This is a genomic window from Lutibaculum baratangense AMV1 (genome assembly GCF_000496075.1).
In the GTDB taxonomy this organism is placed as follows: Bacteria; Pseudomonadota; Alphaproteobacteria; order Rhizobiales; family Tepidamorphaceae; genus Lutibaculum; species Lutibaculum baratangense.
Window position 1 is genome coordinate 57,672 of sequence record NZ_AWXZ01000026.1, and the last position, 53,568, is coordinate 111,239.

At 67.5% G+C, this 53,568-nt stretch carries 54 protein-coding genes, 4 tRNA genes and 1 pseudogene (1 of these 59 cut by a window edge); 46 read left to right on the forward strand and 13 right to left on the reverse strand.

Annotated features, from left to right (window positions below):
• The 31 genes from clpX to N177_RS22310 all read left to right on the forward strand — a co-directional run.
• On the forward strand, positions 1 to 500 hold the final stretch of the coding sequence (clpX, locus tag N177_RS09630; protein WP_023432121.1) for an ATP-dependent Clp protease ATP-binding subunit ClpX. It extends 766 nt beyond the left edge of the window; the window shows 500 of its 1,266 coding nt (coding positions 767–1,266); its start codon lies off the left edge, out of view; its stop codon occupies positions 498 to 500.
• A gap of 197 nt (positions 501 to 697) precedes the next feature.
• Positions 698 to 3,121 (forward strand): endopeptidase La, encoded by a 2,424-nt coding sequence (gene lon, locus N177_RS09635; protein ID WP_040485525.1) that lies wholly within the window; start codon positions 698 to 700, stop codon positions 3,119 to 3,121.
• Positions 3,122 to 3,247: 126 nt separating this feature from the next.
• On the forward strand, positions 3,248 to 3,520 hold the full coding sequence (locus tag N177_RS09640; RefSeq protein ID WP_023432124.1) for an HU family DNA-binding protein: 273 nt from the start codon (positions 3,248 to 3,250) through the stop codon (positions 3,518 to 3,520).
• A gap of 138 nt (positions 3,521 to 3,658) precedes the next feature.
• Positions 3,659 to 3,734, forward strand: a tRNA-Val gene (locus N177_RS09645).
• Positions 3,735 to 3,815: 81 nt separating this feature from the next.
• Positions 3,816 to 3,892, forward strand: a tRNA-Asp gene (locus tag N177_RS09650).
• Between the two features lie 117 nt (positions 3,893 to 4,009).
• Positions 4,010 to 4,086: transfer RNA gene (locus N177_RS09655), tRNA-Asp, on the forward strand.
• Positions 4,087 to 4,196: 110 nt separating this feature from the next.
• A complete protein-coding gene (locus tag N177_RS09660) occupies positions 4,197 to 4,712 on the forward strand; it encodes a 2'-5' RNA ligase family protein (RefSeq protein ID WP_023432125.1) in 516 nt (171 codons plus the stop codon).
• A gap of 311 nt (positions 4,713 to 5,023) precedes the next feature.
• Positions 5,024 to 5,389 carry an NADH-quinone oxidoreductase subunit A gene (locus N177_RS09665; RefSeq protein WP_040485539.1) on the forward strand — a complete coding sequence of 122 codons (366 nt, stop codon included), beginning with the start codon at positions 5,024 to 5,026 and terminating at the stop codon, positions 5,387 to 5,389.
• Positions 5,380 to 5,955, forward strand: coding sequence for a NuoB/complex I 20 kDa subunit family protein (locus N177_RS09670; RefSeq protein WP_023432127.1), 576 nt, complete (start codon positions 5,380 to 5,382; stop codon positions 5,953 to 5,955). The genes N177_RS09665 and N177_RS09670 overlap by 10 nt, the downstream gene beginning before the upstream one ends.
• 17 nt (positions 5,956 to 5,972) lie before the next feature.
• Positions 5,973 to 6,572 (forward strand): NADH-quinone oxidoreductase subunit C, encoded by a 600-nt coding sequence (locus tag N177_RS09675; protein WP_023432128.1) that lies wholly within the window; start codon positions 5,973 to 5,975, stop codon positions 6,570 to 6,572.
• An 88-nt stretch (positions 6,573 to 6,660) separates the two neighbouring features.
• Entirely contained in the window at positions 6,661 to 7,851 is a 1,191-nt protein-coding gene (locus N177_RS09680) for an NADH-quinone oxidoreductase subunit D (protein WP_023432129.1), read from the forward strand.
• A complete protein-coding gene (gene nuoE / locus N177_RS09685) occupies positions 7,851 to 8,978 on the forward strand; it encodes an NADH-quinone oxidoreductase subunit NuoE (protein WP_023432130.1) in 1,128 nt (375 codons plus the stop codon). Before N177_RS09680 ends, nuoE begins: the two co-directional genes overlap by 1 nt.
• A gap of 2 nt (positions 8,979 to 8,980) precedes the next feature.
• Positions 8,981 to 10,285, forward strand: a complete 1,305-nt coding sequence (gene nuoF, locus N177_RS09690) for an NADH-quinone oxidoreductase subunit NuoF (RefSeq protein WP_040485526.1) — start codon at positions 8,981 to 8,983, stop codon at positions 10,283 to 10,285.
• 43 nt (positions 10,286 to 10,328) lie between these two features.
• Entirely contained in the window at positions 10,329 to 12,419 is a 2,091-nt protein-coding gene (nuoG, locus tag N177_RS09695; RefSeq protein WP_023432132.1) for an NADH-quinone oxidoreductase subunit NuoG, read from the forward strand.
• A complete protein-coding gene (gene nuoH / locus N177_RS09700) occupies positions 12,412 to 13,443 on the forward strand; it encodes an NADH-quinone oxidoreductase subunit NuoH (protein ID WP_023432133.1) in 1,032 nt (343 codons plus the stop codon). Before nuoG ends, nuoH begins: the two co-directional genes overlap by 8 nt.
• An 8-nt stretch (positions 13,444 to 13,451) precedes the next feature.
• Entirely contained in the window at positions 13,452 to 13,943 is a 492-nt protein-coding gene (gene nuoI / locus N177_RS09705) for an NADH-quinone oxidoreductase subunit NuoI (protein ID WP_040485527.1), read from the forward strand.
• Between the two features lie 96 nt (positions 13,944 to 14,039).
• Positions 14,040 to 14,651: an NADH-quinone oxidoreductase subunit J gene (locus N177_RS09710; protein WP_023432135.1), complete on the forward strand. Its 612-nt coding sequence runs from the start codon at positions 14,040 to 14,042 to the stop codon at positions 14,649 to 14,651.
• A 3-nt stretch (positions 14,652 to 14,654) separates the two neighbouring features.
• Positions 14,655 to 14,963, forward strand: a complete 309-nt coding sequence (gene nuoK, locus N177_RS09715) for an NADH-quinone oxidoreductase subunit NuoK (RefSeq protein ID WP_023432136.1) — start codon at positions 14,655 to 14,657, stop codon at positions 14,961 to 14,963.
• Positions 14,964 to 14,967: 4 nt separating this feature from the next.
• Positions 14,968 to 17,013, forward strand: a complete 2,046-nt coding sequence (gene nuoL, locus N177_RS09720; protein ID WP_023432137.1) for an NADH-quinone oxidoreductase subunit L — start codon at positions 14,968 to 14,970, stop codon at positions 17,011 to 17,013.
• A 1-nt stretch (position 17,014) separates the two neighbouring features.
• Complete coding sequence (locus tag N177_RS09725; RefSeq protein WP_023432138.1) at positions 17,015 to 18,526, forward strand: NADH-quinone oxidoreductase subunit M; 1,512 nt, start codon at positions 17,015 to 17,017, stop codon at positions 18,524 to 18,526.
• A 22-nt stretch (positions 18,527 to 18,548) separates the two neighbouring features.
• Positions 18,549 to 19,979: an NADH-quinone oxidoreductase subunit NuoN gene (gene nuoN / locus N177_RS09730; RefSeq protein ID WP_040485540.1), complete on the forward strand. Its 1,431-nt coding sequence runs from the start codon at positions 18,549 to 18,551 to the stop codon at positions 19,977 to 19,979.
• Positions 19,980 to 19,985: 6 nt separating this feature from the next.
• Positions 19,986 to 20,822 (forward strand): biotin--[acetyl-CoA-carboxylase] ligase, encoded by an 837-nt coding sequence (locus tag N177_RS09735; protein WP_023432140.1) that lies wholly within the window; start codon positions 19,986 to 19,988, stop codon positions 20,820 to 20,822.
• 8 nt (positions 20,823 to 20,830) lie between these two features.
• Positions 20,831 to 22,498, forward strand: coding sequence for a ribonuclease J (locus tag N177_RS09740; protein ID WP_023432141.1), 1,668 nt, complete (start codon positions 20,831 to 20,833; stop codon positions 22,496 to 22,498).
• Positions 22,499 to 22,526: 28 nt separating this feature from the next.
• Positions 22,527 to 22,931 carry a methylmalonyl-CoA epimerase gene (mce, locus tag N177_RS09745; protein WP_023432142.1) on the forward strand — a complete coding sequence of 135 codons (405 nt, stop codon included), beginning with the start codon at positions 22,527 to 22,529 and terminating at the stop codon, positions 22,929 to 22,931.
• 8 nt (positions 22,932 to 22,939) lie between these two features.
• On the forward strand, positions 22,940 to 23,236 hold the full coding sequence (locus N177_RS09750; protein WP_023432143.1) for a DUF1467 family protein: 297 nt from the start codon (positions 22,940 to 22,942) through the stop codon (positions 23,234 to 23,236).
• A 359-nt stretch (positions 23,237 to 23,595) separates the two neighbouring features.
• Entirely contained in the window at positions 23,596 to 24,915 is a 1,320-nt protein-coding gene (gene proS / locus N177_RS09755) for a proline--tRNA ligase (protein ID WP_023432144.1), read from the forward strand.
• A 25-nt stretch (positions 24,916 to 24,940) separates the two neighbouring features.
• Positions 24,941 to 26,215, forward strand: coding sequence for a lipoprotein-releasing ABC transporter permease subunit (locus tag N177_RS09760; RefSeq protein ID WP_023432145.1), 1,275 nt, complete (start codon positions 24,941 to 24,943; stop codon positions 26,213 to 26,215).
• Positions 26,212 to 26,943: an ABC transporter ATP-binding protein gene (locus tag N177_RS09765; RefSeq protein WP_023432146.1), complete on the forward strand. Its 732-nt coding sequence runs from the start codon at positions 26,212 to 26,214 to the stop codon at positions 26,941 to 26,943. The genes N177_RS09760 and N177_RS09765 overlap by 4 nt, the downstream gene beginning before the upstream one ends.
• A 332-nt stretch (positions 26,944 to 27,275) precedes the next feature.
• Positions 27,276 to 30,716 carry a DNA polymerase III subunit alpha gene (gene dnaE, locus N177_RS09770; RefSeq protein WP_023432148.1) on the forward strand — a complete coding sequence of 1,147 codons (3,441 nt, stop codon included), beginning with the start codon at positions 27,276 to 27,278 and terminating at the stop codon, positions 30,714 to 30,716.
• Positions 30,717 to 30,787: 71 nt separating this feature from the next.
• Positions 30,788 to 31,699 (forward strand): NAD(P)-dependent oxidoreductase, encoded by a 912-nt coding sequence (locus tag N177_RS21040; RefSeq protein WP_081718469.1) that lies wholly within the window; start codon positions 30,788 to 30,790, stop codon positions 31,697 to 31,699.
• Between the two features lie 51 nt (positions 31,700 to 31,750).
• Complete coding sequence (locus N177_RS22310; protein WP_341872331.1) at positions 31,751 to 32,482, forward strand: hypothetical protein; 732 nt, start codon at positions 31,751 to 31,753, stop codon at positions 32,480 to 32,482.
• Positions 32,483 to 32,525: 43 nt separating this feature from the next.
• Here N177_RS22310 and N177_RS09780 read toward each other — a convergent pair whose 3' ends face one another.
• The 5 genes from N177_RS09780 to map form a co-directional block, all read right to left on the reverse strand.
• The gene (locus N177_RS09780) at positions 32,526 to 33,365 is read right to left on the reverse strand and encodes a transglutaminase family protein (protein WP_023432150.1); all 840 of its coding nucleotides are present in this window, start codon (positions 33,363 to 33,365) and stop codon (positions 32,526 to 32,528) included.
• An 81-nt stretch (positions 33,366 to 33,446) separates the two neighbouring features.
• Entirely contained in the window at positions 33,447 to 34,391 is a 945-nt protein-coding gene (locus N177_RS09785) for an alpha-E domain-containing protein (RefSeq protein WP_023432151.1), read from the reverse strand.
• A 27-nt stretch (positions 34,392 to 34,418) separates the two neighbouring features.
• Positions 34,419 to 35,840 carry a circularly permuted type 2 ATP-grasp protein gene (locus tag N177_RS09790; RefSeq protein WP_023432152.1) on the reverse strand — a complete coding sequence of 474 codons (1,422 nt, stop codon included), beginning with the start codon at positions 35,838 to 35,840 and terminating at the stop codon, positions 34,419 to 34,421.
• 77 nt (positions 35,841 to 35,917) lie between these two features.
• A complete protein-coding gene (gene radC, locus N177_RS09795) occupies positions 35,918 to 36,622 on the reverse strand; it encodes a RadC family protein (RefSeq protein ID WP_023432153.1) in 705 nt (234 codons plus the stop codon).
• Entirely contained in the window at positions 36,622 to 37,449 is an 828-nt protein-coding gene (gene map, locus N177_RS09800; RefSeq protein WP_023432154.1) for a type I methionyl aminopeptidase, read from the reverse strand. The genes radC and map overlap by 1 nt, the downstream gene beginning before the upstream one ends.
• 236 nt (positions 37,450 to 37,685) lie before the next feature.
• Between map and N177_RS09805 the strand changes: the two genes are divergently transcribed.
• From N177_RS09805 to N177_RS09835, 7 genes are all read left to right on the forward strand, one after another.
• Positions 37,686 to 38,540, forward strand: coding sequence for an FkbM family methyltransferase (locus tag N177_RS09805; RefSeq protein WP_341872332.1), 855 nt, complete (start codon positions 37,686 to 37,688; stop codon positions 38,538 to 38,540).
• The gene (locus N177_RS09810) at positions 38,537 to 39,292 is read left to right on the forward strand and encodes a competence/damage-inducible protein A (RefSeq protein WP_023432156.1); all 756 of its coding nucleotides are present in this window, start codon (positions 38,537 to 38,539) and stop codon (positions 39,290 to 39,292) included. Before N177_RS09805 ends, N177_RS09810 begins: the two co-directional genes overlap by 4 nt.
• Complete coding sequence (gene gpt, locus N177_RS09815; protein ID WP_023432157.1) at positions 39,289 to 39,795, forward strand: xanthine phosphoribosyltransferase; 507 nt, start codon at positions 39,289 to 39,291, stop codon at positions 39,793 to 39,795. The genes N177_RS09810 and gpt overlap by 4 nt, the downstream gene beginning before the upstream one ends.
• 114 nt (positions 39,796 to 39,909) lie before the next feature.
• A tRNA-Leu gene (locus tag N177_RS09820) sits at positions 39,910 to 39,995 on the forward strand.
• Positions 39,996 to 40,052: 57 nt separating this feature from the next.
• The gene (locus tag N177_RS09825) at positions 40,053 to 41,009 is read left to right on the forward strand and encodes an ABC transporter substrate-binding protein (RefSeq protein ID WP_040485544.1); all 957 of its coding nucleotides are present in this window, start codon (positions 40,053 to 40,055) and stop codon (positions 41,007 to 41,009) included.
• A gap of 40 nt (positions 41,010 to 41,049) precedes the next feature.
• Positions 41,050 to 41,928, forward strand: coding sequence for an ABC transporter permease (locus N177_RS09830; RefSeq protein WP_023432158.1), 879 nt, complete (start codon positions 41,050 to 41,052; stop codon positions 41,926 to 41,928).
• Positions 41,925 to 42,719, forward strand: coding sequence for an ABC transporter ATP-binding protein (locus N177_RS09835; protein ID WP_023432159.1), 795 nt, complete (start codon positions 41,925 to 41,927; stop codon positions 42,717 to 42,719). The genes N177_RS09830 and N177_RS09835 overlap by 4 nt, the downstream gene beginning before the upstream one ends.
• Before the next feature lie 14 nt (positions 42,720 to 42,733).
• On the opposite strand, the gene N177_RS09840 is transcribed toward N177_RS09835, so the two are convergent.
• A complete protein-coding gene (locus tag N177_RS09840; protein WP_023432160.1) occupies positions 42,734 to 43,915 on the reverse strand; it encodes an FAD-dependent monooxygenase in 1,182 nt (393 codons plus the stop codon).
• A 13-nt stretch (positions 43,916 to 43,928) separates the two neighbouring features.
• The gene (locus N177_RS09845; RefSeq protein ID WP_023432161.1) at positions 43,929 to 44,177 is read right to left on the reverse strand and encodes a zinc-finger domain-containing protein; all 249 of its coding nucleotides are present in this window, start codon (positions 44,175 to 44,177) and stop codon (positions 43,929 to 43,931) included.
• A gap of 121 nt (positions 44,178 to 44,298) precedes the next feature.
• On the opposite strand from N177_RS09845, the gene N177_RS09850 reads away from it, so the two are divergent.
• The 5 genes from N177_RS09850 (at position 44,299) to N177_RS09870 (ending at position 47,423) form a co-directional block, all read left to right on the forward strand.
• A complete protein-coding gene (locus tag N177_RS09850) occupies positions 44,299 to 45,066 on the forward strand; it encodes an alpha/beta fold hydrolase (protein ID WP_023432162.1) in 768 nt (255 codons plus the stop codon).
• A gap of 151 nt (positions 45,067 to 45,217) precedes the next feature.
• Positions 45,218 to 46,054, forward strand: a complete 837-nt coding sequence (cysE, locus tag N177_RS09855; protein WP_023432163.1) for a serine O-acetyltransferase — start codon at positions 45,218 to 45,220, stop codon at positions 46,052 to 46,054.
• A gap of 35 nt (positions 46,055 to 46,089) precedes the next feature.
• A complete protein-coding gene (locus tag N177_RS09860) occupies positions 46,090 to 46,299 on the forward strand; it encodes a DUF3126 family protein (protein ID WP_023432164.1) in 210 nt (69 codons plus the stop codon).
• A 213-nt stretch (positions 46,300 to 46,512) separates the two neighbouring features.
• Positions 46,513 to 46,827, forward strand: a complete 315-nt coding sequence (locus N177_RS09865) for a DUF6949 family protein (RefSeq protein WP_023432165.1) — start codon at positions 46,513 to 46,515, stop codon at positions 46,825 to 46,827.
• A 38-nt stretch (positions 46,828 to 46,865) separates the two neighbouring features.
• Complete coding sequence (locus N177_RS09870; RefSeq protein WP_023432166.1) at positions 46,866 to 47,423, forward strand: gamma carbonic anhydrase family protein; 558 nt, start codon at positions 46,866 to 46,868, stop codon at positions 47,421 to 47,423.
• Here the strand turns inward: N177_RS09870 and N177_RS09875 are convergent.
• The 3 genes from N177_RS09875 to N177_RS09885 all read right to left on the reverse strand — a co-directional run bounded on the left by N177_RS09875 (position 47,389) and on the right by N177_RS09885 (position 49,550).
• Positions 47,389 to 48,006 (reverse strand): transglutaminase-like cysteine peptidase, encoded by a 618-nt coding sequence (locus N177_RS09875; protein ID WP_023432167.1) that lies wholly within the window; start codon positions 48,004 to 48,006, stop codon positions 47,389 to 47,391. The two genes, N177_RS09870 and N177_RS09875, sit on opposite strands and share 35 nt — an antisense overlap.
• 140 nt (positions 48,007 to 48,146) lie before the next feature.
• Positions 48,147 to 48,767, reverse strand: coding sequence for a PilZ domain-containing protein (locus N177_RS09880; RefSeq protein WP_023432168.1), 621 nt, complete (start codon positions 48,765 to 48,767; stop codon positions 48,147 to 48,149).
• Between the two features lie 72 nt (positions 48,768 to 48,839).
• Entirely contained in the window at positions 48,840 to 49,550 is a 711-nt protein-coding gene (locus N177_RS09885) for a PAS domain-containing protein (protein ID WP_280113381.1), read from the reverse strand.
• Between the two features lie 84 nt (positions 49,551 to 49,634).
• Between N177_RS09885 and N177_RS09890 the strand changes: the two genes are divergently transcribed.
• Together N177_RS09890 and N177_RS09895 are read left to right on the forward strand one after the other, a co-directional pair.
• Positions 49,635 to 50,393 carry a rhomboid family intramembrane serine protease gene (locus tag N177_RS09890; RefSeq protein WP_244444264.1) on the forward strand — a complete coding sequence of 253 codons (759 nt, stop codon included), beginning with the start codon at positions 49,635 to 49,637 and terminating at the stop codon, positions 50,391 to 50,393.
• Between the two features lie 101 nt (positions 50,394 to 50,494).
• A complete protein-coding gene (locus N177_RS09895) occupies positions 50,495 to 50,926 on the forward strand; it encodes a CBS domain-containing protein (protein ID WP_023432171.1) in 432 nt (143 codons plus the stop codon).
• 21 nt (positions 50,927 to 50,947) lie between these two features.
• Here N177_RS09895 and N177_RS09900 read toward each other — a convergent pair whose 3' ends face one another.
• A complete protein-coding gene (locus N177_RS09900) occupies positions 50,948 to 51,964 on the reverse strand; it encodes a patatin-like phospholipase family protein (protein WP_023432172.1) in 1,017 nt (338 codons plus the stop codon).
• A gap of 191 nt (positions 51,965 to 52,155) precedes the next feature.
• Between N177_RS09900 and leuD the strand changes: the two genes are divergently transcribed.
• Positions 52,156 to 52,764, forward strand: coding sequence for a 3-isopropylmalate dehydratase small subunit (leuD, locus tag N177_RS09905; RefSeq protein WP_023432173.1), 609 nt, complete (start codon positions 52,156 to 52,158; stop codon positions 52,762 to 52,764).
• An 88-nt stretch (positions 52,765 to 52,852) separates the two neighbouring features.
• Here leuD and N177_RS09910 read toward each other — a convergent pair whose 3' ends face one another.
• Together N177_RS09910 and N177_RS09915 are read right to left on the reverse strand one after the other, a co-directional pair.
• Positions 52,853 to 53,317: a chemotaxis protein CheW gene (locus tag N177_RS09910; protein ID WP_023432174.1), complete on the reverse strand. Its 465-nt coding sequence runs from the start codon at positions 53,315 to 53,317 to the stop codon at positions 52,853 to 52,855.
• A pseudogene (locus N177_RS09915) lies at positions 53,317 to 53,568 on the reverse strand (hypothetical protein); the annotation flags it as partial. The pseudogene N177_RS09915 and the gene N177_RS09910, both read right to left, overlap by 1 nt.

Below are 53,568 nucleotides of genomic sequence, written 5' to 3' on the forward strand. Positions count from 1 at the left end.
TCATCGCGGCGCGCGGGCAGGGCACCTCGATCGGCTTCGGCGCGACGGTGCGCTCCGTCGACGACCGGCGCACGGGCGAGATCCTGCGCGAAGTGGAGCCCGAGGATCTCCTGAAGTTCGGGCTGATCCCCGAGTTCATCGGCCGTCTGCCCGTGATCGCGACGCTCGAGGATCTCGACGAGGAGGCGCTCGTCAAGATCCTGACCGAGCCGAAGAACGCGCTCGTCAAGCAGTACCAGCGGCTCTTCGAGATGGAGGGCGTCGAGCTCGCTCTGCCGGAGGAATCGCTCTACTCGATCGCCCGCAAGGCCATCGAGCGAAAGACCGGCGCGCGAGGCTTGCGCTCGATCATGGAAGGGATTCTCCTCGACACTATGTTCGACCTTCCGGGGCTCGAGGGTGTCCAGGAAGTCGTGCTGAGCCCCGAGGTCGTCGAGGGCAAGGCGCACCCGCTCTACATCTACGCGGACCGCAAGGAAGGCGTCGAGCACAGCGCGTGACGGAGGCCCGGGACGTTCTTGACTTGTCCCGGGGCGATCGCCACCTAACTGCTCAACCCACCTACGGTTTTCAGGGGAAAATCAGGCCCCGAAAAACCGCTTCGGCCGGTACCTCGTAGAAGCGACAGGTGGCGCTGCCCCCAGGCAGCGCCACGCGCGCCCGGACGTGCCGGCCCGCATTTGGAAAGGATGGCGCTATGACCGACGAAAACGCGCGCACCGCGCCCCAGGATGGCGTGTATCCGGTTCTCCCGCTGCGCGACATCGTGGTCTTCCCCCACATGATCGTCCCGCTCTTCGTCGGCCGCGAGAAGTCGATTCGTGCGCTCGAGGAGGTGATGAGGAGCGAGACCTCGATCCTGCTCGCGACGCAGAAGAACGCCGGCGACGACGAGCCGTCGCCCGACGCCATCTACGGCGTCGGGACGCTCGCCTCCGTCCTGCAGCTGCTCAAGCTGCCCGACGGCACGGTCAAGGTGCTGGTCGAGGGCCAGGGCCGCGCGACGATCGGCGAGTACACCGGTGAAACGGAATACCTGCAGGCATCCGCCGAGGTGATGCCGGACGATGTCGGCGAAGTCGTCGAGGTCGAGGCGCTCGCGCGCTCCGTCGTCAGCGAGTTCGACAACTACGTCAAGCTGAACAAGAAGGTCTCTCCCGAGGTGCTGGGAGCGGTGAGCCAGATCGAGGACTACTCGAAGCTCGCCGACACCGTCGCCTCGCATCTCGCCGTCAAGATCCCCGAGAAGCAGGCGATCCTCGAGACGACCGCGGTCGCCTCGCGGCTCGAGCAGGTGCTGGGGCTGATGGAGAGCGAGATCAGCGTTCTCCAGGTCGAGAAGCGCATCAGGAGCCGCGTCAAGCGTCAGATGGAGAAGACGCAGCGCGAGTACTACCTGAACGAGCAGATGAAGGCGATCCAGAAGGAGCTCGGCGACTCCGACGACGGCCGCGACGAGGTCGCGGAGATCGAGGAGAAGATCAAGAAGACCAAGCTCTCGAAGGACGCCCGCGACAAGGCGAATGCCGAGCTGAAGAAGCTCAAGCAGATGAGCCCGATGTCGGCCGAGGCCACGGTCGTTCGCAACTACCTCGACTGGCTGCTCTCGATCCCGTGGGGCAAGAAGTCGAAGGTCAAGAAGGACCTCGCGCTCGCGCAGGAGGTGCTCGACATCGACCATTACGGGCTCGAGAAGGTCAAGGACCGGATCGTCGAGTACCTCGCCGTGCAGAGCCGGGCGAACAAGCTCAAGGGGCCGATCCTCTGCCTCGTCGGCCCTCCCGGCGTCGGCAAGACCTCGCTCGGCAAGTCGATCGCGAAGGCCACCGGCCGCGAGTTCGTCCGCGTGTCCCTCGGCGGCGTGCGCGACGAGGCGGAGATCCGCGGGCATCGCCGCACCTATATCGGCTCGATGCCCGGCAAGGTCATCCAGTCGATGCGGAAGGCGAAGCACACGAATCCGCTCTTCCTGCTCGACGAGATCGACAAGATGGGCTCCGACTTCCGGGGCGATCCGTCCTCGGCGCTGCTCGAGGTTCTCGATCCCGAGCAGAACGCGAACTTCGCCGACCACTATCTCGAGGTGGAGTACGACCTCTCGAACGTGATGTTCGTCACGACCGCGAACACGCTGAACATCCCCGGGCCGCTCATGGACCGGATGGAGATCATCCGGATCGCGGGCTACACCGAGGACGAGAAAGTCGAGATCGCCCGGCGCCATCTCCTGCCGAAGGCCGTGCGCGAGCACGGGCTGAGGGAAGGGGAGTTCTCGATCGACGACGAGGCGCTTCTGAACGTGATTCGGCGCTACACCCGCGAGGCGGGCGTCCGCAATCTCGAGCGTGAGCTCGCCACTGTCGCGCGCAAGTGCGTCAAGGAGCTCATCATGAAGAAGCTCGACCGGATCGAGGTCACCGCGGAGAACCTCGAGGACTTCCTCGGCGTGCCGCGCTATCGCCACGGCGAGGCGGAGCGGGAGGACCAGGTCGGCGTCGTGACGGGCCTCGCCTGGACCGAGTTCGGCGGCGAGCTCCTGACGATCGAAGGCGTGATGATGCCGGGCAAGGGCAAGATGTCCGTGACCGGCAACCTCAGGGACGTGATGAAGGAATCGATCACGGCGGCTGCGGCTTACGTACGCTCCCGCTCCATCGACTTCGGCATCGAGCCCCCGCTCTTCGACCGGCGCGACATTCACGTGCACGTTCCCGAAGGGGCGACTCCGAAGGACGGGCCATCCGCGGGTATCGCGATGGTGACGGCGATCGTCTCGACGCTCACCGGGATCCCGGTCCGCAAGGACGTGGCGATGACGGGCGAGATCACCTTGCGCGGCCGCGTGCTGCCGATCGGCGGCCTGAAGGAAAAGCTCCTCGCGGCGCTCAGGGGCGGCATCAAGACGGTGCTGATTCCCGAGGAGAACGCGAAGGATCTGGCGGATGTGCCGGACAACCTGAAGGCCGGTCTTGAGATCGTGCCGGTGGCGCGGATGGAGGACGTGCTCGGTCGCGCGCTCGTTCGGATGCCAGAGCCGATCGAGTGGAAGGAACCCGAGGAGCCGGTCCGCGCCAGCGTGGTCGGCGACGAGGAGCAGCAGTCCGGGGTCGTGGCCCACTGAACACGCGAAGCCAAGAAAAACGCCCGTCGGCCTAGGTCGGCGGGTGTTTTCTTTTTCGGCGGCAGCCGCTAAGCGTTACATTCCGGAGCCCACCCAGAGGCATGCGGCAAAGAAAGGAATAGACTGGTGAACAAAACGGATCTCATCGCTCAGGTGTCCACCGAGGCCAATCTGCCGAAGGCGCAGGCCACGACGGCGGTCGATGCTGTGTTCAACTCGATCTCCTCGGCGCTTCAGAAGGGTGACGAGGTCAAGCTGGCCGGATTCGGCACCTTCGCGGTCGCCGAGCGTGGCGCCTCCAAGGGGCGCAACCCGAAGACGGGCGAAGTGATCGACATTCCGGCGACGAAGCTCCCGAAGTTCCGTGCGGGCAAGGCCCTGCGCGACGTCGTCAAGTAAGCAGATCCGCGGGACAGGGCCTGCAGCGGCTATCGCGGCGTGCAGGCCTCCCAGCCCCTCGCGGGACGATCGCCGGTGAGGCTGGCCGCCGCGCTTGCCAGGCGGGCACGCTAGCGGTAGTGCCTCCTGGGGCATGTGGGGCGGTTAGCTCAGCTGGTAGAGCGCCACGTTTACACCGTGGATGTCGGGAGTTCGATCCTCTCACCGCCCACCACTTTCTCAGTTGACAGGCCGATGACGACCCCCTAATTGGGGCGGGCCTGACACGGGGCGGCCAGCCGCTCCGTTCCCTTGCGGGGGTGTAGCTCAGTCGGTTAGAGCGCTGGCCTGTCACGCCAGAGGCCGCGGGTTCGAGTCCCGTCACTCCCGCCACTTCCATGAGAAGCCAGCGTCGAACGCGGCCCGATCCATCCAGTCGGGCAGCTGACACGCTGTCGGCTTGGATGGCAGGGACCAGACGTTGCGGCGCTTTCGGCGCCGGCCCTTTGCGGGGGTGTAGCTCAGTCGGTTAGAGCGCTGGCCTGTCACGCCAGAGGCCGCGGGTTCGAGTCCCGTCACTCCCGCCATTTCCTATGATGCGACATCAATTCCGCCGCCGTGGATAGACCGGTCTGTTGCGGAAGGGCTCGGCCTGTCCCCTTTGGCGCCGAGCGCGATCCGGGCGTCGAGGGTCTACATGTTTGGCATCACGATCCGCGCCGCAGGGCCCGCACCACGCTTCTGGAGCCTGGTGGACGGCGTGTCGCCGCTAGAGGACGCACCGTCGATTCGCGCACTGAACTACGCGCCCCATCTGACGATGGCGCGCTACGAGGATCTGGCCCCCGAAACGCTGGTCGAAGGACTCGAGGTGTTCAAGGGCGTGCCTCCGATCACGCTGACGTTCCACCGTATCGGGCTGTTTCGGGTCGAGCCTCTGGTGCTCTGGCTCGAGCCGCGCAACGAGCCGGGCCTGGTCGATCTCCACGGACGGTTGCATGCGTTCCTCGGAGAGGATCTCAGCGATCCCCACTATCGCCCCGGCCTCTGGCGTCCGCACTGCACCATCGCCTCCTCCGTCGCGCCGGAGCATCGCACGAAGGCCGAGGCACTCGCGGGGGAACCGATCAAGCCTTTCGCGATGACCTTCGACGTGGCGGATGCCCTGGAGTGGCCACCGGTGAGGCAGATCGGGTCTCGGCACCTGTCCTGACCGCCGAGCGACCGGTCCGTCCACCCCGTGCGGCGGAGCTGATCCGGCGGCCGGCGCACTTGCCAATCCCGTCCGTTCGATAGCTCCCGGAAATTGCCGTGTTGCATCTGGTATGCCATTGAAGGGCGGGATTGGGGTGCATAAGTATCTGAAACTACGAAGGTTCGCGGGTTCTTCACCGGGATGCTGGCGTCGCGATGTCGCTGCCGCGGTCCCGTTGCACTGCTTGCCCTCGGTTTGGCGCTGAGATAGTACGAGCCAGCACAAGCCCGCGCTCAGTGTCGGCCCCGACCTTCAACGCGATGGAACACATGCCCGAGCTTCTCGCCGACTACATTCCCGTCGCCGTCTTCATCGGCGTGTCTGCCTTCATCGGCATCGCGCTGATGGTGTCTCCCTTCGTGCTGGCCTACCAGAATCCGGATCCGGAGAAGGTGTCGGCCTACGAGTGCGGCTTTGCAGCCTTCGACGACGCGCGGATGAAGTTCGACGTTCGGTTCTACCTCGTCGCGATCCTCTTCATCATATTCGACCTCGAGGTCGCCTTCCTGTTTCCGTGGGCCGTGACCTTCGGAACCCTCGGCTGGTTCGGCTTCTGGTCGATGATGATCTTCCTGGCCGTGCTGACGGTCGGCTTCGTCTACGAGTGGCGCAAGGGAGCGCTGGAATGGGATTGATTCGCCCCAACGAACAGACCGGCATCGTCCAGCCGGGCACGGAGAGCCTTCCGAAGGGCTATCCGGCCGTCGACGACCCGTATTTCGCCGAGGTGCAGAGCGAGCTCTCCGACAAGGGCTTCATCGTCACGGCCGCCGACGACCTGATCACCTGGGCGCGCAACGGCTCGCTCATGTGGATGACGTTCGGCCTCGCCTGCTGCGCGGTCGAGATGATGCAGATGTCGATGCCGCGCTACGACGTCGAGCGCTTCGGCTTCGCGCCCCGTGCGAGCCCGCGGCAGTCCGACGTGATCATCGTGGCGGGCACGCTGACGAACAAGATGGCGCCGGCCATCCGGAAGATCTACGACCAGATGCCGGAGCCGCGCTACGTCATCTCGATGGGCAGCTGCGCGAATGGCGGCGGCTACTACCACTATTCCTACTCGGTGGTGCGTGGCTGCGATCGCGTGATTCCCGTCGACATCTACGTGCCGGGCTGCCCGCCCACCGCGGAGGCGCTGCTCTACGGCGTGCTGCTTCTGCAGCGCAAGATCCGCAGAACCGGCACGATCGAACGCTGAGCCCGAGGGGAGAGGAGATGGAGGAGACCCTGACGGAGCTCGGCGAGTATCTCGGCCAGTCCTTCGACGAGGACGTGCTGAGCTGGAGCGTCGTGCGAGGCGAGCTCACCCTGGAGGTGAGCGCCACCGAGATCCTCTCGGTGATGCGCTTCCTGCACGACGACCAGCGCTGCCAGTTCGTGTCGTTCATCGACCTGTGCGGTGTCGACTGGCCGGAGCGGGAGCGGCGCTTCGACGTCGTCTACCACCTGCTGAGCCCGCGCCAGAACCAGCGCATCCGCGTCAAGGTCCGCACCGACGAGGACACGCCGGTGGCGAGCATCTGCTCGATCTGGCCGGCCGCGAACTGGTTCGAGCGCGAGGCCTACGATCTCTACGGGATCCTGTTCTCGGGGCACCCGGACCTCAGGCGTATCCTCACGGATTACGGCTTCGAGGGTCACCCGATGCGCAAGGACTTCCCGCTGACCGGCTATGTCGAGGTGCGCTACGACGAGGAGCGCAAGCGCGTCGTCTACGAGCCGGTGCGGCTGACCCAGGAATTCAGGACCTTCGACTTCCTCTCGCCCTGGGAAGGCACCGACTACGTCTTGCCCGGTGACGAGAAGGCGGGGTAAGGCTCCACCCGGCCCACCCCAAGGTTCGAACAGCCGCGCCGCATTCTGCGGCGTGACACGCAAAGCACAGGTTGTTGGTCGTCGCCCCATGGCCGAGACGGAAATTCGGAACTTCGCGATCAATTTCGGGCCGCAGCACCCGGCGGCGCACGGCGTGTTGCGCCTCGTCCTGGAGCTCGACGGCGAGGTGGTCGAGCGCGTCGACCCGCATATCGGTCTCCTGCACCGCGGCACCGAGAAGCTGATCGAGTACAAGACCTACCTGCAGGCCGTGCCGTATTTCGACCGGCTCGACTACGTCGCGCCGATGAACCAGGAGCACGCCTACGCGCTGGCGGTCGAGAAGCTCCTCGGCATCACCGTCCCGAGGCGCGGGCAGCTCATCCGGGTGCTCTACTCCGAGATCGGCCGCCTCCTGTCGCATCTCCTCAACGTGACGACCCAGGCGATGGATGTCGGCGCCCTGACGCCGCCGCTGTGGGGCTTCGAGGAGCGCGAGAAGCTGATGGTGTTCTACGAGCACGCCTCGGGCTCGCGCATGCATGCGGCCTATTTCCGCCCCGGCGGCGTGCACCAGGACCTGCCGCCGAAGCTGATCGACGACATCTGGGCCTTCTGCGACCCCTTCCTCGGCACGCTCGACGACATCGACGCGCTCCTCACCGACAACCGGATTTTCAAGCAGCGCAACGCCGATATCGGCTACGTCTCGGCCGAGGACGCGTGGGCGTGGGGCTTTTCGGGAGTCATGATACGCGGCTCGGGCGTCCCGTGGGATCTGCGCAAATCGCAGCCCTATGAGTGCTACGAGGAACTCGAGTTCGACATTCCCGTCGGGAAGCACGGCGATACCTACGACCGCTACCTCATCCGGATGGAGGAGATGCGGCAGTCCGTCCGCATCATGAAGCAGTGCCTCGAGCGCCTCCGCTCCAAGGACGGGCAGGGGCCGGTGTCGGCCGTGGACAACAAGGTGGTGCCGCCGAAGCGGGGCGAGATGAAGCGCTCGATGGAGGCGCTCATCCATCACTTCAAGCTCTACACCGAGGGCTACCACGTGCCGGAGGGCGAGGTTTATGCGGCCGTCGAGGCGCCGAAGGGCGAGTTCGGCGTCTATCTGATCTCCGACGGCTCGAACCGGCCCTATCGCTGCAAGATCAGGGCGCCCGGTTTTGCGCATCTTCAGGCCATGGACTTCATGTGCAAGGGGCACATGCTCGCCGACGTGTCGGCTGTCCTTGGTTCGCTCGATATCGTGTTCGGAGAGGTCGATCGCTGATGGCAGTCCGCCGCCTCGCGCAACAGCAGCCTGAGAGCTTCGCCTTCAGCCCCGAGAACCTCGAGTGGGCGAAGAGGCAGATCACCAAGTACCCGCCGGGACGTCAGGCGTCGGCCGTCATCCCGCTCCTGTGGCGTGCACAGGAGCAGCATGAGGGCTGGCTGCCCGAGCCGGCGATGCGCTACATCGCCGACATGCTGGAGATGCCGTATATCCGCGTCCTCGAAGTCGCGACCTTCTACACGATGTTCCAGCTCGCCCCGGTGGGCAAGAAGGCGCACGTGCAGGTCTGCGGCACGACGCCCTGCATGCTCCGCGGCGCGGGGGACCTGATCGACGCCTGCAAGAAGCGCATCGCGCCGCACCAGCACGAGCTCTCCGCAGACGGCGCCTTCTCCTGGGAAGAGGTCGAGTGCCTCGGCGCCTGCGTCAACGCGCCGATGGTGCAGGTGTTCTCGGACACCTACGAGGATCTGACCGAGGACAGCTTCAACGCGCTCCTCGACACCTTCGAGCGCGGCGGAAAGCCGAAGCCGGGGCCGCAGATCGACCGCCTGTACTCCGCACCGGAGGGGGGCTTCACGTCGCTGACGGATCCGCGCCTCGACCAGGGCAGCTCGAGCGAGCGCGAGGCGGCCGAAGGTGTCGAGACGGGCAACGGCCATCACGTGGAGCCGACGTCGGAGGAAGCGAGCGCCGAGGTGGCGGGGCATCCGGATCCGACGGGGCTGCCGGAGGAGGCTGCCACGAGGGCACAGCCCACGGGCGAGCCGAAGCAGGAGCCGGCCACTGCCGAGGCTCCGGAGGCTTCGGCCAAGGCCACGCACGAGCATGCCGTTGCCCAGCCGGAGGACGTCGCCGAGGGAGAGGCGAAGCCCGCCGCGCTCGATTCGCCTCGCAACGGCAAGCCCGACGATCTGAAGCGCATCTCCGGGATCGGCGCCAAGATCGAGAAGACGCTCAACGAGAACGGGATCTACCACTTCGACCAGATCGCAGGCTGGTCCGACGAGAACGTCGCATGGCTCGACAACAATCTGAAGCTGCGCGGCCGGATCGGGCGAGAGGAGTGGGTCCATCAGGCGCAGGCGCTGCAGTCGGCCGACGCCGAAGGGAAGGGTGAGTGACCATGCTCTCCGACAAGGACCGCATCTTCACCAACATCTATGGCCGGTTCGATTCGGGGCTGAAGGGCGCGATGCGCCGCGGCTCCTACTCGACGACGAAGGATATCCTGGCCCAGGGCCAGGACTGGGTGATCGAGCAGGTGAAGGCCTCTGGCCTTCGCGGACGCGGCGGGGCGGGGTTCCCGACCGGGCTCAAGTGGTCGTTCATGCCGAAGGAGGTGGGCGTGCGCCCGCATTACCTCGTCGTGAACGCCGACGAGTCCGAGCCCGGCACCTGCAAGGACCGCGACATCATGCGGCACGAGCCGCATCAGCTGATCGAGGGCTGCCTGATCGCGTCGTTCGCGATGCGGGCGCATGCCTGCTACATCTACGTGCGCGGCGAGTTCATCCGCGAGCGCGAGGCGCTGCAGGCCGCGATCGACGAGGCCTATGACGCCGGATTCCTCGGCAAGAACAACAAGTTCGGCTGGGATTTCGATCTTTACGTTCATCACGGCGCAGGCGCGTATATCTGCGGCGAGGAGACGGCGCTCCTGGAAAGCCTCGAGGGCAAGAAGGGCATGCCGCGGCTGAAGCCGCCATTCCCCGCCAACACCGGCCTCTATGGCTGCCCGACGACCGTGAACAACGTGGAGTCGATCGCGGTCGTGCCGGAGATCCTGCGCCGCGGCGCCGACTGGTTCGCCGGCCTCGGCAAGAAGAACAACACCGGCACGAAGCTCTTCTGCGTGTCGGGCCACGTGAACCGGCCGTGCAACGTGGAGGAGGAGATGGGCGTGCCGCTGCGCGAGCTCATCGACCGCCACTGCGGCGGCGTGCGCGGCGGCTGGGACAATCTCCTGGCCGTCATTCCGGGCGGCTCCTCGGTGCCATGCCTGCCGGCCTCGGCCTGCGACGACTTGACGATGGACTTCGACACGCTGCGCGACCTGAAGACCGGCCTCGGCACGGCGGCCGTCATCGTGATGGACAAGTCGACCGACATCGTCCGCGCCATCGCGCGCATCTCCTACTTCTACAAGCACGAGAGCTGTGGCCAGTGCACGCCGTGCCGCGAGGGCACGGGCTGGATGTGGCGCGTGCTCGAGCGCATGGCGCGCGGCCAGGCCGAGAAGCGCGAGATCGACATGCTGTTCGACGTGACGAAGCAGGTCGAGGGTCACACGATCTGTGCGCTCGGCGACGCGGCCGCATGGCCGGTGCAGGGCCTGATCAAGAACTTCCGCTACGAGATCGAGCGGCGGATCGACGACTACACGGCGCGGTCGACGCAGGCCCCCGTCGCGGCGGTCGCGGCGGAGTGAGCGGCGGGACGGGCGCCGGCGAAGCGAGACGGAACGAGGAACAATGGCCAAGCTGATCGTTGACGGGACGGAGGTCGAGGTCGCACCCGAGCTGACCGTCCTGCAGGCCTGCGAACTCGCGGGCGCCGAGATCCCGCGATTCTGCTTCCACGAGCGCCTGTCGGTCGCCGGCAACTGCCGCATGTGCCTCGTCGAGGTTCAGGGCGCGCCGAAGCCGGTCGCCTCGTGCGCGATGGCAGTGCGCGACCTCAGGCCCGGCCCGAACGGCGAGCCTCCGGTCGTGCTGACGCGCTCGCCCGGCACTAAGAAGGCGCGCGAAGGGGTGATGGAGTTCCTGCTCATCAATCACCCGCTCGACTGCCCGATCTGCGACCAGGGCGGCGAGTGCGACCTGCAGGACCAGGCGATGGCCTACGGCGTCGATTCGAGCCGCTTCCACGAGAACAAGCGGGCGGTCGAGGACAAGTATGTCGGCCCGCTCGTGAAGACGATCATGACGCGCTGCATCCACTGCACGCGCTGCATCCGCTTCTGCGCGGAGGTGGCGGGCGTGCCGGAGCTCGGCGCGATCGGGCGCGGCGAGGACATGGAGATCACGACCTACCTCGAGAACGCGATGAGCTCCGAGCTGCAGGGCAACGTGATCGACCTGTGCCCGGTCGGCGCGCTGACCTCGAGGCCCTACGCCTACCAGGCGCGGCCGTGGGAGTTGAACAAGACCGAGTCGATCGACGTCATGGACGCGCTGGGGTCGAACATCCGCGTCGACTCCCGGTCCACCGAAGTCATGCGCATCCTGCCGCGTGTCCACGAGGACGTGAACGAGGAGTGGATCTCCGACAAGACGCGCTTCGTCTGGGATGGCATCCGCACCCAGCGGCTCGACCGTCCCTACGTGCGTCGCGACGGCAAGCTGCGGCCGGCGTCCTGGCAGGAAGCCTTCGCCGCGATCGCCGAGAAGGTCGCGGCGACGGCGCCGGAGCGCATCGGTGCCATGGCCGGCGACCTCGCGGGCGCGGAGGAGATGTTCGCGCTGAAGGACCTGATGTCGCGCCTCGGCGTCGCATCGATCGACTGCCGCCAGGACGGGGCGCTTCTCGACCCCGTGCATGGCCGTGGCGGCTACATCTTCAATTCCGCGATCGCCGGCATCGACCAGGCCGACGCGATCCTGCTCGTGGGCGCGAACCCCCGCATCGAGGCTCCCGTGCTGAACGCGCGGATCCGCAAGCGGTGGCTCGCGAGCCCGCTCCGTGTGGGCATGGTGTTCGGCGAGCGGCCGGACCTGACCTACGACTATGACTATCTCGGCGCCGGCCCCGACACTCTGGGAGAGGTGGTCGGCGGGTCGCAAGGCTTCGCCGAAATCCTGCAGAAGGCCGAGCGCCCGATGATCATCGTCGGGCAGGGCGCCCTGGGGCGTGCCGACGGCGCGGCCATCCTGTCGATGGCGGCGAAGATCGCCCAGGGCTGCGGCGCGATCGCCGAGGGCTGGAACGGCTTCAACGTCCTTCACACCGCGGCGTCGCGGGTCGCGGGTCTCGACCTCGGGCTCGTGCCGGGCGAGGGCGGCAGGAACGTCTCGGACATGCTCTCGGGCGGCCTCGACGTCATGTTCCTGCTCGGGGCCGACGAGATCGACGTGCCGGCCGGGCCTTTCGTGATCTACCAGGGCACGCACGGCGACAGGGGCGCCCACAGGGCGGACGTGATCCTGCCGGGAGCCACCTACACCGAGAAGACGGCCACCTACGTGAACACGGAGGGCCGGGCCCAGATCGCCCAGCGCGCCGTCTTCCCGCCGGGCGACGCGCGCGAGGACTGGGCGATCCTGAGGGCGCTTTCCGCCGTGCTCGGGCAGCAGCTGCCGTACGACTCTCTGACGCAGCTTCGCGCGGCCATGTACAAGGCGCACCCGCATCTCGCCGAACTCGATACGGTCGCGCCGGCGGAGACGGATTTCCTCGGCCGCCTTGCGGCCGTGGGCGGGGAGTGCGACAAGGCCCCGTTCGCGAGCCCGATCCGCGACTTCTACTTCAGCAATCCGATCGCGCGTGCCTCGGCCGTCATGGCCGAGCTGAGTGAGCTCGCCGCGCGACGCCGTCGAGGGGAGGCGACGGGCACCCATGGGTGATTTCGCTTCTGACTTCCTTCTGCCGCTCCTGATCATGATCGGCCAGAGCCTTCTGCTCCTGGTCTCGCTCCTGGTCGTCATCGCCTATCTGCTGCTCGCCGATCGCAAGGTCTGGGCGGCGGTGCAGCTGCGGCGCGGACCGAACGTCGTGGGTCCCTTCGGGCTTCTGCAGTCCTTCGCGGACCTTCTGAAGTTCGTTCTGAAGGAGCCCGTGATCCCGGCGGGCTCGAACAAGGGCGTGTTCCTTCTCGCCCCGCTCATCACCTGCGTCCTCGCCCTGTCGGCCTGGGCCGTGGTGCCGGTGAGCGCAGGCTGGGTCATCGCCGACATCAATGTCGGCATCCTCTACATCTTCGCGATCTCCTCGCTCGGCGTGTACGGCGTCATCATGGGGGGGTGGGCTTCGAACTCGAAGTATCCCTTCCTCGGCGCGCTGCGATCGGCCGCGCAGATGGTGTCGTACGAGGTGTCGATCGGCTTCGTGATCGTCACGGTTCTGATGTGCGTGGGATCGCTCAACCTGACGGCGATCGTGGAGTCGCAGCGCAGCGACTGGGGCTTCCTCGGCTGGTACTGGCTGCCGCTCTTCCCGATGCTCATCATCTTCTTCGTGTCGGCGCTCGCCGAGACGAACCGGCCGCCCTTCGACCTGCCGGAGGCCGAATCGGAGCTCGTAGCGGGCTTCATGGTGGAGTATTCCTCCACCCCCTACCTGCTCTTCATGCTCGGCGAGTACGTCTCGATCACGCTGATGTGCGCGCTGACGGTCATCCTCTTCTTCGGGGGCTGGCTGCCGATCTTCGACTTCGCGCCCTTCACGTGGATTCCCGGCATCGTCTGGTTCGTCCTGAAGGTGTGCCTCGTCTTCTTCATGTTCGCGATGGTGAAGTCCATCGTGCCCCGTTACCGCTACGACCAGCTGATGCGTCTCGGCTGGAAGGTGTTTCTCCCGATCTCCCTCGCCATGGTCGTGATCGTCGCCTTCGTGCTTCAGGTCACCGGCTGGGCGCCGGGAGCGGTGTGAGGTCCGATATGGCTGCACTCGATCAAGCCGCGCGCTCCGTCTTCCTGAAGGAGTTCTTCTCCGGGATGGTCCTCGGCATGCGCTACTTCTTCAAGCCGAAGGCGACGATCAACTACCCGTACGAGAAGAACCCGGTGTCGCCGCGCTTCCGTGGGGAGCACGCGCTGCGTCGCTACCCGAACGGCGAGGAGCGCTGCATCGCCTGCAAGCTCTGCGAGGCGATCTGCCCCGCCCAGGCCATCACCATCGAGGCGGGGCCGCGGCGCAACGACGGGACGCGGCGCACGACCCGCTACGACATCGACATGGTGAAGTGCATCTACTGCGGCTTCTGCCAGGAGGCGTGCCCGGTGGATGCGATCGTGGAAGGCCCGAACTTCGAGTTCTCCGTGGAGACGCGCGAGGAGCTCTACTACGACAAGGAGCGGCTGCTCGCGAACGGCGACCGCTGGGAGCGCGAGATCGCGCAGAACATCGCCCTGGACGCGCCCTATCGCTGAGGCGATGGACGCGTGTCCGGATCATCACTATAGAGGCCACGCCGCGACCGGGACCCGACTCGGCCCGCGGCGTCCGGGGGGACGAAGCTTTCCAAGATGACGCTCGCCACAGCCTTCTTTTACCTGTTCTCGGCCGTGATGCTCGCTTCGGCGGTGATGGTCATCGCGTCGAGGAACCCCGTTCACTCCGTCCTCTTCCTGATCCTCGCCTTCTTCAACGCCGCGGGCCTCTTCCTGCTGCTCGGGGCAGAGTTCCTGGCGATGATCCTCGTCGTCGTCTATGTCGGCGCCGTCGCCGTCCTGTTCCTGTTCGTCGTCATGATGCTCGACATCGACTTCGGCGAGCTACGGTCGGGCGCGATGCAGTACCTGCCGATCGGCGGCCTGATCGGCGTCATCCTGGCCGTCGAGCTGATCCTTGTCCTCACCTCGTGGGCGTTCGGCCCCGAGATCGCGCCGGCGCTCGCGTCTCCGGCTCCGGAGCCGACGGTGATGGACAACGTGGCCGCGCTCGGCGCCATCCTCTACACGCGCTACGTGCTGTTCTTCCAGCTCTCGGGCCTCATCCTGCTCGTCGCGATGATCGGCGCGATCGTTCTCACCCTCCGCCACAAGGAGGGCGTGAGGCGGCAGGACATCGCCGCGCAGGTGGCGCGCAACAAGTCGGGCATCGAGATCCGCAAGGTCGAGAGCGGCAAGGGAATCTGAGCGATGGCGGTCGATATCTCGAACTACCTCGCCGTCTCGGCGATCCTGTTCACGATCGGCGTGGTGGGGATCTTCCTCAACCGGCGCAACGTGATCATCATCCTGATGTCGATCGAGCTCATCCTCTTGTCGGTCAACATCAACCTCGTCGCCTTCTCCGCCCATCTCGGAGACCTGGTGGGGCAGGTCTTCGCGCTGATCGTGCTCACGGTCGCGGCGGCCGAAGCGGCCATCGGCCTTGCGATCCTCGTCGTGTTCTTCCGGAACCGCGGGTCGATCCAGGTCGAAGACGTCAACATGATGAAGGGGTGAGGCGTTGTATTCCGCGATCGTATTCCTGCCGCTGATCGGCGCGATCATCGCCGGCGCCATCACGGCGCTGGGCGCGGCGGCACGGCATCCGGAGGGCCGGCGGCTCGGCACCGGGCACGGCCACCACGCGCACGCGACGGTGGCGCGGTCCTCGCACCACGACGACGGGCACCACGACCATCACGGGCCGGGCGCCGCGGAGTACATCACCACCGGTGCGCTCATCCTCTCGGCGATCCTCTCCTGGGTCGCGTTCTTCACCGTCGGCCTCGGCGAGGAGCCGGTGCACGTGCAGGTCATGCCGTGGGTCGTCTCGGGCGACCTCGCGTTCGACTGGGCGTTCCGGATCGACACGCTGACGGTCGTCATGCTCGTGGTCGTGACGACGGTGTCGTCGCTCGTGCACGTCTACTCGATCGGCTATATGAGCCACGACGCGCACCGCCCGCGGTTCTTCGCCTACCTCTCGCTCTTCACCTTCGCCATGCTGATGCTGGTGACGGCCGACAACCTGGTGCAGCTGTTCTTCGGGTGGGAGGGCGTCGGGCTCGCCTCCTACCTGCTGATCGGCTTCTGGTACACGCGGCCGTCCGCCAACGCCGCGGCGATCAAGGCCTTCGTCGTGAACCGCGTCGGCGACTTCGGCTTCTCGCTCGGCATCTTCGCAGTCTTCCTGGTCTATGGCTCCGTCAATTTCGAGGTCATCTTCGCGAACGCCGCGGATGCCGAGGGCATGACGCTGAGCTTCCTCGGCGGCGAGTTCGACGCGCTGACGGTGATCTGCCTCCTCCTCTTCATGGGCGCGATGGGCAAGTCGGCGCAGTTCCTGCTGCACACCTGGCTGCCGGACGCGATGGAGGGCCCGACGCCGGTCTCGGCGCTCATCCATGCCGCGACGATGGTCACGGCCGGCGTCTTCATGGTGACGCGCCTGTCGCCGCTGTTCGAACTGGCGCCGACCGCGCTCGCCTTCGTGACCTTCATCGGCGCGACGACGGCGCTGTTCGCGGCGACGATCGGCCTCGTGCAGAACGACATCAAGCGCGTGATCGCCTATTCGACGTGCTCGCAGCTCGGTTACATGTTCGTGGCGATCGGCGTCGGCGCCTACGGCGCGGCGATCTTCCACCTCTTCACGCACGCCTTCTTCAAGGCCCTTCTCTTCCTCGGCTCGGGCTCCGTCATCCACGCGATGTCGGACGAGCAGGACATGCGGCGCATGGGCGGCCTCAGGAAGCACATCCCGCTGACCTACTGGATGATGGTGATCGGCACGCTGGCGCTGACCGGGTTCCCGTTCACGGCCGGCTTCATCTCGAAGGATGCGATCATCGAGTCGGCGTTCGCGGCGCACGGGACCTTCGCGGTCTACGCCTTCGCGCTCACGCTGTTCGCGGCCGCGCTGACCTCGTTCTACTCCTGGCGCCTGATCTTCATGACCTTCCACGGCAAGCCGCGCGCGTCCGCCGACGTGATGCACCACGTCCACGAGTCGCCGCTGGTCATGACGGTGCCGCTGATGATCCTCGCGGTCGGGGCGCTCTTCTCGGGGCTCGCCTTCCAGGGCCTCTTCATCGGCGAGGGCTATGAGGACTTCTGGAAGCAGGCGATCTTCCTCGGGTCCGACAACGACATCCTGCACGAGATGCACGAGGTGTCGGCCCTGGTGGTCTGGTCGCCGACCGTCGCGATGATCATCGGCTTCGGCCTGGCCTATCTGTTCTACATCCGCCGGCCGTCGATCCCGGTCGCGCTCGCGAAGCAGTTCGACCTCGTCTACCTCTTCCTTCTCAACAAGTGGTACTTCGACGAGCTCTACGACCTGATCTTCGTGAAGCCCTCCTTCTGGCTCGGCCGCGTGTTCTGGAAGAAGGGCGACGGCTGGCTGATCGACGGGTTCGGCCCGGACGGCATCTCGGCGCGCGTGCTCGACGTCACGCGCCAGTTCGTCCGGCTCCAGACCGGCTACCTCTACCACTACGCCTTCGCGATGCTCGTCGGCGTCACCGCCCTGATCACCTGGTATATGTTCGCCGGAGGAGCGCACTGACATGTCGGGCTGGCCGCTCCTTTCCGTCGTCACGTTCCTTCCGCTCGTCGGCGCGCTGTTCATCTTCGCGATCCGCGGCGACGACGAGATCTCGATCCGCAACGCGCGCTACGTCGCGCTGTGGACGACGATCCTGACCTTCATCCTGTCGCTCTTCATCTGGTTCGGCTTCGACTACGAGAACCCGGGCTTCCAGTTCGTCGAGGAGACGGAGTGGCTGGGCGACGCCATCAGCTACCGGATGGGCGTGGACGGCATCTCCGTCCTGTTCGTCATCCTCTCCACCTTCCTGATGCCGTTCTGCATCCTGGCGAGCTGGGAGTCGGTGCGGATCCGCGTGAAGGAGTACATGATCGCCTTCCTCGTCCTCGAGACGATGATGATCGGCGTCTTCACGGCGCTCGACGCGGTCCTGTTCTACCTCTTCTTCGAGGCGGGCCTCATTCCGATGTTCATCATCATCGGGGTGTGGGGCGGCCAGCGCCGCGTCTATGCGAGCTTCAAGTTCTTCCTCTACACGCTCGTCGGCTCGCTCCTGATGCTGCTGGCCATCATGGCGATGTACTTCACGGCCGGCACGACCGACATCCCGACGCTGCTCGCCTACGACTTCCCCGTCGAGATGCAGTATTGGCTCTGGCTCGCCTTCTTCGCGTCCTTCGCGGTGAAGATGCCGATGTGGCCCGTGCATACCTGGCTTCCCGACGCGCATGTCGAGGCGCCGACCGCAGGCTCCGTCATCCTCGCGGGCATCCTGCTGAAGATGGGCGGCTACGGCTTCCTGCGCTTCTCGCTGCCGATGTTCCCGGACGCGTCGGATTATTTCGCGCCGCTCGTCTTCGTGCTCTCGGTCGTCGCGATCATCTACACCTCGCTCGTCGCCTTGCGGCAGGAGGACATCAAGAAGCTCATCGCCTATTCCTCCGTCGCCCATATGGGCTTCGTGACGATGGGCATCTTCACCGGCACGGTTCAGGGCGTGCAGGGCGGGATCTTCCAGATGATCTCGCACGGCATCGTCTCGGGCGCGCTCTTCCTCTGCGTCGGCGTCGTCTACGACCGGATGCACACCCGCGAGATCGCGGCCTATGGCGGGCTCATCAACCGCATGCCCCTCTACGCGCTCGCGTTCCTCGTGTTCACCATGGCCAATGTCGGCCTGCCGGGCACGAGCGGCTTCGTCGGGGAGTTCCTGACGCTCATCGCGGCCTTCCAGGTGAACACCTGGGTCGCCTTCTTCGCGACCTTCGGCGTGATCCTGTCCGCGGGCTATGCGCTCTTCCTCTACCGCCGCGTGATCTTCGGGGCCCTCGAGAAGGAGAGCCTGCGCTCGATCAGCGACCTCAACTGGCGCGAGATCGCGGTTCTGGCGCCGCTCGTCGTCCTGACCATTCTCTTCGGCTTCTGGCCCATGCCCATTCTCGACGTCACGGGACCCGCCGTCACCCAGCTGGTCGATCACTATCAGGCGGCGATCGAAGGCGGTGCCTCCGTGGCCGCCGCGATCAAGTGAGGAGGGCCGGATGGAGCCTGTGATGACCCTTCAGAGCCTTCTTCCGATCGCGCCGGAAATCCTCCTGTCGGTCGGGGCCATGGCTGCGCTGATGCTCGGCGTGTTCCGGTCCGACGGTGGCGTGGCGCTGTGCAGCGGCCTCTCGGTCGCGCTGCTCGTCGCGGCGACGCTGCTCATCTGGCTCTTGCCGGGGGGAACCTACCTCCTGTTCGGCGACAGCTTCATTCTCGACCCGTTCGCGCGGCTCATGAAGTCGCTCGTGGCGATCGGGTCGCTCGTGTCGATCCTCCTGTCGATCGACTACATGCGCTCCGGCCGCATGACCCGCTTCGAGTATCCCGTGCTCATCGTCCTCTCGACGACGGGCATGTTCGTCATGGTGTCGGCGAACGATCTCGTCACGCTCTATCTCGGCCTCGAGCTGCAGAGCCTCGCGGCCTACGTGCTCGCCTCGATCCAGCGCGATTCCGCGCGGGCGACGGAAGCGGGCCTCAAGTACTTCGTGCTGGGCTCGCTCGCCTCGGGCATGCTGCTCTACGGCGCCTCGCTCATCTACGGCTTCACGGGAACGGTGAACTTCCACCGGATCGCGGAGATCACGGCCGCCGGCGATCCGCCGCTCGGCCTCGTCTTCGGTCTCGTCTTCCTGCTCGCGGGGCTCGCGTTCAAGATCTCGGCGGTGCCGTTCCACATGTGGACGCCAGACGTCTACGAGGGCGCGCCGACGCCGGTGACGGCCTTCTTCTCGGCGGCCCCGAAGGTCGCGGCCGTCGCCCTCCTGGTGCGCGTCGTGATGACGGGTTTCCCGTCGATCGTCCTCGAGTGGCAGCAGATCATCGTCTTCGTGTCGCTCGCCTCGATGATCCTCGGCGCCTTCGCGGCGATCGGTCAGCGCAACATCAAGCGCCTGATGGCCTATTCCTCCATCGCCAATGTCGGCTACGCCCTCGTCGGCCTGGCGGCCGGAACCGAGGCGGGCGTGCGCGGCGTCATCATCTACATGGCGATCTACCTCGTCATGACGCTCGGGACCTTCGCCTTCATCCTGTCGATGCGGCGCGGGGACACGATGGTGGAGTCGATCGAGGACCTTTCGGGCCTCTGGAAGAACAACGGGCTGGCCGCCTTCATCCTGACGGTCCTGTTCTTCTCGCTGGCCGGCATTCCTCCGCTCGCGGGCTTCTTCGCGAAGTTCTACGTCTTCCTCGCGGCGATCGAGGCGGGGCTCTACCCGCTCGCGGTCATCGGCGTCCTGTCGAGCGTCGTGGCGGCGTTCTACTACCTGCGCATCGTGAAGATCATGGTGTTCGACGAGGCCGGGGCGCCGTTCGAGCCGATGGGTGGCGAGCTGCGCGCAGTGCTCGGCGTGTCCGGGTTCCTGATGATCTTCTTCGTCGTCTTCCCGGCACCGCTGATCGCGATCGCGCAGAGGGCCGCCCTCTCGCTGTTCTAGCGCGGGATGGCCTTCGTCCTGTCGGATCGGGCGCGACATTCCGGATACAGGCTGCACGCCTACGAGAGTGTCGGGTCGACGAACAGCGAGGCGCTTCTGGCGGCGAAGGCCGGCGATCCGGGGCGGCTCTGGGTCGTCTCGTCGGAACAGACGGCGGGGCGGGGCAGGCGATCGAGCGTCTGGTCGACCAGTCGCGGAAATCTCGCCGCCTCATGCCTAATGGTGATGCGGGAGCCGGGCCCGCGGCTCGCGACGCTCGGTTTCGTCGCGGGGCTTGCGCTCCACGACGCGCTGGCGGAAGTTGCGCCCGACCTGATCGTCGCGGCGGCGCTCGACGGAGCGGCGGGGATCGCGGGCAAGAGCTCGGTGCGGTTCTCGCTCAAATGGCCGAACGACGTCTTGGCGGACGGGGCGAAGCTCTCCGGCATCCTGCTCGAGACCGTCTCCATCGGCTCCGCGACGGGGCTCGTCGCGGGGATCGGTGTCAACGTGGTCTCGGCGCCTGAACGGCTCGCCTATCCCACGGCGTCGCTGCGCTCGCTCGGCGCGAGCTGTTCGGCCGAGACCGTCTTCGAGGCGCTGAGCGACCGCTGGTGCCGCTACGAGGAACTGTGGGACGAGGGCAGGGGCCTCGCGGCGATACGCTCGGCCTGGCTCGACCGTGCCGCGGGCCTGGGACAGCCGGTCGCGGTCGCCGTGGGATCCGAAGTCACGCGCGGCGTGTTCGAGACGATCGACGAGGAGTGCCGGCTCGTCCTGCGCACCGATGCGGGGAGCCGGCTGCACGTTTCCGCGGGAGAGGTGCATTTCGGAACAGTGGCGTCCCACAGGGGCGCCGGATAGGAAGAGCGATGGCGACGGACGAGCTCGTTTTCCTGCCCCTCGGTGGGGTGGGGGAAATCGGCATGAATCTCGGGCTTTACGGCTTCGGCCGGCGCGGCCGGCGGAAGTGGATCGTCGTCGATTTCGGCGTGGCCTTCGCCGCCGAGGAGCACCTGCCGGGCGTCGACCTCATCCTGCCGGACATCGAGTTCCTTCAGAAGGAGAGGGAGAACGTCGAGGGCATCCTCATCACCCACGCGCACGAGGACCATTTCGGCGCGCTGCCCTATCTGTGGGACAGGCTGAAGGTCCCCGTCTACGCCACGCCCTTCGCGGCGGGGCTGCTCGCCGCGAAGCTGATGGAGGAGCAGGGCGCGACCGACGTGCCGGTGACGGTGGTGGAGATCGGCTCGCGCCGGAGCTTCGGGCCGTTCGACGTGGAGTTCGTGCCGACCACGCACTCGATCCCCGAGCCGACATCGCTCATCATCCGCACCCCGGCCGGCAACGTGCTGCACACGGCCGACTGGAAGATCGACCGCGATCCGGTGATCGGCCGTCCGTTCGATCCCGCTCCCTTCCAGGCGCTGGGCGAGGAAGGATGCCGGGCGATCGTCTGCGATTCCACGAACGTGCTGCGCGCGGGCCGGTCGCAGGGCGAGGGTGATGTCGCGAAGGGGCTGGCGAAGGTCATCTCGGCCGCGCCGCGCCGGGTCGCCGTCACGGCGTTCGCGTCGAACGTGGCGCGGCTGCGTTCGGTCGCCGAGGCCGCGCAGGAGGCGGGGCGCACCGTCATCGTCGTCGGTCGCGCCATGAAGCGGACGATCGCCGTCGCACGCGAGCTCGGCTTCCTCGAGGGCCTGCCGCAGTTCATGGGCGAAGAGCACTATTCCCGGCTGCCGCGCGACAAGGTGGTGCTGCTCTGCACGGGCAGCCAGGGCGAGCCGCGGGCGGCACTGACGCGCATCGCGCGCGGCGACCACCCCTCGATCTCGCTCAATGCGGGCGACACGGTCATCTATTCCGCGCGGATGATCCCCGGAAACGAGCGCGAGGTCGGCTCCGTGCTGAACAGCCTCGTGCGCGACGGGATCGAGCTCGTGACGGACGAGGACGAGCTTGTCCACGTGTCCGGCCACCCGCGCCGGGACGAGCTCAAGGACCTCTATGGCTGGGTCCGGCCGCAGGCGGCGCTGCCGGTGCATGGCGAGGCGCGGCATCTGGCCGAGCATGCCGAGCTCGCGCGGTCGCTCGGCGTGCCGGAGGTGGTCACCGCCTTCAACGGGGACATGGTGCTTCTGGCGCCCGGGCCGGCGAGGATCGTCGACGAGGTGGCGGCCGGCCGGCTCTACCGTGACGGGCGCGTGATCGTGCCATCGACCGCCGAGCACGTGCGCGAGCGCCGCCGCCTGTCCTTCGCGGGCATCGTCACGGTGGCCCTCGCCGTCGACGACCGGGGCGACCTCGCAGCCGATCCGGAGCTCTCCATGTTCGGGCTGCCGGAGCTCGACGAGGAGGGGGAGCCGATGGAGGATCTGATCCTCGACGTCGTGGAGGACATCTGGGACGGGCTGCCGGCCCGCCGCCGCCGCGACGAGGAGACGGTCGCCCGCGCCGTCTCCCAAGGGGTGCGCAACGCCGTTCAGCAGGCCTGGGGCAAGAAGCCGCTTTGCCGGGTCCTCGTCCTGCCGGTATGACGTCCCGAACGCATTCGGGAGCATGCTCATGATCGGCAGGCTGAACCACGTGGCGATCGCGGTGAAGGACATCGCGGCCGCCTCCGCCGTTTACCGCGAGACGCTCGGCGCGAGGGTCTCCGCGCCTGTGAAGCAGGCGGAGCACGGCGTGACGACCGTCTTCATCGAGCTCCCGAACACGAAGATCGAGCTCCTCGAGCCGCTGGGGCAGGATTCGCCCATCGCGCGGTTCCTGGAGCGCAACCCCGACGGCGGCATCCACCACATCTGCTACGAGGTCGAGGACATCGCCGCCGCGCGCCGGACGCTCGTCTCCGCAGGGGCGCGCGTGCTGGGGGACGGCGAACCGAAGGTCGGCGCCCACGGCAAGCCCGTGCTCTTCCTGCACCCGAAGGACTTCTGCGGCACGCTCGTCGAGCTCGAACAGGCCTGAGGCAGGAGATGCAGCTCGTCAGCGCGATCGCGGTCTATTTCATCATCTGGTGGCTCGTCTTCTTCGCGGTCCTGCCGGTCGGCGTGCGGACCCAGGCGGAAGACGAGGCGGTCGTCGAGGGCTCGGCGCCGAGTGCGCCCACGATGCCCAACCTGTTCCGCAAGGTGCTGGCGACGACGGCGATCTCGCTGGTCGTGTACGCCGGCTTCTATTGGCTGGTCGAGTTGTCGGGGCTGTCGCTCGACGACATTCCCTTCCTGCCGGACATGCGCCCGCCGGATTGGCATCCGAACGGCCAGGGGTAGGAACAAATAAAAAAGCAAGGCGCGAAGCCTTGCTGTCAGTTCACGAGTGCACGAGCTCTTCTTTTCGAATTCTGCTCTCTTGCATCGTCTCCGCCTTCGGCTTGCCGAGGCGAATATCCTTGTCCTCCCGAGACTTGGACCGTTCTCACCTTCCTATTGGAAAGTCCGTGGGCATGCGGCCTCTTTTTTGTGCAGCTACTGTAGCCGTCCCGTCATGCGTTGCAAGTCGATTCTGCGTCGCTGGCGTGAATTGGTGCGACTTTTTTGAGGGTTAAGACGTGGGCAGGTTCCCCTTGTCTTTTGCCCGGTGATGCGCTTTGTGTCGCGTCGATCCGAACCAGCCCAAGGCACGCCCCTCCATGCGCCTCAGCCGCTATTTCCTGCCCATCCTGCGAGAGACGCCCAAGGAGGCGGAGATCGTCTCGCACCGGCTCATGCTGCGGGCGGGAATGATCCGGCAGGAATCGGCGGGCATCTATGCCTGGCTGCCGCTCGGCTACCGCGTGCTCAGGAAGATCGAGCAGGTCGTGCGCGAGGAGCAGGACCGCTCGGGCGCGATCGAGATCCTGATGCCGACGATCCAGTCGGCCGACCTGTGGCGCGAGAGCGGCCGCTACGACGCCTACGGCAAGGAGATGCTCCGCATCCAGGACCGTCACGAGCGCGACATTCTGTTCGGGCCGACCAACGAGGAGATGGTCACGGAGATCTTCCGCGCCTATGTGCGGAGCTACCGCGACCTGCCGAAGAACCTCTACCATATCCAGTGGAAGTTCCGCGACGAGGTCCGGCCGCGCTTCGGCGTCATGCGCTCGCGCGAGTTCCTGATGAAGGACGCCTATTCCTTCGACCTCGACCAGGAGGGCGCCCGCAGGTCTTACAACAAGATGTTCGTCGCCTATCTCAGGACCTTCGACCGCCTCGGCCTCACAGCCATTCCGATGAAGGCGGAGAGCGGGCCGATCGGCGGCGACATGAGCCACGAGTTCATCATCCTCGCCTCGACCGGAGAGAGCGAGGTGTTCTGCCACAAGGCGCTCCTCGACCTGCCGAAGCCTTCCCCGGATCTCGACTTCGAGGGCGACCTGCAGCCGATCGTCGACTCGTGGCTGTCGCACTACGCGGCGACCGAGGAGATGCACGAGCCGGCGCGCTTCGAGGCGGAGGTGCCGGAGGACAGCCGCATCTCGGCGCGCGGCATCGAGGTCGGCCACATCTTCTATTTCGGCACGAAGTACTCCGCACCGATGAACGCGGTCGTGACGGGGCCGGACGGGCAGGAGCATCCCGTCCACATGGGCTCCTACGGCATCGGCCCGAGCCGGCTCGCCGCGGCGATCATCGAGGCGAGCCACGACGAGAACGGCATCGTCTGGCCGGAGAGCATCGCACCTTTCAAGGTCGGGCTCGTGAACCTGAAGGTCGGCGACGAGGCAACCGACCGAGCCTGCGAGGCGATCTACGGCCGGCTCGAAGCGGCGGGCGTCGAGGTCCTGTACGACGACACGGAGGAACGGGCCGGCTCGAAATTCGCGTCGATGGATCTCATCGGCCTGCCGTGGCAGCTGATCGTGGGGCCGAAGGGGCTGGCGGGCGGCACGGTCGAACTGAAGAACCGCGCCACCGGCGAGCGCGAGTCGCTGTCGATCGACAGCGCGCTCGCCAGGCTCGGCGGCTGAACGCCCGCACCCGGGCAGGAGCAAGATGAGCGCCCCCTCGACCTACGACACGAAACCCTTCGCGCGCTTCGAGTGGATGCTCTCGCTGCGATACCTGCGGGCGCGGCGCAAGGAGAGCTTCATCTCGGTGATCGCCGGGTTCTCGCTTCTGGGAATCACGCTGGGCGTCGCGACGCTGATCATCGTCATGGCGGTGATGAACGGCTTCCGGACCGAGCTCCTGAGCAAGATCCTCGGGCTGAACGGCCACTTCATCGTGCAGGGGATCGACACGGATTTCACCGATTTCGACGACGTCGTCGGCCAGATCCGCGGCATCGAGGGCGTCAACCAGGCCTTTCCTTACGTGGAGGGGCAGGCGCTCGCCTCGTCGCCGGTCAACAATTTCGGGGTGCTGGTGCGCGGCATCAGGCGAGCGGACCTCGAGAACTTCCAGTCGATCGCCGGGAATGTGAAGCTCGGCTCGCTCGACAATTTCGGTGACGGCGAGGGCGTGGTGATCGGCATCCGCCTCGCCGAACAGCTCGGCCTGCGGGTCGGCGACAAGCTGACGCTGATCTCGCCGCGCGGCGCCGTGACGCCCTTCGGCACGACGCCCCGGATCAAGGCCTACGATGTCTACGGCATCTTCGAGATCGGCATGTCGGAATATGACGGCGCGTTCGTCTTCATGCCGTTCGGCGAAGCCCAGGCCTACTTCAACCAGGACGGGCTCGCGACCGGTGTCGAGGTCTTCGTCGACGACGCGGACGCGATAAGGGCCTACCGGGCGCGGATGCAGGACGCCGTCGAGCGCCCGATCTACGTTCTCGACTGGACGCAGAGAAACCAGACCTTCTTCTCGGCGCTGGAGGTCGAGCGGAACGTCATGTTCCTGATCCTCACGCTGATCGTGCTCGTTGCCGCGATGAACATCATCTCGGGCCTGCACATGCTCGTGAAGGACAAGTCCCGTGACATTGCCATCCTGCGCACGATGGGGGCGACGAGGCGGGCGATCATGCGGATCTTCTTCATCACGGGCGCGTCGATCGGCGTCGCCGGAACGTTCCTCGGGCTGATCGTCGGTGTCGTCGTCTGCCTGAACATCGAGGGCATCCGCCAGGTGCTGTCGCGGATCACCGGCACGGAGCTCTTCTCGCCCGAGCTCTACTACCTATCGCGCCTGCCGGCCGAGATGAACTTCGGCGACGTCTTCTCCGTCGTGCTCATGGCCCTCGTCCTGTCCTTCCTCGCCACCCTCTACCCCGCCTGGCGCGCAGCGCGCCTCGATCCGGTCGAGGCGCTGAGATACGAATGAACGACATTAATTCCCCCACCACCGACGGGCCGGCCACGACCGAGGCGGACGCCGGGAACGCCCTCGTGCTGGAGGGCGTCACGCGCAGCTACGAGCAGGGCGAGACGTCGCTCGAGGTGCTGCGCGGGATCGACTTCGAGCTGCGGCCCGGTGAGATCGTCGGGCTCATCGGACCGTCGGGCGCCGGCAAGTCGACGCTGCTGCACATCGCGGGTCTCCTCGAGAAGCCGTCGGCCGGCTCCGTCCGCATCGGCGGCATGGAGGCGGCGCAGCTCGACGACGCGGGCAGGACGGCGCTCCGGCGTCGGCGGATCGGCTTCGTCTACCAGTTCCATCACCTGCTGCCGGAGTTCACCGCGCGCGAGAACGTCATGCTGCCGCAGCTGATCGCCGGGCTGTCGGAGGACGAGGCGCGCAAGCGCGCGGACGAGCTCCTGGGCTTTCTGGGGCTTGCGGACCGCGTCCTGCACCGGCCGGGGGAATTGTCGGGCGGCGAGCAGCAGCGCGTGGCGATCGCCCGCGCCGTCGCGAACGTGCCGGACCTCCTTCTGGCCGACGAGCCGACGGGAAACCTCGACCCCCACACGGCGGAGCATGTGTTCGACATCCTCCTGAAGCTCGTGCACGGAACCGGGCTCGGCGCGCTGATAGCGACGCACAACATCGAGTTCGCCGAGCGCATGGACCGGCGGATCACCCTGCGGGACGGCCACCTCGTCGAGCTTTAACCATGCCGGCAGCGCCTTCCGCGCTGCCGGTTGACGAGGGGAACAAAACGAGAACATACTCTTTCCACAGGCTTTGGAAGGAGATGTTCACATGCACGACTTCATCAAGGACGCCGCCGCCGCTTCGGTGCTCTTCGCCTTCGCCGCCACCGTCGCCATCTGGGCACAGGCGTTGCAGCAGATGTGAGGATGCCCGGGATCCACAGGCGGATCCTGCCGGCCTTTGCGCCGGTCCGATTCGGGTCGATAAGGAGGGTGGGGCGCCTTGCCCCGCCGGACGGCCACGGCGCCGTGCGGCCGACTTGTCCGGATCGCGGCGAAGGGACGGCAGCATGCCCGGTTACGTTCACCTGCGTGCGCACAGCGCCTACTCGCTTCTCGAGGGCGCGCTGCCGCTCAAGAAGCTGATCAAGCTCGCCGTCGCCGACGAGCAGCCGGCCCTCGGCATCGCGGACCGCAACAATCTCTTCGGCGCGCTCGAGTTCTCGGAGAAGGCGGTCGAGGCGGGCGTGCAGCCGATCATCGGCACGACGCTCTGCGTGGAGTTCGGCGAGCCGAACCAGGTCGCCCGGCCGGCGGCGCGCTCGACGAGTCCCTCGATCGTGCTGATCGCGACGAGCGAGGAGGGCTACACCAACCTGAGCCGGCTCGTGAGCCACGCCTGGCTCTCCGGCGACGGCACCTCCGACCCGTGCGTCAGCATCGAGAAGCTGAGGGAGCTCTCGGGCGACATCATCGCCCTCACGGGAGGGCCCGAGGGGCCGGTCGACCGCCACCTCGCGGCGCGCAACCCAGGAGCCGCCAGGGCGGCGATGGAGACGCTGGCGGAGCTGTTTCCGGGGCGCCTCTACGTCGAGTTGCAGCGCCACGGCACGGAGGCCGAGAGGCTGGCGGAGCCGGGGCTCGTCGAGCTCGCCTACGACATGGGGCTTCCGCTCGTCGCGACGAACCAGCCCTTCTTCGCCGCCAGGGAGGACTTCGAGGCGCACGACGCGCTGATCTGCATCTCGGAAGGACGCATGGTGCTCGACGACGAGCGCCGGAGGCTGACCGAGGAGCATTACTTCAAGTCGCGCGCCGAGATGATGGAGCTGTTCGCGGACCTGCCCGAGGCGCTCGCCTCGACGGTCGAGATCGCCCGGCGCTGCCACCACCGGCCGACGAAGCGCAAGCCGATCCTGCCCCGCTTCACGACCGGCGACAGCGGCCGGCCCGAGGACGCGGAAGCCGCGGAGGCGGCCGAGCTTCGGCGGCAGGCGCAGGAGGGGCTGGAGAGCCGCCTCGCCTTCCACGGCACGGCCGACGGCAGGAGCGAGGACGAGTACCGCGCGAGGCTCGCCTTCGAGCTCGACATCATCGAGGGGATGAAGTTCCCGGGCTACTTCCTGATCGTCGCCGACTTCATCAAATGGGCGAAGGCGAGGGAGATCCCGGTCGGGCCGGGCCGCGGCTCCGGCGCCGGCTCCATCGTCGCTTGGGCGCTGACGATCACCGACCTCGATCCCCTGCGGTTCAACCTCCTCTTCGAGCGCTTCCTCAATCCCGAGCGCGTGTCGATGCCGGACTTCGACATCGACTTCTGCCCGAACGGCCGCGAGGACGTGATTCGCTACGTGCAGGAGAAGTACGGGCACGAGAACGTCGCGCAGATCATCACGTTCGGTACGCTTCAGGCACGTGCCGTCGTGCGCGACGTGGCGCGCGTGCTCGGCGTCCCCTATGGCCGGGCGGACCAGCTCTCGAAGATGATCCCGGCCAATCCGGCGAACCCCGTGACCCTCGCCCAGGCGATCGAGGGCGAGCCGCGGCTGCAGCAGGCACGGGAGGACGACCCGCAGATCCGCCGGCTACTCGACATCGCCCTGAAGCTCGAGGGGCTCTTCCGTCACGCCTCGACGCACGCGGCCGGCGTCGTCATCGGCGACCGGCCGCTCGATCTCCTCGTGCCGCTCTACAAGGATCCCCGGTCGGGGATGCCGGCGACGCAGTTCAACATGAAGTTCGCGGAATCCGCGGGCCTCGTGAAGTTCGACTTCCTCGGCCTCAAGACGCTGACGGTCATCGACACGACGGTGAAGCTCCTCGCGCAGCGGGGCGTGGAGGTCGACATCGCGGCGCTGCCGCTCGACGACAGGGCGACCTACGAGATGCTCTCGCGGGCCGAGACGGTCGGCGTGTTCCAGCTGGAATCGGGCGGCATGAGGAATGCCATCCTCGGCATGAAGCCCGACCGCTTCGAGGACATCATCGCGCTCGTGGCGCTCTACCGTCCGGGCCCGATGGCGAACATTCCGATCTACAACGACGTCAAGCACGGGCGGCAGGATCCGGACTACATACACCCGCGCATCGAACCGATCCTGAAGGAGACGCACGGCATCGTCGTCTACCAGGAGCAGGTGATGCAGATCGCGCAGGAGCTCGCCGGGTACTCGCTCGGCGAAGCGGACCTCCTGCGCCGGGCGATGGGCAAGAAGATCCGCGCGGAGATGGACAAGCAGCAGGTCCGCTTCGTCGAGGGCTGCGTCGAGCGCGGCATCGAGCGGAAGATGGCCGAGTACATCTTCGAGCTGCTCGCGAAGTTCGCCGACTACGGCTTCAACAAGTCGCACGCCGCAGCCTACGCGCTCGTCGCCTATCACACGGCCTACTTGAAGGCGAACTATCCGACCGAGTTCCTCGCCGCGTCGATGACCCTCGACATGCACATGCCGGAGAAGGTGAACCTCTTCAGGCGCGAGGCGGAGAAGTACGGCATCACGGTCGAGCCGCCCTCGATCAACCGCTCCGAGGTCGAGTTCGCGGTGAAGGACGGCGTCATCTACTACTCGCTGGCCGCGCTGAGGAACGTGGGACGATCGGCGGTGGAGCATGTCGTCGAGCTCCGCCGCGAGGGACCGTTCCGCTCGCTGAGCGACTTCGCCTCGAGGGTCAGCCCCCGCCACCTCAACAAGCGGGCGATCGAGGGGCTCGCCACGGCGGGCGCTTTCGACTGCCTGAACGTCGAGCGCGCGCAGGCCTTCGCCGGCGCCGAGGCGGTGATGTCGTGCGCGGCGCGCAACGAGAACGGGCGCGTGCTCGGCCAGTCGGACTTCTTCGGCGGCGGCGCCGATCCCGAGCCGTTGCCGCTGCCGCGGGTCGAGCCGTGGCTGCCGGCCGAGCGCCTGACGCGCGAGTACAACGCCATCGGCTCCTTCCTCTCCGGCCATCCGATCGACGCCTACAGGCCCATCCTAGACCGCCTGCGGGTGCAGTCGATCGCCGAGTTCCAGGAGGCGGCGAACAAGGGCGCGACGGCCGGCAGGCTCGCCGGCATCGTCGTCTCGAAGCAGGAGAACCGGACGCGCAACGGCAGCCGGATGGGCCTCATCGGTCTCTCTGACCCGACAGGCCAGATCGAGGCGACCATCTTCTCCGAGGGGCTCTCGCAGATGCGCGACCTGCTCGAGCCCGGCACCTGCGTCGAGGCGCTCGTCCATGTCGACCAGAACGGCGACCTGCAGCGCATGCGCATCGAGAAGGTGCGGCTGCTCGACGAGATCGCGCATAACGCGACGGGCGGCATCCGCATCTTCCTTCGCGACCCCGCGCCCCTCGACAGCGTGGCGCGCCGGCTGGACAAAGGCGGGCGCGCGGAGGTGTCGATCGTCATGATGACGGGAGATCCGCGCTCCGAGATCGAGATCCGGCTGCCGGAGCGCTACAATGTCGTGCCGCAGATCACGGCGGCCATCAAGGCCGTTCCCGGCGTCGTGGCGGTGCAGGAGTTCTAGAAGCCGCTGGCGGTTCGCCCGAAGGCAGGTTAGGCCTGTGGCGGGCTGGACGTCATCGGGGAGATGGGTTGATGGCAGGAAGTCGCGTGGCCGTTCTGGGCATCGGCCTGATGGGGGCGCCGATGGCGCGCAGGCTGCTCGCCGCCGGGCACGAGGTGACGGTGTGGAACCGCACCCGCGCCAAGGCCGAGGCGCTGGCCGCGGAAGGCGCACGCGTCGCCGACACGCCGGCCGAGGCGGTGCGCGGCGCGGCAATCGTCGTCACCATGCTCGAGAACGGTCCCATCGTGGGCGAGGTGCTCTTCCAGCAGGGCGCGGCCGAAGCCCTGGACCGGGATGCGATCGTCGTCGACATGAGCTCGATCCAGCCATCGATGGCGCGGGATCACGCCAAGCGCCTCGGTGAGCTCGGCGCCCGACATCTCGACGCGCCGGTATCCGGAGGCACGGTCGGGGCGGAGCAGGGCACGCTCGCCATCATGGTCGGGGGCGACGCCGCCGACGTCGAGAAGGTGCGGCCGGTTCTGGAGGCCATGGGCCGGGTGACGCATGTCGGGCCGAGCGGCGCGGGCCAGCTCGTGAAGCTCGCCAACCAGACGATCGTCGCCGTCAACATCGGCGCGGTCGCCGAGGCGCTGTTGCTGGCGGCGGCCGGTGGCGCCGATCCCGCCGCGGCGCGGGCGGCGATGCGGGGCGGCTTCGCCGACAGCCGAATCCTCGAGGTGCACGGTCAGCGCATGCTCGACCGCGACTTCGCGCCGCGCGGCATGGTGCGCATGCACTTCAAGGACCTGAACACGATCGTCGCCGAAGCCGAGGCCATCGGGCTCGACCTGCCGCTGGCGGCCCAGATGCGCGACCGGTTCCAGAGGATGGTCGACGAGCTCGAGCTCGCCGAGGCGGATCACTCCGCGGTTCTTCTCGAGCTCGAGGACCGGAACAAGCCGCACAGGGGCGGCACCGGGCCCGACCGGTTCGCCTGAGCCGGGAGAGGCCTCAGCAGCTGACGCCGTAGGGCGGGGCGGGATGTCGCGATGGGCGGCCTGCAGCGCCTCGGACCACTTCGTCCGGAGGTTCTGGAAGTAGGGCTCGTCCTTGCCGATCCGGTAGTTCAGCTCGCTTTTCAGCTGGTCGCGGCAGTAGACGAAGACGTCGATCGGCATCCCCACGCTGAGGTTCGATCGCATCGTCGAGTCCATCGAGATCAGCGCGAGCTTCAGTGCGTCCTGCAGGCCGGTATCGACCGTGGCCGCGCGATCGAGAATCGGCTTGCCGTATTTGTGCTCGCCGATCTGCAGGTAGGGCGTGTCGGCGGTGGCCTCGATGAAGTTGCCGGCCGCGTAGATCATGAACAGCCGGGTGCGCCCTTCGCCGATCTGGCCGGCGAGCAGGATCGAGACGTCGAAACCGCCGCCCTGGTGCTCCAGCGCCTTGCCGTCGACCCGGTAGACCTCGCGCACGATGCCGCCGATGAAATGGGCGGTCTCGAACATCGAGGGTGTCGTCCAGACCGTGTCCTTCTTGCCGGTCGTGGGGTTCTTGATCCCCTCGGTGGCGTAGCTGAGGACCGCCTGTCCCGCGGCGAGGTTGCCGGCCGTGGCCATGGCCACGACGCGCTCCCCCTCCTTCTCGAAGACGTGGAGCTTGCGGAACGTCGCGATGTTGTCGAGCCCGGCATTCGTGCGCGTGTCGGCGACGATGACGATGCCGTCACGGACGAGAAGGCCAACGCAATAGGTCATCTGGCGGTGCGGAGGAAAGGTTGATTCTCGCCGATGGTATACGCCGCCGCCGGTTATCGGAACGTGTTTATTGCTGCTGCTGGCGTTGCTGGGCCGCCGGCTCGGCCAGGTGTGCCCGCACGGTGACGGCCATCGCCTCCTCGAGCCCGCCGACCTGCACCCCGCGCACCGGCGCGGCGCCCAGATAGTCGAGCGCGGCTGCGACGCGCACATAGGCTTCCGTGGTGCAGACGCCGTTGGCCGGATCGAAGCCGACCCATCCGAGATCCTCGACATAGGCCTCCGCCCAGGCATGCCCCGCCTCCTGGTCGACCGGCCCGTCGGGATGGACGAGGTAGCCCGACACGTAGCGCGCAGGGATACCGAGGCTGCGTGCGCAGCCGATGAAGACATGGGCGAAATCCTGACAGACACCGTGCCCGTGCCGGAAGGCGAGAGCTGCCGTCGTCGCGGCCTCCGTCCGGCCGACCTCGAAGGTCATGCGCTCGCGCAGGGAGTTCATCAGGGCGTGCATGCCGTCGAGCGTCGAGGCGGTGCCGGTGGTCGCCTCGCGCGCGAAGGCGAGCATCGCCTCGTCCGGCTCCGTCAGGTCGGTCTCGCGCAGGTAGAGCGGCAGCGGCAGGCGCTCCACCTGGCCGCGTATGATGCCGCCCGTGTCCTCCGTCTCCACCTCGAGATCGACCGCCACCTCCAGGTGCTCGAAATTGCCTGTCAGCGTGAAGGTGTGGATGACGTTGCCGAACGCGTCCTCGCGCTCGGTGAGCCGGCAGTCCTCGCTCACCTCGATGCGCTGGCGCCGCACGAACTGGCCGTCATGGCTGCGCGGGCTGAGACGCAGGCGCTGCATGACGTATTTCGCCGGGCTCGCGTAGCGATAGGTCGTCGCGTGCGACACTTGGATTCGCATGGTCGTTTCCGCCGTCTTTCGTTCCGCGGTGCCGAAAACCGGCGCCGTCCCGGCTGGAGGCGCCGGGCTCCGGGGGCTGTCCTAGATGAGGTACTGCTCGGTGATCGCTGCTCCGAGCCGGCCATTCTCGGCGAGGAACTCCGTGAGGAACTCGTGCAGCCCCGTCTGGTAGATTTCCTCGGTCCGGCCGTTCTTCAGCCGGGAGTAGATGCGCCTCGCCTGACGCTGGCTCTCGCCCTGGCGACCATAGGTGCGGCCTAGCTCGTCCAGATGATAGGTGATGTTGGAATAGCAGCTTGCAAGCGAGCGCGGCATCTCCTCGCGCAGGATCAGGAGCTCGGCGACCAGCCAGGGCTTGATCGAGCTGCGGTAGACCCACCGATAGGCCGTGTGGGCGGAGACGGCGCGCAGGATCGACGACCACTGGAGGTAGTCCAGGCCGCCGCCCACCGGCTCGTGGGCCGGCAGCAGGATGTGGTACTTCACGTCGAGGATCCGCGCGGTCGCGTCGGCGCGCTCGATGTAGACGCCGAGCCGCTGCATGCAGAAGCCGTCGTTGCGCAGCATCGTGCGGAAGGCCGAGCCGTCGACGTTCAGCGAGACGTCCTTCACCCACGACGCGAAGCGGTTGATGTCGGAGGGGGCGACGGCGTCGCGGCGGAAGCGCTGCATCTCCATCCAGGCGCCGTTGATCGCCTCCCACGTGTCGGAGGTCAGGGCGGTGCGGACGGCGCGGGCGTTCGCGCGGGCGTTGGACAGGCAGCGGAAGATCGATGAGGGATTGGCCTCCGAGAAGGCCAGGAACTCGACCACCCGCTCAGGCGTCGCCTCGTCGTACTGCTCGAAGAAGGCGTTGTAGGAGGCCGTGGCGGAGAGGGCCGAAAGCCACTCCGCCATGGGTTCCTCGTTCGAGATGTGCGGCATCAGCGACATGCGGGACGTCGCATGGAGCACGCGGGCGATGTTCTCCGCGCGCTCCACGTAGCGGGTCATCCAGAACAGGCTGTCGGCTGTGCGGCTCAGCATGGGCGGCCTCGAACGCTACTCATCCAGTCAGTCATCGACCACCCAGGTGTCCTTCGTGCCACCGCCCTGGCTCGAGTTGACGACGAGCGAGCCGTCCCGCAGGGCGACCCGCGTGAGCCCGCCGGGGACGAACCTCACGCCGTCCTTGCCGGTCAGGACGAAGGGCCTCAGGTCGACATGGCGCGGCGCGAGGCCCGTTTCGGTCCAGGTCGGGCAGGTCGACAGCGCGAGCGTCGGCTGCGCGATGAAGTTCTCGGGGTCGGCCTTAAGCTTCGCGGCGAAGGCATCGCGCGTCGCCTGGTCGGCGGCGGGGCCGACGAGCATGCCGTATCCCCCCGAGCCGTGGACTTCCTTCACGACGAGCTCGTCGAGATGGTCGAGCACGTAGGCGAGCGCGTCGGGCTCGCGACAGCGCCAGGTCGGCACGTTCTTCAGGATCGGGTCCTCGCCGAGATAGAAGGAGAGGATCTCCGGCATGTAGCTGTAGATCGCCTTGTCGTCGGATATGCCGGTGCCGACGGCGTTCGCGAGCGTCACGTTGCCGGCCTCGTAAGCCGACATGAGACCTGCCACGCCCAGCATCGAATCGGGCCGGAAGGTGAGGGGATCGATGTACTCGTCGTCCACCCGGCGGTAGATCACGTCGACCCGCTGCAGCCCCTCGGTGGTGCGCATGTAGCAGACCTCGTCGCGCACGAGGAGGTCGCGGCCCTCGACGAGCTCCACCCCGAGCCGGTCGGCGAGGAAGGTGTGCTCGTAATAGGCGCTGTTGAAGGGACCCGGCGTGAGGAGGGCGATCGTGGGATCTTTCGGGGCGGTCGCCGGAGCGATCGACTGCAGCGTCGACAGGAGCTCATCGGGATAGTTATCCACCGGCGCGACCTGGTGGCGCGCGAAGAGCTCCGGGAAGAGGAGCATCATCACTTCCCGGTTCTCGAGCATGTAGGAGACGCCCGACGGCGTCCGCGCATTGTCCTCGAGGACGTAGAAGTCGTCCTGCCCGACGCGCACGAGGTCGATGCCCGCAATGGGGATCCAGACGCCGGCCGGCACCTGCTTGCCCATCATCTCGGGCCGGAACGCGGGGTTCTGGAAGATCAGCTCCGGCGGCAGGATCCCGGCGGCCAGGATCTCCTGCTTGCCGTAAATGTCGGAGAGGAACGCGTTGATCGCCCTCACGCGCTGTTCGAGCCCCGCGGAGAGACGGTTCCACTCGCCGCGCGACAACACGCGGGGCACGAGGTCGAAGGGGATGATCCTCTCTTCCCCTTGGCCCTCGCCGTAGACGGCGAAGGTGATGCCGACGCGGCGGAAGAGCAGCTCGGCTTCCTCCCGCTTCTGCTCGATCACCTCGGAGGGCAGTGACGACAACCATTCGGCGACGCGCTTGTAAGGCTGCCGGCAGCCGTCCTCCGCGCTCTTCATCTCGTCGAATGCCGTCGGCTTCATGCCCCCTCCGTACCCGCTGAGTCTCCCGATCATGCACGAAAGGCGCGCGGAATCGCAAATCGCGCCGCAGGTCGGCCTCAGATGAGCCGCAACCCCTTCATGCTCGCGTGGCCGTCCCGCCCGATGATGAGATGGTCGTGCACGGTGATTCCGAGGGGCGCGGCGACGTCCACGATCTGCTTCGTCATCTCCACGTCCGCCCGCGAGGGCGTCGGGTCGCCGCTCGGGTGGTTGTGGATGAGAATGATCGCGGTCGAGGAAAGTTCGAGCGCCCGCTTCACCACTTCTCGGGGGTAGACCGGCGTGTGGTCGACCGTCCCCGATTGCTGCAGCTCGTCGGCGATCAGGGTGTTGCGCTTGTCGAGGAACAGGATCCGGAAGTGCTCGATCGTCTCGAAGGCCATCACCGTGCGGCAGTAGTCGAGCACGGCGGACCACGAGGAGAGCACCGGCCGCTTGTGGACGGCGCCGCGGGTGATGCGTTGCGCCGCCGACTGGACGAGCTTCAGCTCGTGGATGACGGCGCTGCCGACGCCATCGATCTCGCGCAGCCTTTCCGGCGGTGCGGCGACGACCTCGGCGAACGAGCCGAAGCGGGCGACGAGCCGCTTCGCGATCGGTTTCGTGTCGACGCGCGGCAGGGCCCGGAACAGGACGAGCTCGAGAAGCTCGTAATCCGGCATGCCCTCGCCGCCGGTTGCGCCGAAGCGCTCCTTCAGCCGCTGGCGATGCCCCGCGCGGTCGTCCACCGTCTGCTGCGGGCGATCGCCGAAGGCGGTCATCAGCCGGCCGGGTAGGGGGGCTTGGTGTGCCCGGCGGGGGAGAGGGTGAAGATCTCCACGCCGTCCTCCGTCACCCCGACCGTGTGCTCGAACTGCGCCGTCAGCGAGCGGTCCCGCGTCACCGCCGTCCAGCCGTCCGAGAGCACCTTCACGTGCGGCTTGCCGAGATTGATCATCGGCTCGACCGTGAACAGCATGCCGGGCCTGAGTTCGACACCATCGCCCGGGTTGCCGTAGTGCAGGATGTTCGGCGTGTCGTGGAACAGGCGCCCGAGGCCGTGGCCGCAGAAGTCGCGCACGACGCTCATCCGCTCGCCCTCGGCGTATTCCTGGATCGCTGCGCCGATATGTCCCGTCGTGAGCCCGGGCCGGATGATGCCGATGCCCCGCATCATCGCCTCGTAGGTCACGTCGATCAGCCGCTCGGCACGTCTCGAGATCTCTCCCGCCACGTACATGCGGCTCGAATCACCGTGCCAACCGTCGACGATCAGCGTCACGTCGATGTTGACGATGTCGCCCTCGCGCAGGGGCTTCTCGTTCGGAATGCCGTGGCAGACGACGTGGTTGATGGAGGTGCAGACGGCGTGGCGATAGCCGCGATAGAAGAGCGTGGCGATCTGCGCGTCGTTGTCGCGGGCGAACTGAAGGACGAGATCGTCGAGGAACTGGGTCGTCACGCCCGGCGCGACATGTCCGGCCAGCATGTCGAGGCAACGCGCGGTCAACTGCCCCGCCCGACGCATGCCGGCGAACGCTTCGGCGCCGTAGAGCTTGATCTCGCCCGTGTTGCGCTCCGCCACGGCGGCGGCGTCTACATATCCCATCTTCCGGTCCGATTGTCTGGAGAGGTCGGCGTTCAGCCGAATCTAGCCCAAGGGCCGGCCCCCGAAAAGACACGAGCGGAGGCCCGTCGTGGAACTGACGACTTGCGCCGCCGCCCCTGATATGGTTCCGCTTCGCCATGGTCGCAAACACGACGGACGATGCAGCGGGCGCGGTGACAGGTTCCGACGACGCCCCCTTCGGCCGATATGAACCCTCGCCTTTCCAGGCGCGCATCTTGAGGCTGACGCGGCGCATGCCGGGCACCTGGCTCGGCAGGCGCTCGGCCATGCTCCTGCGCCGAATCGCGCTGATGACGCTCCGCCGCCCGGTCGACGACGTCATCTACGGGCGCCGCATGCGGCTCTACCCCTTCAACAATGTGTGCGAGAAGCGCGTCCTCTTCACGCCGCAGTTCTTCGATCCGGTCGAGCGGGCGATCCTGAGCGCGTGCGCGACCGAGGATTTCGTCTTCATCGACATCGGCGCGAATGTCGGCCTCTACTCGCTGTTCGTCGCCGGCCTCGCCCCGCGAGGGCAGATCCTCGCCGTCGAGCCGCAGCCCGACATGTTCGAACGCTTGCTCTACAACATCGCGCAGAACGACGCGGGCACGATCAAGGCGTTGCGCTGCGCCCTCGCGGACCGCGAGGGGGAGCTCACGCTGTTCGTGGAAGACCAGAACCGCGGCGAGAGCAGCATCAAGTTCCTGGGGTCGGAGGAAGGCTCCGGCAACGCCATCAAGGTGCCCGCGCGCACGCTCCTGGGCGTGATCCGGGAGGAAGGCTTCGCGCGTATCGACGCGATCAAGATCGACGTCGAGGGTGCCGAGGACCTGGTGATGACCGAGTTTCTCGAGGAGGCTCCGGAAGAGCTCCTGCCGAGCCTCATCATCATCGAGAACGCGCAGGCCCGCTGGCAGGTGGATCTCATCGGCTTGATGGAGAAGCGTGGCTACCACGTCATCGCCACCACGAGGCTCAACCTCGTTCTCGAGAAGGGGATCGTCCACCGGCCCGACGAGCTTCTTCAGGCGGTGGCCCGCGGCGGTTCGGACGAATACGGAAAGGGAGCGCTCGGTCGCAGGCCATGAGCGGAAACACTGGCGAGGCGGTGACGGCCGCCGTTCTGGTCATCGGCGACGAGATCCTCTCGGGCCGCACCAAGGACCGCAACATCGGCTACATCGCCGAGTACCTGACTGGCCTCGGCATCGAGCTGCGCGAGGCGCGGATCGTGCCGGACGTGCTCGGCGAGATCGCCGCGGCGGTGAACGCGCTCAGGGAGCGCTACGACTACCTCTTCACGACGGGAGGCATCGGCCCGACGCATGACGACATCACCGCCGACGGCATGGGGCTCGCCTTCGGGCTGCCGGTCTCGCACCACCCGGACGCGGTCGAGATCCTGAAGTCCCATCTCGGGGACCGGCTGAACGAGGCGCGGCTCCGCATGGCCCGCATGCCGGAGGGCGCGGAGCTCGTTCGCAACCCCGTCAGCAACGCCCCGGGCTTCCGCATCGGCAACGTCTTCGTGATGGCCGGCATTCCCTCCGTCATGCAGGGCATGCTCGACGAGATCGCCCCCACGCTGAAGACGGGGCAGCCCTACCTCGTCGACGCGATCGAGGGGGACGGCGTGAAGGAGGGCGACATCGGCGGGCCGCTGGGCGAGATCCAGCGGGCGTTCCCCGGCGTGATGATCGGCAGCTATCCGCGCTCGCGGGACGGCAGCTTCACCACCACCATCGTTCTGCGCTCGCGCAGCGCGGAAGACCTCGCGGCCGCGAAGGCCCGCGTCACCCAGCTGCTCGGCGAGCTGCGGCCGACAGGGAGCAGATCATGACCGTCTCGCCGGACAAGGCGTTTCCCGTCTCCTGGGACCAGTTCCACCGTGACACCCGCGCGCTGACGTGGCGGCTCTCCGGCCACGGCACGTGGGACGCGATCGTCTGCGTCACGCGGGGCGGGCTCGTGCCGGCGGCGATCGTGGCCCGCGAGCTCGGCATCCGCGTGATCGAGACCGTCTGCGTCGCGTCCTATCACGAGTACTCCGAGCAGGGGGAGCTCAAGGTCCTGAAGCCCGTCGCCGAGAGCGTCTCGCGCCTCGGGGAGGGCGGCGGCGACCGGGTGCTGATCGTCGACGACCTCGTCGACACCGGCAAGACCGCACGCGTCGTGCGCGACATGCTGCCGAAGGCGCATTTCGCGACGGTCTACGCGAAGCCCATGGGCCGGCCGCTCGTCGACACCTTCGTCACCGAGGTGAGTCAGGACACCTGGATCTTCTTCCCGTGGGACACCGGTCTCGCGTTCCAGCCGCCCATCGCCCAGGCGACGCGGGGATAGGCGCCGCCGCCGAAGGGGGGGCGAGGCGGCATAACCGGCCGCCGTGCGGGGACGTTTCGGGGCGATTTCCCGTTGCCCCGGCAGGGCTGCGAGGTTAAGCGTCACGCCACAGCCGCGGACGTGGCGGAACAGGTAGACGCAAGGGACTTAAAATCCCTCGGGGACTCCCCGTGCGGGTTCGATTCCCGCCGTCCGCACCAACGAGGATCGGCTTCGGGACGCGCCACGTCCATGCCGCCCGCATCATGGAGAACGCCATGCTGAGAATGCTCGCCGCGGTCACCGCGCTCACCCTGTCGGCCGGTGCCGTCATGGCGCAGGACGTCACCGTCGCCGTCACCTCCATCGTCGAGCATCCCGCCCTCGACGCGGTGCGCGACGGGGTCCGCGACGGCCTGGCGGAGAGGGGCTTCACGGCCGGCGAGAACATGGCGTTCGAGTTCCAGACCGCGCAAGGCAATCCGGCGACCGCCGCGCAGATCGCGCGCCAGTATGTCGGCGAGAGCCCCGACGTGATCGTGCCGATCTCGACGCCCTCGGCGCAGGCCGTGGTCTCGGCCGCCGGCGGGTCGATCCCGGTCGTCTTCTCCGCCGTCACCGATCCCGTCGGGGCGCAGCTGGTGTCGGATCTCACCGGGCCTGGCGGCAACGTCACGGGGGTCTCCGACCTTTCCCCGATCTCCGACCACCTGGCGCTCGTCCGCGAGATCCTGCCGGAGGCGAGGCGGCTCGGCGTCATCTTCAATTCCGGCGAGGCGAATTCCGTCGCCCTCGTCGAGAAGCTGAAGGAGTTCGCCCCGGGCGCCGGCTTCGAGGTCGTCGAGGCGACCGCGACGCGCTCCTCCGAGGTGCAGCAGGCCGCGCTGTCGCTGACCGGCAAGGTGGATGCGATCTACGTGCCGACGGACAACACCGTGATCTCGGCGCTCGAGGCCGCGGTGCAGGTCGCCCAGCAGAACAGGATCCCGCTCTTCACCGCCGACACGGATTCCGTGCGGCGCGGCGCCATCGCCGCCGTCGGCTTCAACTATTACGACGTCGGCCGGCAGACGGCCGAGCTCGTCGCCCGCATCCTCGAGGGCGAGACGGCCGGCGATATCCCTGTCGTGCTGGCCGAGGGCACGAACCTCGTCGTCAACCCGGCGGCGGCCGAGGCGATGGGCGTGGAGCTGTCGCCGGGGCTCGTCGCCCGTGCGAACGAAGTGATCGAGTGAAGCTTCCCATCCTCAGGCACACCGGGCGGGGCGGGCGGTCGTGAGCGAGATCGCCTTCCTCGGCGCCGTGGAGCTCGGGCTCGTCTACGGGTTCGTCGCGCTCGGCGTCTATCTCTCCTTCCGCATCCTCGACTTTCCGGACCTGACCGTCGACGGCAGCTTCCCGCTCGGCGCCGCCGTGGCCGCGGTGATGATCCTCGCCGGCGTGAACCCCTGGCTCGCCTCGTTCGCGGCTCTCGCCGCGGGCGCCTGCGCGGGCCTCGTGACGGCGACGCTGAACCAGCGCTTCGGCATCCTGCATCTCCTCGCCTCGATCCTCACGATGATCGCGCTCTTCTCGATCAACCTGCGCGTCATGGGCCGGCCGAACGTCGCCCTGATCATGCAGGACACGGTGTTGACGCCCTTCCGCGGCCTCGGGCTGCCCGACCACTACGTCCGGCCGCTCTTCGTCGCGGTGCTGCTGGTGATCGCGGTCGTGTTGGTCGCGCGCTTCCTGAAGAGCGAGTTCGGCCTCGCCATGCGAGCCACCGGGGTGAACGCGAAGATGGCGCGGGCGCAGGGCGTGTCGACGTCGCTGCACGTCTATGCCGGCATCGCGCTGGCGAACGGGCTCGTCGGGTTCTCCGGTGCGCTCTTCGCGCAGACCAACGGCTTCGCGGACGTCACCTCCGGCATCGGCACGATCGTCGTCGGCCTCGCCGCCGTGATCGTCGGCGAGACGCTGCTCAAGACGCGCGGCATCCTGATCGCGCTCATCGGCTGCGTGGTGGGCTCGGTACTCTACCGGATCGCGATCCAGCTCGCCCTCTCGGCCGACGCGATCGGCCTGCAGGCGTCCGACCTCAACCTCGTGACGGCCGTCCTCGTCGCCATCGCGCTCGTCCTGCCGCGGCTTCGGGCGAGGAGGGCGGCATGATCAGCGTGTCCGGCCTCGAGGTCGTGTTCGGCGCCGGCACGCCGCTCGAAAAGCGCGCGCTGCGCGGCGTCGACCTCGTCGTGCCGGCCGGCCAGTTCGTCAGCGTCATCGGCTCGAACGGGGCCGGCAAGTCGACGCTTCTCGGATCGCTCGCGGGCGACGTCAAGCCGACCCGCGGCACGATCGAGATCGCCGGTCAGGACGCGGCGCGCCTCTCCGGCAACGGCCGCGCCCGCGCGGTCGCGCGCGTTTTCCAGGATCCTCTCGCGGGAAGCTGCGGGGCGCTGACGATCGAGGAGAACCTGGCGCTCGCCCATGCCCGCGGGAAGCGGCGCGGCCTCGGCCTCGCCGTCACCTCCTCGCGGCGCGAGCTTTTCCGTGAGCGCCTGAAGGAGCTCGGCCTCGGCCTCGAGAACCGCCTCGAAGACCAGATGGCGCTCCTGTCGGGCGGCCAGCGGCAGGCGGTGTCGCTGATCATGGCGACGCTGGCGCGCGCCGACCTCCTGCTTCTCGACGAGCACACGGCCGCCCTCGACCCCGCAATGGCGGAATTCGTGATGTCGCTCACGGAGCGGGTGATCGGCGAAACGGGCGTGACGACGCTCATGGTCACCCACTCGATGCGCCAGGCTCTCGACCACGGCGACCGCACGGTCATGCTGCACGAGGGGAAGGTCGTCCTCGACGTTTCCGGCGACGAGCGCCGGACGATGCAGGTCGAGGATCTCCTGCATATGTTCAAGCGCATGCGCGGCCAGGAGCTCGACGACGACGCGCTGCTGATCGGCTGACGAGCCGTCCCGCCTCAGAGGCCCGGCGCGCGCCAGCCGTAGAGCCAGTCCCACTGGGACAGAAGCTGCTCCTTCGGCAGCACCTTCAACGCCGCGTCTCGCGCGCGCGACATGATGGCGCCCATATGGAAGATCTCGCCGTTGCGCCGCGCGGTGCGCTGTGCCCGCGCGACCCGCTCGGCACGCGCCGCCTCGTAGCGGCGGAAGGCCGCCGCAGGCGTGTCTGGCGACTGCTGGAAACAGGCCGCCAGCACCCATGCGTCCTCGATCGCCATCGAGGCCCCCTGCGCCAGGAAGGGCAGCATCGGGTGGGCGGCGTCGCCCGTCAGGGTGATCGCCCCCTTGCCCCAGCGCCGCACGGGATCGCGGTCGGCGAGAGCCCATTTCGTCCAGCCGGGAGCCGAACGGAGGAGGTCGAGCGCCCGCTGGTCCCATCCGGCGAAGCGCCTGAGGAGCTCCTGTGGGTCGCCCGGGGCGCTGAAGCCCGGCTCGCGCCAACGGTCGGTCGTCACCGCCACGATGTTCGTCTCGCTGCCGCCGCGAACGGGGTAGTGGACGAGGTGCGCGTCGGTGCCGAGCCAGGTGCCGGTCTCGAGCGGATCGAGCCCGGCGGGCAGGGCGGCCGGCGGCACGGTCGTGCGCCATGCGACCTTGCCGGAGTAGCGGGGCGGCTCGGTGCCGAGCGTGATGCCGCGCACGGTCGACCACAGACCGTCGGCGCCGATCACGGCGTCGAACGGTCCGTGCCGCGTGCCGTCCGCCACGATCTCGTAAGGCTCGCCGCCGGTGACGTCGGTGACCGCCTCGGCCTGCTCCAGGGTGATCTCGGCGCGGCCGCGGACGGCGTCGACGAGCATCTCCTGCAGGTCTGCCCGGTGGACGACGAGATAGGGCGCGCCCCATCGCGATTCGGCGGTTGGCCCGAGCGGGATGTGGGCGAGCGGACGGCCGTTGTCGCCACGCCTGAGGCCGATGCCGGTCGGCCGCACGCTCGCGGCCGTCAGCCGGTCTCCGAGGCCGAGCGCGATCAAAACGCGCGACGCGTTGGGGGAGATCTGCAGGCCGGCGCCGACCTCCTCGAAGGTCGGTGCCCGCTCGAACAGCGTGGACCGGACGCCGATGCGGGCGAGCGCGAGGGCCGCCGAGAGGCCGGCCATGCCGGCGCCGACGATGCCGATGGAAGGTTGCTTGGTCACGACGGTCGCCGGCTTACGCGGCGCGGTCCTTGCCCCAGGCGCAGCTGGCGGGAACCGACTCGTCCTCCTTCAGCGACGGGTCGTAGCGGTAGAGTGTCGAGCAGTAGGGGCAGATTTTCTCGTTGTCGTCGCCCATGTCGAGAAAGACGTGGGGGTGGTCGAAGGGCGGCAGCGCGCCCATGCACTGGAACTCGCGCGCGCCGACGCGGACGACCTCGACACCGTCGCTGTTGTGGAAGTGCGGTATGACGTGATCCGCCATGCGATCAGCCTCTTGCTCTTTGGGTGGCCGGGACGATAGCCCTAAAGGCCCTCGCTTTCAAAGGTGGCGTTCGGCCGCGCCGGCCGCTTTGCGCCTCACCATCATCCGCAACGGGAAGACCATGCAGCATTTCGACTCGGACGGCGTCGACATCGCGTATGACGATGTCGGCGAAGGTGCCCCCATCCTGCTCATCCACGGCTTCGCGTCGAACAGCCGGGTGAACTGGGTCGATACCGGCTGGGTGAAGGACCTCGTCCGCGCCGGCCGCCGCGTCGTCACCGTCGACAATCGCGGGCACGGCGAGAGCGAGAAGCTCTACGACCCGGAGATGCACGGCTCCGACATCATGGCGGAGGATGCCGACAGGCTGCTTCGGCACCTCGAGATCGAGAAGGCCGACGTCGTGGGATACTCGATGGGCGCGCGCATCGCCGCCTTCCTGGCGATGAGGCACCCGGAGCGCGTCCAGTCGGTCGTCTTCAGCGGGCTCGGCATCAACATGATCCGCGGCGTCGGGGAGTCCGAGCCGATCGCCCGGGCCCTCGAGGCCGAGGACGCGAGCGGGATATCCGATCCGAATGCCTGGGCCTTCCGCAAGTTCGCCGACCAGACGAAGAGCGACCGCAAGGCGCTCGCCGCCTGCATCCGCTCCGCGCGCCAGCCGATCACGGAAGAGCAGGTTGCTACCATCCAGGTGCCGGTTCTGGTCGCGGTCGGAAGCGGCGACGATGTCGGCGGCTCGGCGGAGGAACTGTCCCGTCTCATCCCGAACGGCCAGGCCTTCGTGATCGAAGGGCGCAACCACATGCAGGCGGTCGGCGACCGGACGCACAAGGCGGCCGTCCTCGAGTTCCTGCGCGATCACGGACTGGGCGCCGCCGCGTGAGGACGGACGCGCCCACCTGTGCTAGGCTGCGGGGAACTCGCCGGTGCGGCACCGCCTCCGTCCCGGTGACGAACGATCGCCATCGCGTTTTGCGGTGGCCGGAAAGCCGCCCTATGTTCCCTTGAGGGCATCCTTGGAAAGGACATCGGCGATGTCGGTGATCACCAACCGTGTCGAGCGCGAGGCGCAGCTCGCAACTCTCGATCCCGTCTGGGCGAGGATCAGGGCCGAGGCGCAGGACGCCTCGCTCGTGGAACCGGCGCTGTCGGCCTTCCTGCTCGACAGCATCCTGAGCCACAACACGCTCGAGGCCGCGGTCGGCCATCGCGTGGCGTCCCGTCTCGACCACGAGGCCGTGGGCAGCCACATCATCGCCCACGCCTTCGCCGAGGCGATCGCGGACCAGCCCGACATCGCGGAGGCCGTGCGGGCCGACATCGCGGCGGTGCTCGACCGCGATCCAGCCTGCCACCGCGCGCTCGAGCCGGTGCTCTATTTCAAGGGCTTCCATGCCATCCAGTCGCACCGGCTCGCGCACTGGCTCTGGGCGAGCGGCAGGCGCGACTTCGCGCTCTATCTCCAGAGCAGGGCCTCGTCGGTGTTCGGCGTGGATATCCATCCCGCCGCTCGCATCGGACGGGGAATCATGTTCGACCACGCGACCGGCATCGTCGTCGGCGAGACGGCGACGATCGGCGACAACGTGTCGATGCTGCACGGCGTCACGCTCGGCGGCAACGGGAAGGAGGAGGGCGATCGCCATCCGAAGGTCCAGCGCGGCGTCCTGATCGGGGCCGGCGCGAAGATCCTGGGCAACCTGTCCATCGGCTGCTGCTCGCGTGTCGCGGCGGGGTCCGTCGTGCTGAGCGACGTCCCGGCCGACACCACGGTGGCCGGCGTGCCCGCGCGGGTCGTGGGCAAGGCCGGGTGCAGCGAGCCTGCACGCTCGATGAACCACCTGATCGAGGGCCAGTCGCCGGACCGGTGAAGGCCCGCCAACAAGAAAGTCGAAGAGGACAAGACTTGGAACCGCGAGAGATCGCTCGGCTCGAAGCCTATCTGCAGAAGAAATTCAATCTCCCCTCGCTGTCCGTGAAGGCGCGGCCGAAGAAGGACGACTCCGCCGAGGTGTTTATCGGCGACGAGTTCATCGGGCTCATCTTCAAGGACGATGAGGACGAGGACCTCGCCTACAACTTCCAGATGGCGATTCTCGATTACGACCTCGTCTGACGGGGATCGGACGAGAACACGAACAGCCCGGCCGGCGGCGAGCGCCACGGCCGGGCTTTTTCTTTGCCGCGTTAACCGCGGGGCGGGATCGGCGCTTGGCTGAGCCCGAAGAAGATGACAACCCCAGCAAGATCGTTAAAATTGCGTTACCGCCCCGCGGCGTGATGTCCCGGCTCGGGACGATTCGAGTGAGATGGCTGGCTGGGGAGCCGCATGCTGTTCGAACTGGGGCTGCTCATCTACATGGTCGCCATCGGGTTCACGCTCGCCGGGCTGGCGACCAGCCTCTACCGGCTCGTCGCCTCGGCCTCCCTGCGTTTCGACGAGGCTCCCGCCTCCCTGGCGCAGGGGGTGGGGCAGACGCTGGTGCTCGTCATCGGCGGGCCCGTCCTCATCGCGGGATGGGTGATGCGCTGGTGGCTCGTGGAGCGCCGGTCCGCGGGTGTGGCGGCTCTGGGCCTGACGCTGTCCGGCTTCTGGAGCTTCTGCTCGGGACTTCTGCTGCTCAACATCGTGGTCTCGATGTAGGGTGCCTCCCATCCATCACGTCACCTGAGAAGCCGCCGATGCCCCTCTACCGCCTGGGCGATGCGGAGCCGTCGCTCCCGCCTGCCGGACGTTTCTTCATCGCCCCGACCGCCGTTCTCATCGGGCGGGTCTCCCTTCAGGATCAGGCGAGCGTCTGGTTCGGTGCCGTGGTGAGAGGCGACAACGAGCCGATCGAGATCGGCGAGCGCAGCAACGTCCAGGACGGCTGCGTGTTGCACACCGACATGGGCTTCCCCCTCTCGATCGGCGCCGACTGCACGGTCGGGCACATGGCGATGCTGCATGGCTGCACGATCGGCGAGGGCGCGCTCGTGGGGATCGGTGCGACGATCCTCAACGGCGCGGTCGTCGGGCCCGGCAGCCTCGTCGGGGCGGGATCCCTCGTGCCGGAGGGCAAGGTGATCCCGCCGAACTGCCTCGTGATGGGCACCCCCGGCCGCGTGGTGCGCGAGCTTTCGGCGGAGCACGTGGCCCGCCTGAAGGCCACCGCGCTCCACTACGTCGACAGGCAGGCGGTCTACGCCGCCGGCTTCGGGCCCGTCACCGGGGCGTCGCCGCCACCAGCGGAGGCGTGAGGCGCCTGTCGTCCTGGAGCGACACCCAGCGCGTCGCGTCCCTGTGGGACTGCCGCTTCAGGTAGCGATAGGGCGTCTCGCTCCAGAAGCGGATCTCGGCGTCCTGGTTGTCGAGCACGAGGTCGCCCGCCGAGGTCACGACGGTCAGCACGGCGTGTCCGTCGCCATACTGGTCGCGCACGACGGTGATGAGAACGGAGTTCGCCGGCCAGCCGCGCTCGATCAGCCGCTTGCGCTTGAGCAGCACGTAGTCCTCGCAGTCGCCCTGGTTGGCGGGATAGGTCCAGTGCTCGGCGACGCCGTAGAGCTCCAGGTCCGTGATCGGGCTGACCTGCTCGTTGACTGCGTCATTCACCTCGACGAGATCCGCCCAGGCACGCGCCGTCAGTTCCACGGTGGCGATCCCCTTGCCGCTGAGCCGGCAGTCGTCGGCGAACATTCGGCAGAACTGCACGTGCCCGATCGGGGGAGACGTCACCTCATGCTCCACGAGCCTTCCGGTGCCCGAGGTCTGGGCGGCGACGGCCTGTGCCGAACCCGCTGCGAGGATCGTCGCGAGCGCGATGGCCTTGATCAGCTTCATTGGTACAGCCCCCTGTTTGTTGGCTGTACCTTCGCAGAAACGTTTTGATGGGCCGGGAATCCGAACGGATGGTTTGCGTCCGTCGGCGAAAGGTTCGGCTAACCGCTCCTTCTAACGAAGCGGCAAGCTCCTCTTAATCCTTAGGCAAGTTGTCCGAAGTTGCTTTCGAGTGCTTCGACGTCGCGAAGCGCTGCTGCGAACTGGATCGCGAAGCCTTCCTCGAAGTGACGAACGACCCGCCCCGACATCTGGCCGAGCTTCACGACGGTGCCCATCTTCGGCTTCACGTCGCAGGAAATGGCGGCGCCCGAAAGCGAAAGGTCGACGACTTTGCACCGATAGGTGCGGCCGTCGGGCATGACGATCTCCGAGAAGGGGTTCCTCGGTGTCATGCGGTCGTGGCGCCGGTCTTCCGGCAGGCCGAGCTCCTGCTTGTTGGCGAGCCAGGTCAGTTGCGCGGCGAGCTTGTCGCGCTTCCTCGCGGTCGCCTGGATCGAGATCGCGAAGCCGCCCTCGAACAGGCGGGTGATCTGGCCTTCGATCCGCCCGATGTTGTCTATGTAGGCCACCACGCGCTCGCCGAGATCGCCGATCGCGGGGGCGACGAAGCGCGCGCCGCCCGGCGACATGTCAATGATCTGGCAGGGGTACTCGTGGCGGCTCGGCAGCATGTAGCGCCCCAGGAGGTCGACGCGGACCCGCTGGAAGCGGCGCTTCTCCTGGCTTTGGGTCAGGACGCCCGCGCTGTGAGCCTGTTGCACGAAGTGCCCCCTGGATATGGCGGCCGGCCGTCCCGTGGCCAAACCTCTTGCCGCGATGTTAACGGGGGGTGGTTAATGATCGGTATCGCCCGCTTCCCGCCCGCCGAGGTAGAGCGCGAGGTGCCGCAGGCGTCTGATGGGTCCGGCGTCGAGCATGTCGAGGACGCTGCGGGAGGATGATTCGGGTGCCGGAGCGCCGGGATCGCCGGGGGCGCGGGAGGTCTCCGCGTGCAGCGCCGTCAGTTCGATCAGCGGCTGTGCGCCGAGCCAGTAGGGCCGGTCGCAGGTGACGAGCGAGCCCACCGCCCGCGCGGGGGCGTCGGGATCCCGCGCGAGCGGCAGGATCAGGATCTCGACCGGCACCGTGCGATGCCGCGCCGTCCGGCCGTCGGCATGAAGCAGCGACGTCTCGGCACGGGACAGGGCCGATGCCGCCGTGTCCTGGGCGAGCGGGCGGCTTTCCTCCTCGAACAGGGTGAGCCAGTCGAGCCCCCGCAACTCGCGCTGGAAGATCTCGAAGATGCCGCTGCCAGCGAGCCGGTAGACGACGCGCGCATCGCCGCGTTCTTCGAGGAGGAACGTGTTGGAGAGGATGGGGCCGAGCGAAGCCGGCTGCAGGTCGCGGCGGTGCGGGGCGCGGTGGTGGCCACGCAAGCGGTTCCAGTGCGAGTGCAGCGCCCGCGAGGTCGGATGCCTGGGACGCGGCTCTGGCGGAAGATGAATCGCTTCCTGGTGTTCCAACTCGTCCGTTCCCCGATGAAGCCAGTTGTGCCGACGTGACACATCGGCGCGCCACGATGCGGTTGCATGGATGAGGCTCGCAGGTTACGTGCCATTAACCCTGCCTCGTCCCTGATGGCCCTGTCCGTGCATTCCCATCGCGAGCCCGCCTTCAACCTGCCTGGCCTGATGGTCGGGTGCCTGGCCGTTCTGGCCGGCATCCACGCGATACGCTGGCTTCTTCCATATCGCTGGGATGTGCACCTCGTCTTCCTATTCGGCTTTACGCCCGCGCGCTACACCGAGCCCTTTCTTCTCGGCGGAGGTGCGGTTCCCGGTGGATTCGGTGCACAGCTGTGGACATTCGTCACTTATGGCTTCCTCCACGGCGGCTGGCTGCATCTGATGGTGAACCTCGCCTGGCTCGTCGCCTTCGGAACGCCCGTGCTGCGACGCCTGGGCAACAGGCGGTTCCTGCTTCTGGCTCTTGCCGCCACCGTGGCCGGCGCGCTCGCGCACCTGGCGACCAACTGGGGCAGCGTCGTTCCGATGATCGGCGCTTCAGCCGGCATTTCCGGCCTCATGGCGGGCGCGATCCGCTTCGTCTTCCAGAGTGGCGGCCTGCAGGATTCGCTCGGCCCCTACGGGGGAGGGAATCGGCGCCAGCCGGTCGCACCGCTGATCGAGGCGCTGCGCAACCGCACGGTCCTCGTCTTCGTCGGCTTCTGGTTTGCGATCAACATCGTCTTCGGCGTGGCGGCGATCGGCGTCTCGGGAGGGGATTCGATCGCGTGGCAGGCCCATTTCGGGGGCTTTTTCGCGGGGCTGTTCCTCTTCCCGCTCATCGACAGGACGGTTCCCCCGCCTGAACCGGCACCGGAGTGGCCTCACGACGAAAGGCCGTGACTGGCCGCGCGAAACTTGTCAGCCGCTGCCGAAGCCCGCATCATCGACCTCTTGCGAGGGACAACGCTGCTCGAAGCGGCGGATCATGCGGAGGACACGCGATGACCGTAGCAGTCATTCTCCAGCAGAAGGGAAGCGCCGTCATAACGACGGGACCCGGCACGATCCTGAGCGCGGTGGCGGAGCTTCTGGCGACGCATCGGATCGGCGCCGTGCTCGTGGTCGGCCAGAACGGCCGCCTCGAGGGTATCATCTCGGAGCGCGACATCGTTCGCGCCATCGGGCAGCAGGGCGCCGAGGCGTTGAAGAGGCCGGTTGCCGACTTCATGACCGCGCAGGTCGTGACCTGCGGCCGCGACGACAGCATCGCCTACCTGATGCAGAAGATGACGCAGGGCAAGTTCCGGCACGTTCCGGTCCTGGAGGACGGCAAGGTGGTCGGCATCGTCTCGATCGGTGACGTGGTGAAGGAGCGCATCGCGGCGGCGGAGGCCGAGACCGAGGCCATGCGCACCTATATCACCACAGCATGACGCGGCGCCCGAGAGTGCGGCTCACCCCGGATCGAGCCGGCTGAGCGCTTCGGAGGATTCGGCGATCTCGCCGAGGCACTTCTCGGCGGCTTCCATGCCCGCCGCGATCGCCTCGCGGGCGCGGTGGAACTCGAAGAGGCCGATCCGCCTCATGCGCGGGCCGACCATCACGTCGGGCGGGTCGCCGGCCAGCCGGGCGCGCGCGATCCTGTCCTGCGTTATGTTGAACGCGTCCCCGACGACGGTGGATATTCCGGGGGCGCCGTCGCTGTTCCCGAACATCTGCCGCCGCATGAGCCGCGAGTTCACGGTGGGCCCGCTGTCGAGCCCGCCGCTTTCCTCTTCCGCCGGTGCGTCGCCGGCATCGACCCACGGCACGATGGTGCCCCTGCCGAAGACGTCCGAGTGGAGGTTCACCGCGATGACGAGCCGGGCACCCATCGCGCGGCAGACCGAGACGGGGATGGGGTTCACGAGCGCCCCGTCGATCAGCCAGCGGCCGTTCAGCCGCATCGGTCGGAAGACGCCCGGCAGCGAATAGGAGGCACGCATCGCCTCCGTGAGGCGACCCTGCGACAGCCACATCTCGTGCCCGCTCTTCAGCTCGCAGGCGACGGCGCAGAAGCGGCGGTCAAGCGATTCCACCCGCACGTCGCCCAGTGCCTCGTCGAGCAGGTCGCCGAGCCGGGAGCCGCTGAGGAGGCCCGATCCCCTCAGGGTGAAGTCCATGAGCCCGAAGATGCGGCGCCGCGTCAGCGACAGCGCGAATTCCTCGAGATCGTCGAGCTTCTTCGCGGCGTAGAAACCTCCGACCACGGAGCCGATCGACGTGCCCGCGATGACGGAGGGTGCGTAGCCGGCCGCCTCGAGCGTCCGCAGCACTCCGATATGCGCCCAGCCCCGTGCGGCACCTCCGCCGAGCGCGATGCCGATCGTGGCCTTCTGCGGCGGCGGAGCATCCCGGACGGTAGAACCCGGCGTGGACTTCGTGGTCGGCTGGGAGCTGTTGGACATGCGCCGCGCGAGCGTCTGGAACACCCTCTTCTCCTCAGGGTTCTATGGGAGACTACTCTACCCGTTTCCGCTGAAGGAAAAATGAAGCCTGGCGGTCGCACCCGGTCTCCGCCGATCCGCGGCACGGGGACGCGGTCCCGCCGGGACTTGAAAACGGCCGCGTAAGGGGGGAAACAGGGCGGGAGAGGCCGAGCGAGCTTCGGAGCAGGAGTGACATGGAAAAATTCAAGACGGTGACCGGCGTCGCCGCCCCGCTGCCCATGGTCAATGTCGACACGGACATGATCATCCCGAAGCAGTACCTGAAGACGATCAAGCGCACGGGGCTCGGCAAGGGCCTGTTCGCGGAGCTGCGCTACAAGGACGAGGCCGGCACGCCGGATCCCGATTTCGTGCTGAACCAGCCGGCATACGAGAATGCCACGATCCTGATCGGTGGCGACAATTTCGGTTGCGGGTCGAGCCGCGAGCACGCGCCCTGGGCGCTGCAGGATTACGGCTTCCGCGTCGTCATCGCCCCGTCCTTCGCCGACATCTTCTATTCCAACAGCTTCAAGAACGGCATCCTGCTGATCACCCTGCCGCAGGAGACCGTCGATCAGCTGATGGCGGATGCGAGCCGCGGCGCGAACGCGACCTTCACAGTGGACCTCGAGACCCAGACGATCCACCGGCCGGACGGTGAGACCGTCCACTTCGATATCGAGCCGTTCAAGAAGCACTGCCTGCTCAACGGTCTCGACGACATCGGGCTGACGCTCGAGAAGGCGGACGAGATCACTGGCTTCGAGAAGAAGACGTCGGGCGAGCGCCCCTGGCTCTGACGGGGGCCGCGCCGACCGCCCGAGACGAGGGGCCTGGCGGCCCCTCGGAGCAGCGAGAGCCGGCGGTTCTCCGCCGGCCCGTCCGGTATCACGCGGCGATGCGGCCCGCTTCGCCCAGCACGTGATCGAGCGCCAGGATGCTGACGATCTCGTCGTCGATCGTCATGACCCCCAGCACCGCGTCGTGCACTGCGCCGGCTCCGACCTCCGGCACGTCCTGAACGGAGTTCTGGCCCACCGTCAGGATGTCGCACACGGCATCGACGAGCAGGCCGACCTGCTGGCCGCCGCCCTGGACGACGACGACGACGGACGACCTCTGCGGGTTGGTGTTGCCGAAGCCGAGCTTCGCGCCGAGGTCGATCACCGGCAGGACGGCGCCCCGCAGGTTGATCATGCCCAGCACGTAGGACGGGGCCTGGGGCAGGGGCGTGGAGGTGGTCCAGCCGCGGATCTCGCGGACCGACATGATGTCGATGGCGAACTTCTGGGCGCCCAGGGACACGGCGATCAGCTCGGCCCCGGCCTGCGGCAGTTGCGTGGTGAGGGCCATCAGAATTCTTCCCAGCTCTCTTCGATCGGGGCGGCCTTCAGGGCCGCGTTGCCGGCTGTCTTGTAGCTTTGCCGCGCCGCTTGCGGCCTGGCCTTCCTCGCCGGCGCGGGCGCCGACGGCGCGTCGGCGCCGCCTCCGAGGGTGAAGCGCGCGACGAGGCGCTCGAGCTCCTTCGCCTCGCCCGACAGGTTGTGCGAGGCGGCAGTCGTCTGCTCGACCATCGCCGCGTTCTGCTGCGTCACCTGATCCAT

Coding starts and splice junctions, on each gene's coding strand:
- lon (WP_040485525.1), top strand. CDS start 698: ATGACCGACGAAAACGCGCGCACCGCGCCCCAGGATGGCGTGTATCCG.
- N177_RS09660 (WP_023432125.1), top strand. CDS start 4,197: ATGTTTGGCATCACGATCCGCGCCGCAGGGCCCGCACCACGCTTCTGG.
- N177_RS09665 (WP_040485539.1), top strand. CDS start 5,024: ATGCCCGAGCTTCTCGCCGACTACATTCCCGTCGCCGTCTTCATCGGC.
- N177_RS09670 (WP_023432127.1), top strand. CDS start 5,380: ATGGGATTGATTCGCCCCAACGAACAGACCGGCATCGTCCAGCCGGGC.
- N177_RS09675 (WP_023432128.1), top strand. CDS start 5,973: ATGGAGGAGACCCTGACGGAGCTCGGCGAGTATCTCGGCCAGTCCTTC.
- N177_RS09680 (WP_023432129.1), top strand. CDS start 6,661: ATGGCCGAGACGGAAATTCGGAACTTCGCGATCAATTTCGGGCCGCAG.
- nuoE (WP_023432130.1), top strand. CDS start 7,851: ATGGCAGTCCGCCGCCTCGCGCAACAGCAGCCTGAGAGCTTCGCCTTC.
- nuoF (WP_040485526.1), top strand. CDS start 8,981: ATGCTCTCCGACAAGGACCGCATCTTCACCAACATCTATGGCCGGTTC.
- nuoG (WP_023432132.1), top strand. CDS start 10,329: ATGGCCAAGCTGATCGTTGACGGGACGGAGGTCGAGGTCGCACCCGAG.
- nuoH (WP_023432133.1), top strand. CDS start 12,412: ATGGGTGATTTCGCTTCTGACTTCCTTCTGCCGCTCCTGATCATGATC.
- nuoI (WP_040485527.1), top strand. CDS start 13,452: ATGGCTGCACTCGATCAAGCCGCGCGCTCCGTCTTCCTGAAGGAGTTC.
- N177_RS09710 (WP_023432135.1), top strand. CDS start 14,040: ATGACGCTCGCCACAGCCTTCTTTTACCTGTTCTCGGCCGTGATGCTC.
- nuoK (WP_023432136.1), top strand. CDS start 14,655: ATGGCGGTCGATATCTCGAACTACCTCGCCGTCTCGGCGATCCTGTTC.
- N177_RS09725 (WP_023432138.1), top strand. CDS start 17,015: ATGTCGGGCTGGCCGCTCCTTTCCGTCGTCACGTTCCTTCCGCTCGTC.
- nuoN (WP_040485540.1), top strand. CDS start 18,549: ATGACCCTTCAGAGCCTTCTTCCGATCGCGCCGGAAATCCTCCTGTCG.
- N177_RS09735 (WP_023432140.1), top strand. CDS start 19,986: ATGGCCTTCGTCCTGTCGGATCGGGCGCGACATTCCGGATACAGGCTG.
- N177_RS09740 (WP_023432141.1), top strand. CDS start 20,831: ATGGCGACGGACGAGCTCGTTTTCCTGCCCCTCGGTGGGGTGGGGGAA.
- mce (WP_023432142.1), top strand. CDS start 22,527: ATGATCGGCAGGCTGAACCACGTGGCGATCGCGGTGAAGGACATCGCG.
- N177_RS09750 (WP_023432143.1), top strand. CDS start 22,940: ATGCAGCTCGTCAGCGCGATCGCGGTCTATTTCATCATCTGGTGGCTC.
- proS (WP_023432144.1), top strand. CDS start 23,596: ATGCGCCTCAGCCGCTATTTCCTGCCCATCCTGCGAGAGACGCCCAAG.
- N177_RS09760 (WP_023432145.1), top strand. CDS start 24,941: ATGAGCGCCCCCTCGACCTACGACACGAAACCCTTCGCGCGCTTCGAG.
- N177_RS09765 (WP_023432146.1), top strand. CDS start 26,212: ATGAACGACATTAATTCCCCCACCACCGACGGGCCGGCCACGACCGAG.
- dnaE (WP_023432148.1), top strand. CDS start 27,276: ATGCCCGGTTACGTTCACCTGCGTGCGCACAGCGCCTACTCGCTTCTC.
- N177_RS21040 (WP_081718469.1), top strand. CDS start 30,788: ATGGCAGGAAGTCGCGTGGCCGTTCTGGGCATCGGCCTGATGGGGGCG.
- N177_RS22310 (WP_341872331.1), top strand. CDS start 31,751: ATGGGCGGCCTGCAGCGCCTCGGACCACTTCGTCCGGAGGTTCTGGAA.
- N177_RS09780 (WP_023432150.1), bottom strand. CDS start 33,365: ATGCGAATCCAAGTGTCGCACGCGACGACCTATCGCTACGCGAGCCCG.
- N177_RS09785 (WP_023432151.1), bottom strand. CDS start 34,391: ATGCTGAGCCGCACAGCCGACAGCCTGTTCTGGATGACCCGCTACGTG.
- N177_RS09790 (WP_023432152.1), bottom strand. CDS start 35,840: ATGAAGCCGACGGCATTCGACGAGATGAAGAGCGCGGAGGACGGCTGC.
- radC (WP_023432153.1), bottom strand. CDS start 36,622: ATGACCGCCTTCGGCGATCGCCCGCAGCAGACGGTGGACGACCGCGCG.
- map (WP_023432154.1), bottom strand. CDS start 37,449: ATGGGATATGTAGACGCCGCCGCCGTGGCGGAGCGCAACACGGGCGAG.
- N177_RS09810 (WP_023432156.1), top strand. CDS start 38,537: ATGAGCGGAAACACTGGCGAGGCGGTGACGGCCGCCGTTCTGGTCATC.
- gpt (WP_023432157.1), top strand. CDS start 39,289: ATGACCGTCTCGCCGGACAAGGCGTTTCCCGTCTCCTGGGACCAGTTC.
- N177_RS09825 (WP_040485544.1), top strand. CDS start 40,053: ATGCTGAGAATGCTCGCCGCGGTCACCGCGCTCACCCTGTCGGCCGGT.
- N177_RS09835 (WP_023432159.1), top strand. CDS start 41,925: ATGATCAGCGTGTCCGGCCTCGAGGTCGTGTTCGGCGCCGGCACGCCG.
- N177_RS09845 (WP_023432161.1), bottom strand. CDS start 44,177: ATGGCGGATCACGTCATACCGCACTTCCACAACAGCGACGGTGTCGAG.
- N177_RS09850 (WP_023432162.1), top strand. CDS start 44,299: ATGCAGCATTTCGACTCGGACGGCGTCGACATCGCGTATGACGATGTC.
- cysE (WP_023432163.1), top strand. CDS start 45,218: ATGTCGGTGATCACCAACCGTGTCGAGCGCGAGGCGCAGCTCGCAACT.
- N177_RS09865 (WP_023432165.1), top strand. CDS start 46,513: ATGCTGTTCGAACTGGGGCTGCTCATCTACATGGTCGCCATCGGGTTC.
- N177_RS09870 (WP_023432166.1), top strand. CDS start 46,866: ATGCCCCTCTACCGCCTGGGCGATGCGGAGCCGTCGCTCCCGCCTGCC.
- N177_RS09875 (WP_023432167.1), bottom strand. CDS start 48,006: ATGAAGCTGATCAAGGCCATCGCGCTCGCGACGATCCTCGCAGCGGGT.
- N177_RS09895 (WP_023432171.1), top strand. CDS start 50,495: ATGACCGTAGCAGTCATTCTCCAGCAGAAGGGAAGCGCCGTCATAACG.
- leuD (WP_023432173.1), top strand. CDS start 52,156: ATGGAAAAATTCAAGACGGTGACCGGCGTCGCCGCCCCGCTGCCCATG.
- N177_RS09910 (WP_023432174.1), bottom strand. CDS start 53,317: ATGGCCCTCACCACGCAACTGCCGCAGGCCGGGGCCGAGCTGATCGCC.